Raw genomic sequence first — 55,543 nt, 5'->3', positions numbered from 1 at the left:
GATGAACAACGACGTGATCATGCCGCAATACGCCATCCAGCGGCTCTACGAACTGACCAAGGACAGGGACACCTACATCACCACCGAGGTCGGCCAACACCAGATGTGGGCGGCGCAGCACTATCATTTCGAAAAGCCGAACCGCTGGATGACATCAGGCGGCCTGGGCACGATGGGTTACGGCCTGCCGGCAGCGCTCGGCGTGCAGATCGCGCATCCCGATGCGCTGGTCATCGACATTGCCGGCGACGCCTCGGTGCAAATGACGATGCAGGAGATGAGTGCTGCGGTGCAGCACGATGCGCCGATCAAGATCTTCATCCTCAACAACCAGTATATGGGCATGGTGCGGCAGTGGCAGCAGCTGCTGCACGGCAACCGGCTGTCGCATTCCTACACCGAGGCGATGCCGGACTTCGTCAAGCTGGCCGATGCCTATGGCGGCCACGGCATTCGTTGCGAGAAGCCGGACGAGCTGGATGACGCGATCAAGGAGATGATCGCGGTGAAGAAGCCGGTGCTGTTCGACTGCCGCGTGGCCACGCTCGCCAACTGCTTCCCGATGATCCCGTCGGGCAAGGCGCACAATGAAATGCTCCTGCCCGACGAGGCGACCGACGAGGCGGTGGCCAACGCCATCGACGCCAAGGGCAGGGAACTGGTCTAGGACAAGCCAAGGCAGGGCTTGGAAGCCGTGCGCAAACAGAGAATTAGCTCAAAGTCTGAAATCGAGATTCATGTCATGAACGCACAGCTACAACCGACCGGCTCCGCCTATTTCATCGCCAAGGAAACCGAGAAGCCGGAGAACCATACGCTCTCCGTGCTGGTCGACAACGAGCCGGGCGTGCTTGCCCGCGTCATCGGCCTGTTTTCCGGCCGCGGCTACAACATCGAGAGCCTCACCGTCTCAGAGACCGAGCATGAAAAGCATCTGTCGCGCATCACCATCGTGACGCGCGGCACGCCGCATGTGATGGAGCAGATCAAGCACCAGCTCGAGCGCATCGTGCCGGTGCATCGCGTCGTCGACCTCACCGTACGCTCGCATGAGCTCGGCCAGGAGAGGCCGCTGGAGCGTGAACTGGCGCTGGTCAAGGTGGCCGGCACCGGCGAGACCCGCGTCGAGGCGTTGCGCCTGGCGGATGCTTTTCGTGCTTCGGTCATCGACGCCAACACCGAGCATTTCATTTTCGAGATCACCGGCAAGGGCTCGAAGCTCGACCAGTTCATCGCCATCATGAAGCCGCTTGGCCTGGTCGAAATCTGCCGCACCGGCGTGGCGGCCATGAACCGTGGCCCGCAAGGCATGTAGGCAGTGCGGGCGGCGGGCGCATTGGACCAATCGAATGAATTTGCGTCCGGCGCCCGGTCGATTTAAGTCAGCATTGCTGACCTTTGTGAGCCGTCATGACCCTCGACGCCTTCCTTGCCCTGCTGCTCTACGCCCTGGTGACCTCGATCACGCCGGGCCCGAACAACTTCATGCTGCTGGCATCGGGCGTCAATTTCGGCATCGTGCGGACGATCCCGCATATGCTGGGCATCAGCATTGGCTTTTGCGTGCTGTTGCTGGCCGTCGGCTTCGGCCTCGGCGCGGTGCTGACGGCGTTTCCGGCGCTGCACACCGCACTCAAGATCGCGGGTGCTGCCTATCTGCTCTACCTCGCCTGGAAGATCGCCATGTCGCGTTCGCTCAGCGGCAAGGGCGAGACGGAGGCCAAGCCGATGCGCTTCATCGATGCCGCCGCCTTCCAGTGGGTCAATCCCAAGGCCTGGGTGATGGCGATCACGGCCATGGCTGTCTACACCAATCCCGACCACCCATTCCTGTCGGTGGCGCTGATCTCACTAGCATTCACCATCGTCAATTTGCCGAGCGTTTCGGTGTGGGCGGGATTCGGCACAGCGCTGCGTGGCTTCCTGTCGGATCCGGTGCGGCTCAAATGGTTCAACATCGCCATGGGCGTGCTGCTCGCGGCGACGCTCTGGCCGATGCTCCGCTAGCTCATTGATCGATGGCCGACTTGAATCTGATTGCGGCCCCTTGGAAATCCCCCTGATTCAAGACAAAATCATCTAGCCTTTTGGGGGGACTCGAATGGAAAGCCACGCGCCGTTTCTACGCGAGGCGATTGCGCTCTCGAAATCCGCGATGGAACGCGGCGACGAACCGTTTGGCTCGGTGCTGGTGAAGGACGGCGAAGTAATCTTGCGCGCCGAAAACAGCGTCTTCACCGGCCACGATATGACGAACCACGCCGAGATGAACCTGATTAAGCTGGCGGCACAGCGCTACGAGACTGCTTTTCTCGCTGACTGCACGCTCTACACCAGCACGGAACCGTGCGCGATGTGCTCCGGGGCAATTTACTGGTCGGGCATCGGGCGCATGGTCTTTGCGTGCTCCGAGGCGCGGCTTGGCGAGATCGCTGGGATCGGGTTGAACGTGCCGAGCCGAGCGGTGCTGCAAACCGGCGCGCGCATCGTCACTGTGGTTGGCCCCTACCTCGAAGACGAAGCCGCCGAAGTTCATCAGGAATTCTGGCCGACGCATCTGGGCAAAGCTTAGAGACCAGCTATCGAGGCCCACGACAGGCGCCGGCTCGTGATCATGAACCGGCTGCCCATTCATTGTGCAGTGCACATTAAATCTTCGTAATGCCGCGTTTTGGCCCTTTTCCGACAAAGGGGTGTCCTATCTACTTCGGCAAAATCGCGGCAAGGCGCCGTGATTTGCGTTAGAATGAGACCACCGGGTTCGGCGTGTCGGATCATGGGGCTTGTAGTCGATGCGCGGGAAAGTCGTTCTGGCGGTGGTGGTGGCAGCGGCCTGTGTCGCCGCTGCATGGGTCTATTTTTCGCCGGCGGCGATGAGCAGTTTGCAGCAGATGCTGCCGGGCGCCAGGCAGACAGCGGCGGACAAGCCGGCTGCGACGGACAAGACTTCGGCTGACAAGGCTGCGGGCAAATCCGGTGCCGGCGGCAATGCCGCCCGTTCGGCCTCGATCGTTTCAGCCACCGCGACTACTGCCGATTTCCCGATCCGCCGCTATGCCATCGGCTTCGTCTCGTCGCCGGCCGTGGTCAACATCAATGCGCGCGTGTCTAGCCAGATCGTGTCGATCGACGTCAAGGACGGGCAGATGGTGAAGACCGGCGATCTGCTGTTCTCGCTCGACGACCGGTCGTTGAAGGCGCAACTGGCCAAGGACCAGGCGACGCTGGTCAAGGACCAGGCGATGCTGGTCAGCGCTCAGGCCGATCTGCAGCGCGCCAAGGACCTGGTCGCCAAGCAGGCCGGCACACAGCAGACCTACGATCAGGCGCTGGCCGCGCAGAAGGCGGCGGCCGCAACCATCGACGCCGACAAGGCGACGATCGATGCCGATACCGTCCAGCTGAGCTACGCAACGATCATGGCACCGATCTCGGGCAGGCTGGGCGCCGTCAACGTCTCGGTTGGCGACCTTGTCACCGTCAGCAACGGCAACAGTACCACGGCGACGCCGCTGGTGACTGTCACCCAGATGGATCCGCTGCAGGTCAACTTCAACCTGCCGGAAAGCAATCTGGCGCTGCTGCACAAGGCGCTGGCCAACCCGCAGCAGGGCGCGGTCACGCTGACCAAGGACGGCGACCCGACGCCGATCGGCAAGGGCACGCTCGACTTCGTCGATTCCAGCGTCGACACGGCTTCCGGAACCATTGCGACGCGGGCAAGCATACCCAATGCCGATCTGTCGCTATGGCCCGGACAGTATGTGAACGTCATCCTTGACGCCGGCATCATGCCGCAGATGACCTCGGTTCCGACGGTCGCGGTCCAGCCCAGCCAGAAGGGCCCCTTCGTCTACGTGGTCAAGCCGGACAACACGGTCGAGATGCGGCCGGTGCAAGTGGCGCTGACCGAAGGCGAAAACAGCGCCATCAGCGAGGGCGTCAAGTCGGGCGAGAAGGTGGTCGTCGAGGGCCAGACCAGGCTGAAGGACGGCGCCGCCGTGCATGAGGGCAAGGCGGCTGGCGGGGATCAGGCCGCGCCAAAGGTCGCGCAAGCCGACAAGGCTGGCGCCCAATGATTTCCGAATTCTGCATACGCAGGCCTGTCGCCACACTGCTGATGTCGTTCGCCCTCGTGCTGGGCGGGCTGTTTGCCTATAAATTCCTGCCCGTGGCGGCACTGCCAAGTGCTGAATTTCCGGTCGTCAACGTCTCGGCGTCGCTGCCTGGCGCTTCGCCCGAAACCATGGCGACCTCGGTGGCGACGCCGCTGATCAAGCAGTTCGCGACGATCGCCGGCATCGATTCGATCTCGACCACCAACTCGCTCGGCCAGACCTCGATCGCCATCCAGTTCGTGCTCAACCGCGACATCGACGCGGCCGCCGCCGACGTGCAGGCGGCGATCGCGCGTACGCAGAAATCACTGCCGCCGGAGATGACGTCGCCGCCGAGCTACCGCAAGGTCAATCCGGCCGACGCGCCGATCCTTTTGATGTCACTGGTCAGCGACACGGTTCCGTTGACCGATCTTGATGCCTTTGCCGAAAACGTCATCTCGCCCTCGCTGTCGACCATCGACGGCGTGGCGCAGGTCTCGATCTTCGGCCAGCAGAAATATGCGGTGCGCATCCAGATCGATCCGACCGCGCTTGCCGCTCGCGGCATTTCGATCGACCAGCTGCAGACGGCGATCGCGTCTGCCAACAGCAACACGCCGCTCGGTGTCTTACAGAACGACAAGCAGCAGCTGACCATCACCGCCAACACGCAGCTCACCAACGCCGCAGGGTTCTCCAACCTCATCATCGCCACCAAGGATGGCCACCCGGTGCGGCTGGGCGAGGTGACCCGCGTCGTCGATTCGGTGCAGACCACGACGACGGCGAGTTGGTACGATGGTACGCGCGCGATCATCATGGCCGTGCAGCGCCAGCCCGACGCCAACACGGTCGACGTCGTCGACAAGGTCAAGGCGATGCTGCCGTCCTTCCAGGACCAGATGCCGGCCGCCGCCCAGATCAAGCTGCTAAACGATCGTTCGACCTCGATCCGCCAGGCCGTCGACGATGTGCAGTTCACGCTGCTGTTGACCATCGCTTTGGTGGTGATGGTGATCTTCGTCTTCCTGCGCCGGGTGACGGCAACGATCATCCCGGCCGTGGCGGTCCCGATCTCGCTGATCGCCACGCTGGGCGCGATGTTCCTGTTCGGCTTTTCCATCGACAACATATCGCTGATGGGCCTGACTCTTGCCGTCGGCCTCGTCGTCGACGATGCCATCGTCATGCTGGAGAACATCTTCCGCCACATGGAGCAGGATGGGCTGTCGGCCTTTGACGCATCGCTGAAAGGCGCACGCGAGATCGGCTTCACCATCATCTCGATCTCGATCTCGCTGGTGGCGGTGTTCATCCCGGTGCTTTTGATGGGCGGCGTCATCGGCCGCATCTTCAATGAGTTCGCCGTGGTGGTGACAGTTGCCATCCTGGCGTCGATGTTCGTGTCGCTGACGCTGACGCCGATGCTGTGCTCGCGGCTCCTGTCGGTGACGAGAGCCGATCGAGACAAGCATGGCCATGGCCACAAGCAGGACTTGGTCACACGCGGCTATGACCGGCTTCTCACCTTCTGCCTGCGCCACACTTTCCTGGTATTCCTCGTCTTTCTCGGAACCGCGGCAGGCTCGGTGTGGCTGATCGAGGTGTCGCCGAAGGGCTTCTTCCCGCAGGAGGATATCGGCCAGATCTCGGTGACGACGATCGCGCGCCAGGACATCTCGTTCGACGCCATGTCGAAGCTGCAGGGGCAGGTGGCCAGTGTCTTCTCGCATTCGTCCTATGTCGATCATGTGGCGTGGTCGGCGGGCAGCGGCAGCAATGCGCTCAACCAGGGGCAGCTTTTCGTCCAGCTCAAGGGCAAGGACCAGCGCCCCGATATCCAGAAGGTGCTTGCGGATCTAAGGCGGCAACTGGCCGGCGTGGCGGGTATCGAGACCTACATGCAGCCGGTGCAGAACCTGCGGCTTGGTTCGCGGTCATCGGCCAGCGCCTACCAGCTGGTCGTGCAAGGCCTCGATACCGGCCAGACCGACATCTGGGCGCAGAAGCTGAATGACGCGATGGCGGCCGACCATGCGAATTTCACCGACGTCACCAGCGACCTGCAGAACAATGCCCTGCAGGCATCGTTGGTGGTCGACCGCGACAAGGCCGCTCAGCTGGGCATCGACACCGACACGCTGCGCTCCGCCCTCTATGGCGGATTCGGCACCGACCAGGTTTCGACAATCTTCGGTTCGGCCGACAGCTATGAAGTTATCACCGAGCTCGATCCCAACATCGAATGGTCGCCGGAGCGCATGCTCGCCATCCAGATGAGGACGGCGAGCGGCAGCCTGGTGCCGCTTGGCGCCTTTGCCCGCGTCGACCGCACGGCCGGCGCCCTGACGGTCAACCAGCTCGGCCAGCTTCCGGCGGTGACCATCTCCTACAATCTGCCGCAAGGCGTGGCGCTCGGCGACAGTACGGCCCGCATCGACACGCTGAAGGAGCGGATCGGCATGCCGAAGGCGATCTCGACCAGCTTCGCCGGCACCGCCAAGACCTTCCAGGATTCGCTGGCCAATCAGGGCCTGCTGATCGGCGGCGCCATCCTGACGATCTATATCGTGCTCGGCATCCTCTATGAGAGCTTCATCCATCCGCTGACGATTCTGACCGGCCTGCCTTCGGCGGTGCTCGGCGCAGTGGTGGCCCTGCGCTTTGCCGGCATGGACCTGTCCGTCATCGCGGTGATCGGCATCCTGATGCTGATCGGCATCGTCAAGAAGAACGGTATCATGATGGTCGACGTCGCGCTGGAACTGCGACGAGACGGCGTGTCGGCCAAGGAGTCCATCCACAAGGCCTGCCTGATGCGTTTCCGGCCGATCATGATGACGACGCTGGCGGCACTGATGGGCACGTTCCCGATCGCGCTGGGCACAGGCGCAAGTGCTGAGTTGCGCCAGCCGCTCGGTGTCGCCGTTGTCGGCGGTCTGCTCGCTTCGCAGGCGCTGACGTTGTTCGTCACGCCGGTGATCTACGTCTATTTCGAGAATTTCTCCGGCTGGCTGATGCGCTTCTTCTCCTCGAAAAAGAGCCGGCCGGCGCTGCATGCTGTCGAGGGCGGCGAGCAGGGCTCGCTGTTCGGCCCCGAGGACCGGCTTGTCGAACCGCAAAAGGCCGCCGCCGAGTAGGCAGCGGCCCGTGGCCCAAGCTGTCATGCTTGCAGCCAAGAGCGGGCAATCCTAATCTGCGGTCATGTCCCACGATCATGACCACGACAACAAGCTCGACCCGTTTGCGGCGCGGGTGCGCGCGCTGGAAACCATCCTCACCGAAAAAGGCCTGATCGATCCGGCGGCGATCGACGTCATCGTCGATACCTATGAGACCAAGATCGGGCCGCGCAACGGCGCGCGGGTGGTGGCAAAGGCCTGGAGCGATCCCGCCTATGCAGACTGGCTGAAGCGCGATGCGACGGAAGCGATTGCCTCGCTGAGCTATACCGGCCGCCAGGGCGAGCACATGCAGGCGGTGTTCAACACGGAAGAGACGCACAACCTCGTCGTCTGCACGCTGTGCTCCTGCTATCCGTGGTCGGTGCTCGGCCTGCCGCCGGTCTGGTACAAGGCGCCGCCTTACCGCTCGCGCGCGGTGATCGATCCGCGCGGCGTGCTGGAAGAGTTCGGCCTGACCTTGCCGGCGGAGAAAAAGATCCGCGTCTGGGATTCGACGGCAGAGCTGCGCTATCTCGTGGTGCCGATGCGGCCTGAAAACACCGAGGGCTGGAACGAGGAACGGCTGGCCGAACTGGTCAGCCGCGATGCGATGATCGGCACAGCGCTTGCCAAGGAGCCGGCATGAACGGGCCGCAGGATCTCGGGGGGCAGATGGGGTTCGGGCCGGTCGCGCCGGAGAAGGACGAGCCTTATTTCCATAGCGACTGGGAGAGGCGGGCGCTTGGCGTAACGCTGACGGCCGGCGCCATGGGCGCCTGGAATATCGACGAGAGCAGGCACGCTCGGGAATCGCTGCATCCGGCCGTTTATTATTCGTCGAGCTACTACCAGATCTGGATCAAGGCGCTGGAGGTGCTGTTGAAGCGCCATGGCTTCGTCAGCGAGCGCGATCTTGCGGCCGGCAAGGCCGTCGATCCGGCAGCGACGCCCAAAAGGGTGCTGAAGGCGGAGAACGTGCCGGCAGTCCTGGCCAAAGGCGGTTCATGCGACCGGCCGGTCGCGACGCCTGCCCGGTTCAAGGCAGGGCAGTCCGTGCGGACGAAGAATTTCAATCCCACCGGCCATACAAGGCTGCCGCGCTATGCGCGCGATAAGCAGGGCGTGATCGAGGCGGTGCGCGACGGTTTCGTCTTTCCCGACAGCAACGCGCATGGCAAGGGCGAAAACCCGCAATGGGTCTATACCGTGGTCTTTGCGGGCTCGGAACTCTGGGGCGAGGGCGCCGACCCGACGCTCACCGTCTCGATCGATGCCTGGGAGAGCTATCTTGAGCCGGCATGAAGGCGCATTGCCTAGAGGTTTCGACGAGCCGGTGTTTTCAGAGCCGTGGCAGGCCGAAGCCTTCGCCATGACGGTGGCGCTGCACGACAAAGGCCTGTTTTCGTGGAGCGAATGGGCCGATGCGCTGTCGGCGCAAGTGAAGAAGCCGGACGCGGCCAGCGACGGACATGATTATTACGAGCATTGGCTGGCGGCGCTGGAAAGCCTGCTGGCGGCCAAGGGCGTCGCGGGAAAAAGCGATGTCGACACGCTTGCAGCTGCCTGGGAACGCGCCGCGCATGCAACGCCGCACGGCAAGCCGATTTTGTTGGAGAACGATCCAGCGTTCCGAGAATAGGCTACGGCCTGCGGGACCAAGTCACTCAGTTCAGCCTTCTTTATCTTAGTTTGTATTTCGCTGCGGCGCCCGGTTGCAAATATTGGTGCTTCCGGCGAGCATATTGTCATGATGGAAAAGCCTTCCGCACCATGGCCTTTGCTGCAAATCGCGATCGAGCCGAAGTCAAAGGCCGATGAGGGCAATCTGCGCGTCGCCTTGTCGAGCCTTGCGGATGAGGATCCCGACTTTCGTGTCACCTGGGACGAGGAATCTGGACAGACGATTATCTCCGGCAAAACCGAGCTTCACCTGGATCTCATCGTCTATCGCCTGCGCGACGAGTTTGAGTTGCGTGTGAATGTCGGCGCCCCGCAGGTGGCCTATCGCGAGACAATCGCCCGCACGCACGAGCAGGATTACACGCACAAGAAGCAGTCCGGCGGCATCGGCCAGTTTGCCCGCGTCAAGATCCTGTTTGAGCCAAACAAGGACAACTTGGACTTCGTTTTCGGGTCAAGAGTCGCTAGTGGTGCGGTTCCGAACGAATACGTTGCGGGTGTCGAAAAGGGCGTGCGCAGCGTCCTGTCCTCGGGTCCGTTCGCAGGCTTCCCGATGGTCGGCATCAAGGCGACGGTGATCGACGCCGCGTTTCATGACACCGATTCTTCGACCAAAGCTTTCGAGGTCGCCGGCCGCGCCTGCTTCCGTGAAGCTGCACCCAAGCTCGGCGTTCATCTGCTCGAACCGATCATGAAGGTTGAGGTGGTGACGCCGGAAATCTATGTCATGCGCATAATCGGCGACCTGCACGGTCGTCGCGGTCTGGTCCGGAGTCGGAAAAGCCGCGGCGAGGCCACCGTCATCAACGCGATGGTGCCGCTGGCCAACATGTTCAAGTATGTCGACAACCTGCGCTCGATGAGCCTGGACAGTGCGGCCTACACGATGCAATTCGACCACTACGCGCCTGTTCCGATGCCTGACCGCGACCCGCCGCCGCCGGCAGTGGCTGCCTACGGCTGACTTGTTCTTCGTCGGAGCTAACCAAGGCACTGCATTCTGTTCTCTTTACGTTCCGGTTTGTCGCTGATAACCTGACTTTGTCGGAGGCGCCAGCGATTGCCACCGACAACGGTCGACATGGCGGCCAATCTTGTCTTTCGCTTGCGAATCCGGTCTGTCGCGCTGATGGAATTTTCTCCCCAACAGGACGAGGCTCTGAAAGCGGTTGCGCGCTGGCTCAAGGAGGGCCGGCCGCAGATCTTCCGGCTGTTCGGCTATGCCGGCACCGGCAAGACGACGCTTGCGCGCTATTTCGCCGAACATGTCGACGGGCAGGTGCAGTTCGCCGCCTTCACCGGCAAGGCGGCGCAGGTGCTGCGCTCCAAGGGCGCCGTCAATGCCCGTACAATCCATTCGCTGATCTACCGGCCGAAAGGCGAGGAATCGATTGCCGACGAGGTGACCGGCAAGACCTCGATGTCGCCGACCTTTTCGCTCAACCGGCAAAGCCCGATCTCGCGCGCCAAGCTGGTCGTCATCGACGAATGCTCGATGGTCGACGAGCAGCTCGGCCGCGACCTGCTCAGTTTCGGCACGCCGATCCTGGTGCTTGGCGATCCGGCGCAGCTGCCGCCGATTTCGGGCGGCGGCTTCTTTACCGAGCACGAGCCGGATGTGCTCTTGACCGAAATCCACCGACAGGCGCGCGACAATCCGATCATCCAGCTGGCGCTCGACGTGCGCGAAGGCCGCGAATTCATGCGCGGCGACTACGGCACCGCGCAGGTGATCGGCAAGGAGGACGTCACCCAGGAGCTGGTGCTGAAGGCGGACCAGGTGCTGGTCGGCACCAACCGCACGCGGCGCCGCTACAATCAGCGCCTGCGCGAGCTGAAAGGTTTCAATGCCGATTATCCGCAAGCCGGCGACAAGCTGGTCTGCCTGCGCAACGATCCGGCCAAGGGCCTGCTCAACGGCTCGCTGTGGAAGGTGATGACCTCGTCGCGCGAGACGATAAAACCCGGCATCAATCTGCTGGTCTCGCCCGAAGAGGACGATCCCGACCGTGGCGTCGCCAAGATCAAGCTGCTCAAGGCGGCTTTCGAGGACCCCGACGCCGATATCCCCTGGCAGCAGAAGAAGCGTTTCGACGATTTCGACTATGGTTATGCGCTGACCGTGCACAAGGCGCAGGGTTCGCAATGGAACGACGTCGTGCTGTTCGACGAGAGCTGGGCGTTCAAGGAAACCCGCCAGCGCTGGCTTTACACCGCCATCACCCGCGCCGCCGAGCGGCTGACCATCGTTAGATAGCTGGCGTCAGGTAGCAGCTGGCGTAGCAGGGCTGAGTGGCGTCGCGCCCAGCCAGCGCCATGCGTCCCCTTCGTCCTCGGCCTTGAAATGCCTGAACTCGATGGGTGACGAAGCCGAAAGGAAGCTTTGCGCATCCGCTATCCAGTTCGGCTCGCCGATCGTCGCGCAGCGGGCGACATGCTCCAGGGCGTGCACCGTGCCCTGTTTCAGCGTCTCGTCGGCGACATCCGCCCAGTCGACACCCTCGTGATCGACCAGCCGCATCAATACGTCGATTCGCGGGTGAAGCGCGTAGGCGGCCTCCAGCAATCCAAAAAGATTTTCACCGTCTGCCGCCGAGATATGGCCGACAACGTCGATGGCGAAAAGATCCTCACGGTCGGTTTCGATACGGCGGATCGCCGGTACGGATTGGAGAAAATTCATTGGCTGGGCCTCCCTCTGCGAGCAGATGTCATGACTGGAACACCCGAAACCCCCTGTCTGTTCCCGTCAAAGGCAGTATAGATGCGCTGCACAAACAGCCGGACCTCACGCCATGCCCGCAAAGCTTTCCGTCAATCTCAACGCCATCGCCATGCTGCGCAACCGCCGCGATCTGCCATGGCCGAGCATCACCGGGCTCGGCCGACTGGCCCTCGCCGCCGGCGCGCACGGGCTGACAGTGCATCCGCGGCCGGACGAGCGCCACACCAGGCATTCCGACCTGCCGGAGATCCGGGCGCTGATCGACGACGAGTTCCCTAAGGCGGAATTCAACATCGAAGGCTATCCGACCGAGGATTTCCTGGTGCTGGTGGAAAAGCACCAGCCCGAACAGGTGACGCTGGTTCCCGACGATCCGGCGCAGGCGACCTCCGACCATGGCTGGAACTTTGCCGCCGAGGCCGCGTTCCTCAACCCGATCGTCAAGCGCCTAAAAAAGGGGGGCTTTCGCGTGTCGCTGTTTTCCGATCCCGACCCCGCCGGCGTCAATGCCGCGCGCGACACCGGCGCCGACCGTATCGAACTCTACACCGGGCCGTACGGGGGCTACCATTCCGATTCCGCCAAGGCGCAGAAGGAATTGGAAAGATTGGGAAAAACCGCTGACGCCGCACTCGCCGCCGGGCTTGCAGTCAATGCCGGGCACGATCTGGTTGTGAGCAATTTGCCGGCATTGGCAAAGCGCATCCCGGCATTGGCCGAAGTGTCTATCGGACATGGGTTGACAGCCGATGCGTTGGAGTATGGCATGGCCGGCACGGTGGGCCGGTTCCTGAAGGCCTGTGGGTGGTGATGACGGCAGCCTCGCGCGACTGGCGTCACGCGGCGGTTACTGCATCGCGAGCAGACGCCGCGCGCTTATTGGAGTGTCGTTGATGGCCCTTGCCAATTCTGGCAGCGAGGCAGAAGCCGTCGAACAATCTGGCCATCCCGAGATCGAACAGCACAGCACGAAGGTGCTGATGCTGGGCGCGATCGGCGTGGTCTATGGCGATATCGGCACCAGTCCGATCTACGCTTTCCGCGAGGCGCTCCACGCATCGCCCGGCACCGATACGCGCAGCGACGTGCTTGGCGTGCTTTCGCTGATCGTCTGGGCGCTGACCATCATCGTCACGATCAAATATGTCGCCTTCGTGCTGCGGGCCGACAACAAGGGCGAGGGCGGCACGCTATCGCTGATGGCGTTGGCGCGCAGTGCCTATCCAAAAGGTGCCACGCTCATCCTCGCCATCGGGCTTTGCGGGGCGGCGCTGTTTTTCGGCGACGCGATCATCACGCCGGCCATCTCCGTGCTTTCGGCGGTCGAAGGCCTGGAGGTGGTGACGCCAACGCTCGACGCCTATGTGGTTCCCATCACGCTGATCATCCTGGCAGTGCTGTTTTCGGTGCAACGCTTCGGCACCGGAAAAGTGGCCGCCGTGTTCGGGCCGGTTACGGCACTATGGTTCCTGGCGATCGGCGTCGCCGGGCTCTATCACCTGACGGACGATCCATCCGTGCTCCTGGCGATCAATCCCTATTATGCAATCGCCTATCTCGCCGGCACGCCCACCGCCGCGTTCGTAACCGTCGGCGCCGTCTTCCTGGCGGTGACCGGTGCCGAGGCGCTTTATGTCGATCTCGGCCATTTCGGCCGCAAGCCCATCGTACTGGCCTGGTTTTCCATAGTCTTCCCGTGCCTTCTGCTCAACTATTTCGGTCAGGGCGCCTTTGTGCTGGCCAATGGCGGCAGGCCAACCAATCCGTTCTTCCAGATGCTGCCGGATTGGGCTCTGGTGCCGATGGTCGGCCTGGCGACTGCCGCGACCGTCATTGCCAGCCAGGCGGTCATTTCCGGGGCCTTTTCGCTGACCCGTCAGGCCGTGCAGCTCAATCTTCTGCCGCGCATCGAGGTTCAGCACACATCCGAAATGCAACTCGGCCAGATCTACATGCCGCGCGTCAACCTACTGATCGCCCTCGGAGTGATGCTGCTGGTGGTCGGTTTCGGCAGTTCGAGCTCGCTGGCTTCCGCCTACGGAATTTCGGTGACCGGCGAAATGCTGATGACGACCATCCTGCTCTTCGTGGTAATGCGCAAATTGTGGAAATGGCAGCTTGCGCTGGCGCTGGGGCTGGCGCTGCTGTTCGGCACGATCGACAGCGGGTTCTTCCTCGCAAATGTCGTAAAAATCGTCGAAGGCGGATGGGTATCGATCACGGTCGCCTGTCTGATGGGGCTGATCATGTCGACGTGGATACGTGGCACCCGCTATCTCTTCGACAAGACCCGCCGCAACGAAATCCCGCTCGATTTCCTCGCCGGCAATCTGTTGAAGAAGAAACCGCAGCTGGTGTCCGGCACCGCCGTGTTCCTGACCAGCGATCCGCAAAGCGCGCCGACCGCGCTGATGCACAGCCTGAAGCACTACAAGGTTCTGCACGAGCAGAACGTCATCCTTTCCGTGGTGACGGCGCAGCAGCCGCTGGTGCCTGACAGCGAGCGGGTCAAGATGGAGACGGTCAACGACCTCTTCATGCGGGTGACGCTGACCTTCGGCTATATGGAACAGCCCAACATCCCGCGCGCGCTGGCCATCTGCCGCAAGCAGGGCTGGAAGTTCGACATCATGACGACCTCGTTCTTCCTGTCGCGGCGCTCGCTCAAGGCGTCGCCCAATTCCGGCATGCCGGTGTGGCAGGACAAGCTGTTCATCGGGCTGGCCCGCACGGCGGCCGACGCGACGGAGTATTTCCAGATCCCGACCGGACGCGTGGTTGAAATCGGAACGCAAGTCGCCATCTGACAGATGTTCTTCGCCGGAGTCCGCCGAGGCTGCGAAGCTGCCATAAAGGTGCAGCTCGCGAGAAGCCCCGCGCTGCAAGCATGAGAGCCATAACGTTACGGCACTTGATATTGCATCGCAGCAAGCGTAGAGGACCGCGCGCTTATCGGAGTGTCGTCCATGGCCCTTACCAATACTGGTAGTGAGGCAGAACCCGTCGAACATCAGAGCCATCCCGAAATCGAGCAGCACAGCACCAAGGTGCTGATGCTGGGCGCGCTCGGCGTGGTCTATGGCGATATCGGCACCAGCCCGATCTACGCGTTCCGCGAGGCATTGCATGCCTCGTCCGGCGGCAACATCGCCGAGCGCGGCGACATTCTCGGCGTGCTGTCGCTGATCATCTGGTCGCTGACCATCATCGTAACCATCAAATACATCATGTTCGTCCTGCGTGCCGACAATCGCGGCGAGGGCGGCGTGCTGTCGCTGATGGCGCTGGCGCGCGGCACCTTCCCGACGCGCTCGGCGCTGATCCTTGGCGTCGGTATCGTCGGCGCCTCGCTGTTTTTCGGCGATGCCGTCATCACGCCGGCGATTTCGGTGCTTTCGGCGGTCGAGGGCATGAATGTCGTCACCCCGGCCTTCCAGCCCTATGTCGTGCCGCTGACGCTTGTCATCCTCGCCATGGTGTTTGCGGTGCAGCGCTTCGGCACCGGCGGCGTGGGACTGGTGTTTGGCCCGGTGACTGCGGTGTGGTTCCTGGCCATCGGCCTTTCCGGCCTCAATCACATCGTCGCCGATCCGGAAATTCTGTGGGCGATCAGCCCGCACTACATCGTCGCCTTCCTGATCCATTCGCCGGACGTTGCCTTCGTCACCATCGGTGCCATCTTCCTCGCCGTCACCGGCGCCGAGGCGCTATATGCCGATCTCGGCCATTTCGGCCGCAAGCCGATCGTGCTGGCCTGGCTGGCCATCGTGTTTCCTTGCCTGCTGCTCAATTATGCCGGGCAGGGCGCCTTCGTGCTGGCCAAGAATGGCGTTGTCGGCCATCCCTTCTTCGAGATGAACGAGGGCTGGACGCTGATCCCGATGGTGGTGCTGGCAACCGCCGCGACGGTCATCGCCAGCCAAGCGGTGATTTCGGGCGCTTATTCGCTGACCCGGCAGGCGGTGCAGCTCAACATGCTGCCGCGGCTGGAAATCCTGCACACGTCGGAAAAGCAATCCGGCCAAATTTACATGCCGCGCGTCAACCTCCTGCTGGCGCTGGTGGTGATGATGCTGGTGGTCGGCTTCGGCGAATCCAGCAAGCTGGCGTCGGCCTACGGCATCTCGGTGACCGGCAACATGCTGGTGACGACGGTGCTGCTTTATGTCGTCATGACGCGCATCTGGAAATGGCGGCTGTGGGTGGCGGTGGCGATGACGTCGGTGTTCGCGTTTATCGATGTCGGCTTCTTTGCCTCCAATATCGTGAAAGTGTTCGAAGGCGGCTGGGCGTCGCTGGCGGTGGCCTTTACCATCGTGCTCGGCATGTGGACCTGGGTGCGCGGCAGCCGCTATCTCTTCGACAAGACCCGCCGCAACGAGATCCCGCTCGATTTCCTCGCCGGCAATCTGTTGAAGAAGAAGCCGCAGCTGGTGTCCGGCACCGCCGTGTTCCTGACCAGCGATCCGCAGAGCGCGCCGACCGCGCTGATGCACAGCCTGAAGCACTACAAGGTGCTGCACGAGCAGAACGTCATTCTCTCGGTGGTTACCGCGCCGCAGCCGGTTGTGCCCGACAGCGAACGGGTCAAGATGGAGACGGTCAACGACCTGTTCATGCGGGTGACGCTGACGTTCGGGTATATGGAACAGCCCAACATCCCGCGCGCGCTCGCCATCTGCCGCAAGCAGGGCTGGAAGTTCGACATCATGACGACCTCGTTCTTCCTGTCGCGGCGCTCGCTCAAGGCCTCGCCCAATTCCGGCATGCCAGTGTGGCAGGACAAGCTGTTCATCGGGCTCGCCCGCACTGCGGCCGATGCGACGGAGTATTTCCAGATCCCGACCGGGCGCGTGGTTGAAATCGGCACGCAGGTCGCGATCTGACAGTTGGAAAGAAAGGCCGCGCCAGCGGCATGGCCTTTGCAAGTCGCATTGCAACACTGTCGCGGCTCAGCCTGCCAGCGCGGCCCTGTTCGTCTCCAGAAACTGCTTCAGCGGGACCGATTTGCGGCCTGAAAGCTTTTCGACTGCATCGGTCACCATGCCGAGGTGACCGGCGCGCGCGGCGGCATCGAACGAGACCAGGACCTTGGCGAAGGATTCGGGCAAGCCGGCCGACTTCATGCCCTCGGTCAAGGCTTCGTCGGACAGCTGGATGACTTGGATCGGCTTGCTGGTGACTTCGGTGACGAACGCCGCGACCTCGGCGGCAGTGTACGCCTTGGGGCCTGTCAGCGTGTAGGTCGTGCTCTCGCCTGTTTCCGAGCCAAGCCCGGCAGCGATAGCCGCCGCGAAGTCGTCGCGCGTGCCGTAGGAAATGGCGCCGTCGCCGGCAGATGTGTACCACTGGCCCGACGACAGGACCTGCGGCAGCGCCATGAACAGGTTCTCGTCATACCAGCCGTTGCGGAAGATTGTATAAGGGATGCCGCTCGCCTTGATGGCCTGTTCGGTGTCGTAGTGGTCCGGCGCGAAAACCACGGGCGAGCCCGGCTCCGGATTGGGCATCGAGGTGTAGAGCAAATGGCCGACGCCTGCCTGCCTGGCTGCGGCAACGGCCGCCAGCTGCTGTTCGCGCCGCTTTCCCCGAACCTCGACTACATTAGTCGAGATGATCAGTGCCCGGTCGGCGCCGGCAAAGGCCTTGGCAAGCGAGGCCTGATCGTCGAAGTCGGCCGCCCGGACGGTGACGCCGCGCGCCGCGAGATCGGCAAGGTTGGCAGGCGTGCGGGTGGTGGCGATGATCCGGTTCGCGGGAACCTTCTGCGTGTCCAGCAGGTGGTTGATGACGCTCCGGCCAAGCTGGCCGGAGGCGCCGGTGACGAGAAGGGTTTCGGTCATCGGGAAATCCTGATTTTGCGCCGATGTGGCGGGTGCTTTGTCGGTCTCAAAAAGAGACCAGCACTAAAATAGGAATTGACCCGGTGCCGTAAAGAAGGCAGTTTTTCGGGAGGTAGGTACGCGCAGGGAACCAGCCATGGACGGCAAGGTCATCAATCTGAAATCGAAGATGGAGATCTACAAAGCGATCAGCGACGGCGGCAATATTGCCAATTGTCCGGTTCGTGATGTCATCCAGGGCTTCAGCGGCAAATGGAGATCGCTGCTGATGATGGCGTTGGCTGAACAACCCTATCGCTTCGGCGAGTTGCGGCGCCTTGTGCCCGACATTTCGCAGCGCATGCTGACCCAGACGCTGCATGATTTGCAGCGCGATGGCTACGTGCATCGTGAGGTGTTCCCGACCAAGCCACCGGGCGTCGAATACAGCCTGACCGATCTCGGGCGCTCGATGTTCGGCGCCTTTCATCAATTGATCTTGTGGGCCGAACTCAACCACGATGCGGTGCGTGAGGCACGGGCTGCTTTCGACGCCGCTCAATAAGTTACGGCGAATATAGATCCGGCTTTTGCTGGCGCGCAAACCGGCACGTCTCGTAACGGTGGCTGCCGCCAACCGGACGGCGCGCGTGGCCTGGGCGATCATGACGCGCGGAGGAACCTGCCGGGCGCCGATCAGCGCCGCAGCGTGATCTAGTTCGGAGGCAATCAAACAAGACGCGAAGGAAAAGGAAATTCGCCAGTTGCGAGGGCGATGAGATGTGATTTTAGTCGGGAAGGCCAGCCTTGCGGTAGCCTTCGACGAAGCGCTGGAGCACTTCCTCGTTGTCGAATGGCTGCGATGTTGCCCAGTGCCTGATGCTGAAATGGGGATCGTTCATCATGAAGAATTCCGCCTCCTGACGGGCTTCATCCAGGCGCCCGAGCTGCGCGAGGGCTGCGGCAAGCAAGCGCCGCGACGTGGTGCGGTAGGTTTCCGGTTTGCGCAAAGCCTCAACCGCAGATTGATAGTCGCCGAGCGCATAATAGGCTTGGCCTGCCATCCAATAGTACCATCCCGGTGGGTGCGGATTGAGCCGCAATGCCCGCTTCACGAATTCGACGCCCTTGACCGCGTCGCCCCTCAGGGTGATGAGATCCGAGCGTATCGCCCAGGCATCGGCATGATTAGGATCGAGCTTGAAGGTTGCCTCGAACTCGGCATCCGACTCCGCGTAACGCCGTTCGTGACCAAGTATGATGCCCAGCCCCCAGCGGTTCCCCGCATCGTTAGGGTCGAGCGCCACAGCCCGCTGCGCTTCCGCCAGCGCGCGAGGCTGGTTGGTTTGCTTCGGCTCGTTCCAGAACAGCCAGCCGAGCCAAAGGTTGAGGGCCAGCAAGCTATGTGCCTCGGCATAGTCAGGATCGAGTCCGATCGCCTTTTCCAGGAGCATGCGCGCTTCCCGCGCGCCTAACCCGGTCTGAAAACTGACGCCGCGAGCTCGCACACAAAGGTCATAGGCTTCGAGACTCGTCGGCCGTTTGCGCGCCGGCTGTCCGGCCAATCGGCCGACAAGGGCTTCGACGATCTTGGCCGTGACCTCGTCCTGCACTGCAAAGATGTCCTCGAGGCTGCTGTCGTAGCGCTCAGCCCAGATATGATCGCCGCCGATCGCGTCGATCAGCTGCGCATTGATGCGTACGCGCGCCGCGGCGCGCCGGGCGCTGCCTTCAACCACATAGCGCACCCCAAGATCGCGCGCGGTCAAACGCACATCGACCGACCGCCCCTTGTAAGCAAAGGTTGAGTTGCGCGCGATGACGAAGAGGCCGGCTGAGCGAGACAGGTCGGTGATCAGGTCTTCGGTCAAGCCGTCGACAAAGGTTTCCTGCTCCGGATCGTTGCTCATGTTGGTAAAAGGCAAGACCGCGATCGAGGGCTTGTCGGGCAATTCCAGCGATGCGAGTCGGCCGACCGGAGCGGCTCTCGGAAGCTGTAGGTTCACACGATAGCAGTATATCGGCTCGGCTATATTCTTCACCCGCTGCTCGCCCATGGGCTCGAACGCAAACGCCAACTTCTGCCTTACCTCCTTGGACACCTTCTCCGAAACGCAGATGCCACCGGGCTCGGCGAGTTGTTGGAGACGCGACGCCACGTTCACGCCCTCGCCATAGCGATCGTCCCCTTCGACGATCACTTCTCCAAGGTTGATTCCGATCCGGACTTCGAAGCGCTGGTTTTCGGCGACGCTCGCGTTACGCTCCGCCATGCCGCGCTGAAGCGTGACCGCGCATTCGACCGCATCCACTACGCTGCCGAACTCCGCCAGCAGGCCGTCTCCCATCAGCTTGAAGATTCGCCCGTGTCGAGTCGCGATTTCCGGCTCGAACAGCTCTTGGCGGCCACGTTTCAGCCGGTCGAAGGTGCCCGCTTCATCCGCCTCCATGAGCGCCGAATACCCGACAACATCGATGGCAAGGATTGCAGCGAGCTTCCGCTCCATGTTGAGCCTCAGTAAAGATTCACGACTCGCTAGCCGCAGGTCAGAGGCAGGACCGGCGTCTCCGGCCCTTACCGGCCTATGATACCACAGATCACGCCTCTTGAGACTATGGCTCGCGCGACGCCCCACGATGAAGCTGACGGCGGGACGGCGTCTGGTAGTCATCGGCGACGCCGCGCATTCGACCAGCCGGCAGCTTGGGCAAGGCGCGAACATGGCGCTGCTCGACGCGGCAGCACTCAGCCATGCCTTGGCAAAGACGGGCAGCGTCGAGACGGCGCTGGAGACCTACGCCAAGGCGCGGCGATGGCATGTCCGGATCTTCCAGTTGCTGTCGCTGGCGCTGACGCCCTTCTACCAGTCGGACTCCATGGCGATGCCCTTTTTTCGCGACAGGCTGGTGGCGACCATCGCAAAAATCCCGCCAGTGCCAAGCGTGCTTGCGTCGATGGTGGCGGGAACGCTGATCGATCCGTTCAGGCGGATCGGGCTGACAGAGGCGCGATGGGCAGGGCTGGACAGTCGAAGCCGGGAGATTGCAAACCCCTAGTAGCAGCCGCCGGACTTATCGCTGAGGGACAACCGGCGGAACAGAATTCCAAAATATGGGATGAGCCGGCAGAAGCTCGCCGCCATTTTTGTGCACGAGCGTCAGTATCGAATTCGTAATTTCATATTCGGGTACGCTCAGGAAGGTACACTGAATATGAGCTTCGCCAGCCTTGCGTCTGCGCAACAGTGGATAGCCGAGCCGGAATGATCGGGGCAGGAGCGCAGGATCCCGCATCTGCAAGGACACTCCCCAATAGCCAGACCTACCCATTATTGGTTTTGCACTGAGAACGTCGGTCCACCTGGCCGACAGGCTAGAGCGATTGTCGAGCAAGCCATCTCTTTCGAGAAGCAAGGCTGGTTTGCCGAGATTGGCGTCCACGAAGGCAAATACCGCTGCCGCAGCCAGAAATGGTGCCCAGTAGAGCGCGAACAGCTGGATCGCCGCCATCGCCATCTTCTCAAAGAGAGTGCGATTGCCTTCGGGATCGCTGACGAAGAAGGTCAGGACGGTGGCCAGCATTGCAAGAGCACAGAACGACCAAAAAAGGCCCATCAAGATATACATGCCTCGGCGACGATTAGCCGCGAGGGGGAGCCAAACGGACAATGGCGGCACAATGGATTTTCGAAACGTTGGCATCCCCGGAATGAGGATAACGTCATCCGTGCCGAGAGATGTTCCCATTGGTTAGTTCCGGCTTCATTTCGGGACTTTATGAAGCGAAATTGATGAACGTTTCCGTCTCATGGTTTTTCAAATGCTACGAGTTCTCCAACAATCCGCCGGCGCCGCAGTCTCTCGCCTCGGCCGTGTCCGGCACGCTGATCGATCCGTTCAGGCGGATCGGGCTAAGGGAGGCGCACTGGCGAGATCATCCGGCTGGATCATGGTCGAGAGAAACGAATTTCTCGCCCGCAGGAATTGACGCAGGCGTTGCGGATAGTCCGGCGCCACCGCGCCCTTGACCGAGCCGCGTTCGCTCAATGCCTTGCGCCAGGCCTGGACCAGCGGCTTGCCGTCCAGGAGGCCGAATTTGCCGATCCGGTCGAAGGCGTCGAAATAGCGGAAGACCGGGGCATAGACGGCATCGACGAGGCTAAAGCGTTCGCCATCGAACCACGGTCCGGCCTGGTCGGCCAATTCGTTCTCCAGACGATCGAACATGGCCGACAATGCCGAGGATTCCGTCAGGAAGGCGGCCTCTGCCGACGCGGAGTAGAAACGGCCGATGGCGTTCAGCGTCGCCGAGCCGAACTCGATCCAGGCACGGTGCCGGGCGCGGGCGTGAGCGTCGGCCGGGTGAAGGGGATTGGCTTGCGTCTCCTCGAGGAATTCGAGGATGACGGCGGATTCGAAGATCACCGTCTCCTTGCCATGCGCCCTCACGATGAGCAGCGGCACCTTGCCCAAAGGCGAGATCGCCTTGAACCAGTCCGGCTTGTCGGCGAGGTCGATGGTGACGCGCTCGAACGGCACGCGCTTTTCAGCCAGCGAGATCGCGGCGCGCTGGACATAGGGGCACAGATGATGGCTGACGAGAATGAGCTTGTCGGTCATTTCATTCTTCTCAGGCATGTCACTCTCCCCAGACATAGTTCAATGCACCGTCCTCGACGCGCGTCGACAGGAACATCAGGCGCGACGCTTTTGGCGCCGGGCCTTCGAGCCGGTCGCCTGATGCCATGTCGAAGACGGCGCCGTGCCATTGGCAGACCAGCCTGCCGTCCTTGCAGTCGAGTGGTCCGCCGAAATGCAGACAGACATTGGCGGCGGCGCGGATGCGATCACCGCTGCGCCAGACATGGACCTCGCGGCCGAAGAACGGCGCGATCAGGCTGCCCGTCTGCGGGATGTCGTCGACTTTGCAGATTTCGTGTCTCATGGATTTTTCTCGGATTGATGCGGTTGCATGTATATAGATGCAGATGCATTAATCGTCAAGCTTGATGCAATTGCATCTATAATCTAGGATGAGCCATGACCAAAACAGCCATGCCTTCGCCCGAAGCCATCAAGGTCTGGGCGCGCCTGATGCGGGTTTCGCGCCAGCTCATCGAGCAGGGGGAGGAGGCGTTGAAGGACAGTGGCCTGCCGCCGCTTGCCTGGTATGACGTGCTGCACGAGCTTGCCGAGGCGGGCGAGGGCGGGCTGCGGCCGTTCCAGCTGACCGAGCGAACCCTGTTTGCGCAGTACAACATCTCGCGGCTGCTGGCGCGGCTAGAGGCCGATGGGCTGGTCGAGAAGCTGAAGGTCGCCGATGACGGCCGCGGCCAGACCATCCGTATTTCGGCTAAGGGCCGTGAGACGCGGCGGCGGATGTGGGCGGTCTACGGACGCTCGATCACCGAACTGGTCGGCCACAAGCTCTCGGCGGACGAGCTGAGCACGGTGTCGGCGTTGCTCGGCCGTCTACGCCTGCCGCCTGCAATGGACTGAAAGAGCCGCGCTGCGGGCCTGACGATATCCGGCTATCAGGCCAGATGGCTGCCCCAGAGAAAGGCCAGCGTCGCCAGCACGCCTAGTCCGGCGCGCACCAGGTGCAGGGTGCCCCACTTGACGATCAGGGCCCTGGCTTGCGGGTTGTCGGCGCTCGCGTCCATCGCTTCCAGCAGCTTGTTGGTCGGCAACATCACCATCAGCGTCCACGGCCAGGGCAGGATGATCAGAATTGCGCCGAGCAGAAAGGCGAAGCCACCGGTCTGCCACCATGCGATCAGGCCGAGGACGCAGGCAACAATGGCAATCGAGGCCTGCATGGCGGCGCCGCGCTTGTAGGAGGGCTGCCATTCCTTGAGCAGCGACTTGTCATCGAGGCCAAGCCGCGCCGGCTGCTCGGCGACGCTGACATAGATCGCGGCGCCTGAGAACACAGCGGCGACCGTCAAGGCGAGCAATCCGACCAGCATCTTCTTCCCCCGGCAAACGGTCCAGCGGCGAACCGTTGAGACAGAAATAGGGCTTGCAAGGCTGAGTGCAATACGGCATAGAATGGCGAACCGTAACGTACGGTACGGCTTGCCGCTCTTGCTGGCTCGCCTGCCGCCGAGGAACGACCGTGTTGCAGGCAAGCGCCGACATCGACACCAGCGCGACGCTGACGGAGCGGCAGAAGGCCGTTCTGGACGCGGCCCTGCGGCTGCTGGTTGAGGAAGGCGACAATCTGACCATGACCGCGGTGGCGCGCCGCGCCAGCTGCTCCAAGGAAACGCTCTACAAATGGTTCGGCGACCGCGACGGGCTGCTGACGGCGACTGTGCAATGGCAGGCCTCGAAAGTGCGCGTGGTGCCGGTTGACGGTGAAAAACTCGATCTTGCCTCGCTGACGGCCAGCCTCGAAGGCTTTGCCTCCGACTGGCTCAAGGTAATTTCGAGCGACACGTCGATCGCGCTGAACCGCGTCGCGGTTGGCCATGCCGGCTCCGGCAAGGACGATCTCGGCGCCATCGTGCTTGAGAATGGCCGCTTTGCGCTGGCCAGGCGACTTAAGCCTGTGCTTCTGGCCGGCAAGCAGGCCGGACTGCTCGACTTTGCGGATGCCGAAACGGCATTCCGCAGCTTTTTCGGGCTGGTCGCCCGTGACGTGCAGATCCGCCTGCTGCTCGGCGACCGGCTGGAATTGACTGAAGCGGCGATCGGCGGCGATGCCGTCCGGGCAACGCAACAGTTTCTCGCTCTTTTCGGAGCAAAAACCGGGCCGCAAGGCCTCTGATCGTCAAACGGGAAGGAAATAAAAATGCGTGTCTATTACGATCGCGACGCCGATCTCAACCTGATCAAGGGCAAGAAGGTCGCCATCATCGGCTATGGCAGCCAGGGCCGGGCGCATGCGCTCAACCTCAAGGATTCCGGCGCCAAGGACATCGCCATCGGCCTCAAGGCCGGTTCCGCGACCGCCAAGAAGGTCGAGGCCGACGGGCTCAAGGTGATGAGCGTGGCGGATGCCGCCAAATGGGCCGATCTGATGATGATGGCGACGCCCGACGAATTGCAGGCCGACATCTACAAGAACGAGATCGCGCCGAACATCCGCGATGGTGCGGCGATCGCGTTCGCGCACGGCCTCAACGTGCATTTCGGACTCATCGAGCCCAAGTCGACCGTCGACGTCGTCATGATCGCGCCGAAGGGCCCCGGCCACACGGTGCGCGGCGAGTACCAGAAGGGCGGCGGCGTGCCGTGCCTGGTCGCCGTCAACCAGGACGCGTCGGGCAATGCGCTCGATCTCGCTCTGTCCTACGCCTGTGGCGTCGGCGGCGGCCGTTCGGGCATCATCGAGACCAATTTCCGCGAGGAATGCGAGACCGATCTGTTCGGCGAGCAGGTCGTTCTGTGCGGCGGCCTGGTCGAACTGATCCGCGCCGGTTTCGAAACGCTGGTGGAAGCCGGCTATGCGCCGGAAATGGCCTATTTCGAGTGCCTGCACGAGGTCAAGCTGATCGTCGACCTGATCTATGAAGGCGGCATCGCCAACATGAACTACTCGATCTCGAACACCGCCGAATGGGGCGAATATGTCTCGGGTCCGCGCATCATCACCGCCGAGACCAAGGCCGAGATGAAGCGCGTGCTGAAGGACATCCAGACCGGCAAGTTCACTTCGGAATGGATGCAGGAATACCGCGCCGGCATGTCGCGCTTCAAGGGCATCCGCCGCAACAATGACAGCCATCAGATCGAGGAAGTCGGCGCCAAGCTGCGCGCCATGATGCCGTGGATCTCGAAGAACAAGCTGGTCGACAAGGCCAAGAACTGATCTGCGATTTCATCGTTGAACAGGAAAGGCCGGCGGAGCGATCCGCCGGCTTTTTCACGCCTGTTATCGATCAGCGGTAAAACGCTCAGCCATAGTGCCAGTGCGGTTTTGGTTCGGTGCCGGTGAACTCGACGCCGATGCGGTCTTCTCTGCGCCAGCGCACGATGGACTTGTAGCCGATGCCGTCGACCGGCACGTACAGCAGGAATTCGTCCGGCACGCGCGCGTCGATCGGCACCTTCAGCTCGGCGCCGCCGGGATGCATGTTGCGCACCGTGCACTTGATCTCGGAATTGGTGAGGCCGGTCAGGATCGTCGCGCCTTTCAGCACGCGCTGCCGGTGTTTGTTTCTCAGTTCGTTGTCGGCCATGACGGCACGTCCTTCGCGATCGGATCGACGCGATCGTCAGATGGGAGCACCGTATCATGGATAGTCCGAGCCGATAAACATATGGTTAGCGGCGATCGTATCCAGCCGTCTCTGCCAAATGGAAACGGCGCCGCGATGGGCGGCGCCGTCATGCATTGTCGCTTATAGTTCAGCTATAGGGCGACCAGCATTGCTGGCGCGGGCCATTGTAGGGCTGGAACGTGTTGTCCCAAGCTCGGTAAGACCGGTAGCGGTCGTAGCACCACTGGACATGGGCGCTGGAAAGACGCTGCGTGCGGTAGTAGCGGCGGGGCGCCGGCTGCACGTAGTAGCCGTCATTGTAGTAGCGGTTGTTATAATAGCCGTTGTTGTAGATGCTGCCGAGGCCGAAACCCAGGCCGAGGCCGAGAACTGCGGCGGCGCCGGTATCAAAATCGCGACCGTGACGATGGCGATGATGACGCCAGCGCCAGTTGTCGCCGCCGTTCCAGTTGTCGTTGTTCCAGTTGCCTGACCGGGCAAACCGACGGCCGTCATGGCGACGCCACCGCCAATCGTTAAAGGAGCGCCGGTCATTGCCGCCCGCCCAGTCGTCGCGAACCGGTGTGATCGTCGGGGCTGCGGTGCTTGACGGAATTGACAAGTCCGGCTGCAGGATCGGGCCGGCGGCGGACGGCGCCGTGAGACCCGAGACAATACCGAGCGCTATCAGCCCGGATTTGACCGTGGAAGAAAAGAGCGAGTTCATTGCACTCTCCAAGAGATACAGGCCCCACGCCCAGAATACCCTGGGAAGAAGCCTGATGATGGGACTTTTCATCTGAACGGAGGATGAACGGAAAGGTTCCCTGGCGAGCAAGGGCGAGGCCCTTGTTTTCGACACCGCTTGCGGGCAAAGGTCACGGCCATGTCGTTGCGCCTCGCCACCTTCAATGTCGAAAACCTGATGAACAGGTTCGATTTCTCCGGCTACCGCAATCAGCTCAACGAAGACCGTACGCTGGCGCTTTTCGATATCCAAAGCGAGGCCGAATACAAGATGCTGGAGCAGGCGCGTGCGATTGCGCAGTCCGACGACACGCGCCAGCTGACGGCGCTCGCCATCGCTGCCACGCGTGCGGACATCATCTGCATGCAGGAGGTCGACAATATCGAGGCGCTGAAGGCCTTCGAATATGGCTATCTCTTCAAAATGGTGGGTGAGGGCTACCGGCAGAAATACACCACCGCCGGCAATGATTCGCGCGGCATCGACGTTGCCGTGATGATGCGTAACGAGACCGCGCAGGGACAGCCGATCGAATTCGTGCGCATGACCAGCTATGCCTATGCCACCTTCGAGCAGTTCGGCCTGTTCACGCCGGAACTGGCCGAACTCGGACATCAGGCCAATGAGCGCATCTTCCGGCGTGATTGTCTGGAGGTCGACGTCAAGGTCGGCGGCGTGCCGTTGACGCTCTATCTCGTGCATTTCAAATCGATGGGCTCGCCACGCAACGGGCTCGACGGGCGCGAAGCGACGATGCCGCTGCGCGTCGCCGAGGCGCAGGCCGTGCGCCGCATCATCGAGGACCGCTTCAGCAAGGACCATGCCGCCGACAAGCGCTGGGCGATCTGCGGCGACATGAATGACTACCGGCAGCGGGTGAAGATCGAGGGCGACGCCTTCGACGGCTACCGCTTCCAGGTAATCGACGAGAGCCAGTCCTGCATCAACGTGCTGACCGCTGGCGGCTTTTGCGAGAATGTCGTCGAGCGCCGGCCGGAGATGGACCGCTGGAGTTTCTATCACACGCGCGGGCCGCAGGAGCGGCATCTGTGCCAGCTCGACTACATCCTGTTGTCGAAAGGGCTGGCGGCGAAGAATGCGACCGCCGTTCCCGACATCATCCGCAACGGCCAGCCCTGGCGCACCATCTTTCCGCCCGGACAGGCGGTGGAGCGTTTTCCGCGCGCCGGCTGGGACCGGCCGAAGGCCTCGGACCATTGTCCGGTGGCAATCACTTTGGACATGGCCTGAGTGGGGGACCTGAGCGTGAGCTTCGACCTGCCGCGCAACGTCATCCTGCCGGTCGACGAGATCGACGTGCGGCTCGATCCCGGCCCGCATCCGTTCGAGCGCGACAATGCACGGGCCATCACTGAGAACTGGCGGCTCGAGACCGAAGCCAAACCGGCGCTATTCGATGGCACCGTGGTGCTTTTGTCAGCGCTCGCCTGGCGCGACAACCGTCTCGCCGGGCGCTGCCATGCGGTGAAATACTCGACCTTCATGCTGTGGCGAAAGAACCGGCAGGGAACCGGCGCCGAGCATGCCTACGGCCACGCCATGCTGGTCGCCGGCGACAACGCGCTGGTGGCGATCCGCATGGGCTCGCACACGGTCATGGCCGGGCGCGTCTATTTCGCCGCCGGCTCGTTCGAGCCGATCGATTTTCGCGACGGCCGCGTCGATGTCGATTTCAACATGATCCGCGAAGTGCGCGAGGAGACCGGGCTTGATCTGACAGGTGCTGCGCGCGGCAGGCGCTACCATGCGCTGTCGACTTCGACCGGCACGGTGCTGTTCCGCCGCTATCATGTCGACGAGCCGGCCGATGAGATTGCCCGGCGCATCAATGCCTTCGTTGCGACCGAGACCGAGCCTGAGATCGAGGGACCGGTGATCATCCGCCATGCCACCGATCTGCCGGAGGGGCTGGCGCCGCATATGAAGCCGCTAGTCGAGTGGCATTTTGCCCGCAGCGGCGAGGATCCCTGATCAGGGAAAGAGTGGCGGCAGCGTTTCCCGCGCAGTGCCTTCCCGAGGTGCGGAACTCGCTTCCGGTTGCGGCCGGGTCGGGGCGCCGTCGTCCTTGTAGTAGTAGCTGTAGCCGTTGATCGCCGGCGCGCCGCCGAGATGGGCGTAGAGAATTTTCGACCCCTCGGGAAAGAAGCCTTTGCGGGTAAGATCGATCAGGCCCTGCATCGACTTTCCCTCATAGACCGGATCGGTGATCATCGCCTCGGTGCGGGCTGCTAGCCGGATCGCGTCGTTGGTCTCACCAGAGGGAACGCCATAGGCCGGATAGGCATAGTCGGGGTTGATGACGATTTCGTCGTCGCGCACGGCGCGGCCGAGCCCGACAAGGGTGGCGGTGTCGTCGACGATGCGGCGAACCTGCGCGCGCGTCTGATCGAGCGTTCCGGAGGCGTCGATGCCGATCACGCGGTCGGCGCGACCTTGCGCGGCAAAGCCGACGATCATGCCGGCCTGCGTCGAGCCGGTCACCACGCACACGATGATGTAGTCGAATTTGAATCCGAGCTCGGCTTCCTGGCGCGCCACCTCTTCGGCGAAGCCGACATAGCCGAGCCCGCCGTACTTGTGCACCGAGGCGCCGGCCGGAATCGGATAGGGCTTGCCGCCGGCATCCTTCACCGACTGGATGGCGTCCTCCCAGCTCTTGCGGATGCCGATGTCGAAACCGTCATCGACAAGCCGGCTGTCGGCACCCATCAGCCGCGTCAGCAGGATGTTGCCGACCCGGTCGTAGACGGCGTCGTAGTGCGGCACCCATTTTTCCTGGATCACCACGCACTTCATGCCGATCTTGGCGGCCGTCGCGGCGACCATGCGCGTGTGGTTCGACTGGACGCCGCCGATCGACACCAGCGTGTCGGCGCCCGAGGCTATGGCATCAGGCACGATGTATTCGAGCTTGCGCAATTTGTTGCCGCCCATGGCGAGCCCGGAATTGCAATCGTCGCGCTTGGCGTAGATCTGTACTTTCCCGCCCAGCGCCGCGCTCAGCCGCGGCAGATGCTCGATCGGCGTTGCGCCGAAGGTCAGGGGATAGCGTTCGAATTTTGCCAGAAGTGACACCGATCAGTCTCCGCCAGGGGTCGGTTTCGATAGGCGGAGGATAGGCGATCTCATGCGAAAGGTGCTCTCAAACTTGCGCCGAGGATTTTTACATGCTTCACAGATAGGCGACGTGATTGGCCAGATCGTCCATAAAGTTTATTAAAATGGAAGAATCTTCCGCGCAGGTCCTTGACCGCATCGACGTGAAAATCCTGCGCGCCCTTCAGGCCGAGGGACGGCTGACCAATGCGGAGCTGGCGGCCCGCGTCAATGTCAGCGCCGCGACCTGCCATCGGCGCACGCAACGCCTGTTCGAAGAGGGATACATCACCGGGGTGAGGGCGGAGATCGCGCCGGTTGCGGTCGGTCTCGGCGCGCTGGTCATGGTCGGCGTCGTGCTCGACCGCTCGACACCGGAAAGCTTCGCTGCCTTCGAAGAGGCCGTGCTCGAGCTCAAGGAGGTGCTGGACTGCAATCTCGTCGCCGGCGACTTCGACTATCTCCTGAAGATAAGGGTCCGCGACATGGCGGATTTCAACAAGCTGCACGGACAGAAGCTGATCGCGCTGCCGGGCGTTCGGCAAACCCGAACCTTCTTCGTCATGAAGGAGGTCAAGGAGAATGCAAGGCTGCCGTTTTGACTCAGCGCTTCGCCTTTTCCTGCGCCGCCTTGCGGTCGTTGCGGGCGGCGGCGACAAACAAGACAAGGCCGAGCCCAAGCAACCCACCCATCGCCGTGCCCATCGTCTGGCCGACGACACCCTGGAAATCGGCTGTGACGCGATCAGGATTGGCCGCGCCGTAGCTGGCGAGATACCACCATATGCCGGCAAGGGCGCCTTCGATGATCACCATTGCAAGGATCAATCGCGCTTTCTTGCTCATTGCCCATTCCTCGACCAGAGATGCATTGCCCTAGCATCGCAGATCGGACGATGACAGCGTTGCCAGCGTCGGCAAGCACCCAAGTTGTGGATAGCAATTATTCGTGCCGCAGTGCGTCGATCGGGTCGAGCCTGGCGCCGCGCAGCGCCGGGAAGAAGCCGAACACCATGCCGATCAGGGCGGAAAAGCCTACGGCAAGCAGGATGACGGCCAGGCTCGGCGCGAACGGTATGGTCAGCGTCGCCGAGGCGAGGCCGGCCAATGCGAGACCGATCAGGATGCCGATGATGCCGCCGAGCAGCGACAGCACCGTCGCCTCGACCAGGAACTGGATGAGGATGTGCTTTTCATGCGCGCCGATGGCGAGCCGGATGCCGATCTCGCGCGTGCGTTCGGTGACCGACACCAGCATGATGTTCATGATGCCGATGCCGCCGACCAGAAGGCTGACGCCGGCGACGGCGCCGAGCATGCCGGTCATGGTGGTGGTGGCGCTGGCCATGGCGTCGGCGATCTGGGTCATGTCGCGGATCGAGAAATCGTCTTCGCGGTCGGGCGTGATGCGGCGGGTGTCGCGCAGAATGTCCTCGACGCGCGGCTGCAATTCGGTGGTCGGCGTGCGGTTGTCGGCGGCGACATAAATGTTGTCGATGTCGCGGTTGCCGGCGATACGGCGCTGGTAGGCGGCAAGCGGCATCAAGACGACATTGTCCTGGTCCTGGCCAAAGCCGGTATAGCCTTTGGGTTCGAGCAGGCCGATGATCTCGCACGAGGTGCGGTTGACGCGGATGATCTCGCCTTCAGGCTCGCCGGCGCCGAAGAATTGCTGGCGCACGGTCTCGCCGATCAGGCAGACGCCAGTGCCAGAGCGTGTTTCGGAATCGCTGAACGGCCGGCCTGAAACGAGCTTCCAGTCGCGGGCGTCGAGATAGGCGCTGTCGGTGCCGGTGACGCCCGACGTCAGGCTCTCGGTGCCGAAGATGACGCGCACCTGCTTTTGCGAGGCCGGCGAAATGGCGCGTGCCCCGGTCAGATGCGCGACGAGGGCGGCAACATCCTTGTCGGCCAGCGGCCGCATCGCCTGGTCGAGCCCTCCCGGTCCGCCGGTGCCTGCCGGGCGGCCAGAGCGGACGACGAGCAGGTTGGAGCCGAGCTTGGCAATGTCGGACTTGACCTTGGCCGTGGTGCCCGAGCCGATGGTCAGCATGGCGATGACGGCGGCGACGCCGATGACGATGCCGAGCAGCGTCAGGAACGAGCGCAGCACGTTGCGGCGGATGGAGCGCAGCGACAGGCGGACGGTTTCCCAGATCATGGTCAGGCCACTTCCAGTTTCGAGGAATCGGAAGCGACGTGGCCGTCGAGGAAGCGGATGGTGCGCTCGGCATATTCGGCGACGTCGGCCTCGTGGGTGACCATGGCGATGGTAAGGCCAAGCTCGCGGTTCAGCCGCGTCAACAGCTCCATGATCTCGTGTGTGCGGGCGGTGTCGAGATTGCCGGTCGGCTCGTCGGCGACGAGCAGCGTCGGCCTGGTGACGATGGCGCGCGCGATCGCCACACGCTGCTGCTGGCCGCCGGAGAGCTCGGCTGGCGTATGGTGCTCGCGCCCGACAAGCCCGACCTCGGCCAGCGCCTGCATGGCAAGCTCGCGGCGCTCGCGGGCTGGGGCGCCGCGATAGATCAGCGGCAGCTCGACATTTTCCGCCGCCGTGGTGCGGGGCAACAGATTGTAGCCCTGGAAGACGAAGCCGATATAGAGATTGCGCAGAAGCGCGCGGCGGTTGCGGTCGAGCCGGCCCGCATCGATGCCCATGAAGGAATAGGTGCCGGCGGTCGGCGTGTCGAGGCAGCCGATGATGTTCATCGCCGTCGATTTGCCCGAGCCCGACGGACCCATGATGGCGACGAATTCGCCGCGCTTAATAGTGAGGTCGACGCCGGCCAGCGCATGCACCTTGGCTTCGCCCTGGCCATAGCTTTTCCAGACCGCGTCGAAACCGATGAGGGTCGCGGCCACGGCGTCAGCTCCGCAGGTGCGAGGCGGTGATCACCTGAGCGCCTTCGTCGAGGCCGGAGGTGATCTCGGTCAGCTCGCCGTCGGTGGAGCCGACCTTGACGTTGACGGGATGCGGCCGGCCGTTCTCCAGCACATAGAGCGTGCGTGAGCCATCGGTGGGCGCCGCCACCTGCTGGCGGCGGTTGCCGCCGGGACGGCCCATGCGGCCCGTAAACAGGTCGCTCAGGCTCCAGCCGCGAGCGGCCTGCTGCGCCGGCCGGTAGCGGAAAGCGGTGGACGGCACGGTGAGCACGCTCTTGGCCTGTTTGGTGACGACCGAAACGGTGGCGGTCATGCCGGGCCGCAGCAGCAGCTCGTTGTTGTTGACTTCCAACCGCGCATTGTAGGTGACGACGCCGTCGGTGGTGACCGAGGCGTAGGAGATGTCGCGGATTTCGGCGTCGAACGGCCGCTCGGGAAAGGCGTCGACGGTGAAGCGCGCATGCTGGCCGGGTCTGACCGCGCCGATATCGGCTTCATCGACTGCCGCCACCAGCTCCATGTTCCTCAAATCGGCGGCGATGATGAACAGCACCGGCGCCTGCAGCGAGGAGGCGACCGTCTGGCCGGGATCGACCGAACGCGTCAGCACGATGCCGTCGATCGGGGCGTAGATCGTGCTCTTGGCAAGGTCGGTCTGCTGCGCCTTGAGGTCGGCCTGGGCGATGGCGAGATTTGCCTGAGCACTGTCGAGCGCCGCCTTGGAGCGGTCGCGCGTGGCGGTTGCGGCCTCAAGCGACTGATCGGTCGCCATGCCGCGTTTGGTAAGCTCGGCGGCGCGCACCAGCGCCTTCTCGTTCTCGGCCAGCGTGACCGTGGCGTCCTCGACATTGGCGGCGGCAGCCTTGGCCGAAGCCCCGGCGCGTTCGATCTGGACCTCTAGTTTCACCGTGTCGAGCGTCGCCAGCACGTCGCCCTTCTTGACCTGCTGGTTCTCCTCGGCCGAGACGGAGCGTATGATGCCGGACAGTTCGCTTGAAATGTCGACCTGGGTGAGGGGCTGCAGCGTGCCGGTTGCCGACACTGCGACGGTGAGATCGGCAATCGTGGCCGGCGTGGTGGTGTAGTCGATCTTGGCGGGAGAGCCGGCATACCATTGGTAGCCGACGAGACCACCGGCAAGGGCGATCAGCGCCAGCAGCGCGTAAAGCCAGAAGCGGCGGCGCTTCTTGCGCACGCCGTTGCGGTCAAGTCCGAGCGCCGCTTCGATGGCGGAATCCGATTCCGTCTTTGGCAGATTGACAAGCTGGTCCACGCCGGACCCCTATGAAGCGTAATGTCCCTATACGTGCACAGATCAGGCTTGGTGGTTCGAATATCAAATTAAATTTCGGCCATGTTCGGATTGAGGCGGAAGGTTTTCCAAGATGCAGACGCGCAATTACTTGCTTTATGATGTGTTTACGACCGAACGGCTGGCCGGCAATCCGCTGGCTGTCGTGCTGGACAGCAAGGGGCTGGATACGGCAGCCATGCAGGCGATTGCGCGCGAGTTCAACCTGTCGGAATCGGTCTTCGTGCTGCCGCCGGACAATCCCAAGCACCGCAACCGCATTCGTATTTTCACGCCCGACTATGAAATGCCGTTTGCCGGCCACCCGACCGTCGGCGCGGCGATTGCGCTCGCCGAACTGGCAGGCGAGGGCGACGCCGGCCTCTTTGTGCTGGAGGAGAACATCGGCCCGGTTCGCTGCGCCGTCAGCAAGCACGACGGCGCGACCTTTGCCGAGTTCGATCTGGCGAAGCTGCCGGAACCGTTGAAGCTCGAAGCCGATCCGCAAGCGATTGGTGCGGCCCTTGGCCTCGCGCCGCATGAGATCGGCTTCGAGAATCACCTGGTGTCGTTCTGGTCCGCCGGCGTGCCTTACGTCACCATTCCGGTCGCCAATCTGGAGGCGGCAGCCCGCATCAAGCTCGATAACCAGGCCTGGTCGGAACTGGCGCCGCGCAAGAGCGAATGGGCCTTCGCCAGTCCGTATGTCTATTGCCGCCAGACGGTAAGCCATGACAGCGCCTTCCACGTCCGCATGATCGTGCCGGGCACGCCATCATATGAGGATCCAGCGACCGGTTCGGCCGCGGCGGCCTTTGCCGGCGCAATCATGCATTTCGACGCCCCCACCGACGGCATTTCGCAGCTGTGGATCGAGCAGGGGCTGGAGATGGGCCGACCGTCGCGCATCCGCCTCGAACTCACTGTCGAAGGCGGAAAATTGGCCTCCGCCCGCATCGGCGGCCATGCCGTGAAGGTGGCGGAAGGCAGACTGTTCGTCTGACCGCCTGCGGCAGTTCAGCTATTTGTCGGGAAATGATTCCGGCAGGGCTGGACAGGACCGGTATCGGCGGCTATATGCCCGCCGACGCCGGTTTTACCGGTCGAGTGGGTGCGTAGCTCAGTTGGTAGAGCAGCTGACTCTTAATCAGCGGGTCCACAGTTCAATCCTGTGCGCACCCACCAAATTTTTCGAGAAAATTGGTGGCAGACCTTGGAATCAGAGACGCGTTAACGCGTCTTTGCCATGCGTCGATGGTGGCACGAGCGCGCACTCAAGTTTTGCCCCGGCGCAACCAATTTTTTGGTGGGTCGATGGGGAACAGCGAAACCATGGTGGGTTGGACGGCAGGCGCCGGACTTGACTATGCAGTGACCGACAATTTGATTGCGCGCGTCGAATATCGCTGTTCCGACTATGGCCGCAAATCGCAACCTGCGCCGTTCAACTTCCCGACAGAACAAGTCAGGCTTGGTCTGACCACCAATGACGTTCGCGTTGGATTCAGCTACAATCTGATTTCGAACTGCACCAGACCCTCCAATTAGGCTTTAAAGGCTCGGCGGCCGGTAAGGCCGGTGCGCTATTTGGCCCGGAAGGCAAGCTGACGAAGGAGGGAAGGCCGCGCTGGATAAAGAAAGGCCCGGAAGCCGAAGCCGCCATCAATTAAAGCCAGTTTGAAACCACGGACTGGTCTCATACCCTAAGCGCGGATTATAATGATCCAGGAAGTTTGCGGCCCTATTTGACGGTTGCGCAACAACGGTGCCTGTCGATTTGCAATCCGGTTTCGGGGTCGGCTTGCTGCCAGCCTTCTTATGAGCTGTGGAACACGAGGTTGCCTGAGCGGTGGCCACCTTTTTCTTCTCTTTCGCAACAGCTGCTCCAGTGGCAGCCAATACCATTGCTACGCCAAAGACAACGAGTTTCATTGGAACGCCCTCACCCTGCACAATCCGTAATGATTGCGCCTAGTTAACGTCACGTCAATCCACATTTTGTCGGCAACGACGGCGAATAGTGCCAGTAAAAAAGAGCCCACCGCAGAAGCAGGGGGCCAATGTTCCCCCTAGGTGGTGAATCTTTCAGCGGCCGTGCCGCTCGAGCCACCAGTGCCAGCGACCGGCCCGACGATCATCAGTGAAGGTTCGGGCCGGCGCGCTCCCGTCAAATCGCCCTAGCTACTTCTCCGATACACCGGCCTCAGCAAAACTCGCCATCCTGGCGTGACACTCCAGCGCCGAGCGGACGATGTTGACGGCGAGGCAGGCGCCGGAGCCTTCGCCGAGCCGCATGCCGAGATCGAGCAGGGGCGGCAGGCCGAGCGCTTCGAGCAGGCGGCGGTGGCCGGATTCGGCCGAGACATGGGCGGCGATGGTGTGGGCGAGGCCGCTTGGGTGCAGCCGCGCCAAGGGTGCCGCGGCGGCCGTGCAGACGAAGCCGTCGAGCAGCACCGGGACATTGTTGCGACGCGCAGAAAGCGTGGCGCCGAAGATGGCGGCGAGTTCGCGTCCGCCGAGGGCGGCGGCGATCTTCAGCGGGTCGGACAGCGCATCGGTATGGCGCTTGAGGCCGGCTTCGATGGCCGTGACCTTGCGCTTCAGCCCGGCATCGTCGACGCCGGTGCCGCGCCCGGTCCATTTTTCCGCTCCGCCGCCGAACAGGGCGGTCGAGATGGCGGCCGCCGGCGTGGTGTTGCCGATGCCCATTTCGCCGAAGCAGACGAGGTCGATATCGCCAGTCACAGCATCGTAGCCGGCAGAGACGGCGGCAAGGAATGCCTTTTCGTCCATCGCCGGCGTTTGTGTGAAGTCACCAGTCGGGTGGTCGAGGTCGAGCGGGATGACGTCGAGTTCGGCACCGGCGATGCGAGCCAGCTGGTTGATCGCGGCGCCGCCGCCTGCGAAATTCGCCACCATCTGTACGGTCACTTCCGAGGGGAAGGCCGACACGCCCTGCGCGGTCACACCATGATTGCCCGCAAAGACGAAGACTTTTACGCGGTCGAGCTTCGGCATGTCGCGGCCCTGCCAGCGCGCCAGCCACGCGGCGATGGTCTCCAGCCGGCCAAGGCTGCCTTGCGGCTTGGTCAGCGTGTCCTGACGGAGGGCGACGGCATTGGCGGCCGCATCGCTGCCGGTGGGCAGGTCGAGGCAAGCGGCGCGCAGTTCATCGAATGATTTGAAGGGCATGGGGACAGGATCTCCGGAAGTGATTCAGGTGAGGGAAACGGAAGCGACGAGCAGGACAGTGATCTCGCCGAGTTGCTGCAGGGCGCCGATCGTGTCACCGGTCTGGCCGCCGATCTGGTTGAGGCAGAGCGCGCGAAACGCGCTGAACACAAGCGCCAGCAGGATGAGCGCCGCAAAAGCGCCGCCAAGTCCCAGCGCCAGAAGTGCTGCTGCGCCGAGCACTGCGCCGAGAATGGCGGTTTCAATCGAGACCGTGCCGGCGCCGGCCGCCAGACCATCGCTGCGTGCAGGCGGCGCCAGATGCATGAAGGCGCCGAGCAGGCCGCGAGAGGCGGCATGGGCGGCAATGAGGGCGAAGAGGACGCTTGTCGGATTGGCGAGTTGCGAAAGCGCGCTCCAGCGGATCAGCAGCGACAGGCTAAGGCATGCGGCGCCGTAAGCGCCGATGCGGCTGTCGCGCATGATCTCCAGTTTTCGCTCTCGCGTCTTGCCGCCACCGAAACCGTCGGCGACGTCAGACAGACCATCTTCGTGCAGGCAGCCGGTGACGAGCAGGGTCGCGGCAACGGTAAGGGCTGCCGCCGGGCCGCCGGCAAGCCCGAGCCTTGTGCCCGCGGCGTAGACGACGGTGCCAATCAGCGCGATGGCAAAGCCGGCGACGGGCGCTGCCCAGATCGCATCGGCAAGGCTGCGGCCGCGAAAGTCGAAGACCGGTAGTGGCAGCCGGGTGAAGAAGACGAGGCTAAGCGCGATGTCGTCAAGCGCTTGCCGGGGCGAGGGAACGGCGGTCATGCACCCCTCGCAATGGCATGGAAGAAGGTGCCGCTGACAAGGCCGCGCCGGTAGCCGGAGGCGCCGAGCGGATTGCCCTGGCCGTCGGCAAGATCTGCCAGCGGCTCGTCATTGCCGGTCGCAATCATCTGCGCATAGTGGAATTCGTGGCCGCGGATCACGGCACCTTGCGCGCCCAGCGGACAGGCGGCGCGCAGCCTCGCTTCGCGGTAGCCGAGGTTCATCTTGCGCTTGGCGAAGCTGGTGGAATGGCCGAGCAGGCCGAGCATGGCATGCGTCTCGCCGGCCGCATCCTCCAGTGCTTCGCCCAGCACCATGAAGCCGCCGCACTCGCCATGGATGAGCTTTGTCTCGGCGAAACGGGCCATGCCCGCGCGGAAATTCATTGCCGCCGCAAGACGGCCGGCGTGAAGCTCGGGATAGCCGCCAGGCAGCCAGCAGACATCGCAATCGGCAGGCGGTGCTTCGTCGGCGAGCGGCGAGAACGTCACGATCTCCGCACCGGCCTTGCGCCAATAGGCGGCGACATGCGGATAGAGGAAGGTGAAGGCTGCGTCTTCCGCCAGCGCGATGCGCTGGCCGGGCGGCGGCAAGGCATTTTCGAAACTGCCCGGCGCCGGCGAAAAGGGTGCTGCCAGCGCCATGATGGCGTCGAGGTCGAGGGATTTCTCGACCATATCTGCCAAGCGGTCGAGATGCGCCATCAGGTCGGCATATTCGCCGGCCTGGACGAGGCCGAGATGGCGCTCCGGCAGATTGAGTGATGGATCGCGCAAGATGCTGCCGACGACCGGCAGGCCGAGCGCTTCGATAGCCTCGCTGCACAGCTTGCGGTGGCGTTCGCTGCCGAGACGGTTGAGCACGACGCCGGCCATGCGCACGTCTGGGTCATAGGTGGCAAAGCCCTTGGCGACGGCGGCCGCCGTCGTAGACTGTCCCGAGACATCGAGCACCAAAAGCACCGGCAGGTGGTAGAGCCGGGCCAGATCGGCGGCCGAACCGGTGCGGCCTTGCCCGGCAGGGATGCCGTCGAACAGGCCCATGGCGCTTTCCAGGAAGATGAAGTCGGCATCCTCGGTGGCGTTGCCGGCCAGCTCATTGAGCAGGTCGGGCGACATCGCCCAGCTGTCGAGATTGACGCCGGAGAGGCCGGTCGCTGCTGTGTGAAAGCCGGGATCGATATAGTCGGGACCGGATTTGGCGCCGCGCACTTTCAGACCGCGCCGGGCAAGCGCGCGCAAAATGCCGATGGTGACGCTGGTCTTGCCGGAGCCCGAGCGCGGCGCGCCGATGATGATGGCGCGGGTCATTGCTCACCCGCCAATGCCGCGCGCATGGCGACAATGCCGCCGACGACAATGAGCGCCGGTGAGGCGAGCCCGGCAGCCGCCGCCGCCTCGGCAATGGTGGCGAGCGTGGCGACGACGGTTCGCTCCTGCGGTGTCGTCGCCGAAACGATGACCGCCGCCGGCGTCGAAGGCGGCAGCCCGCCTTCGAGCAGGGAGGCGGCGATGATGGGCAGATTGGCCATGCCCATATAGATGACCACCGGCTGACCGGTGCGGGCGATCGCTGCCCAGTCGAGATCGTCATCGGTGCCGGCGGCGTGGCCGGTGGCCAGGATCACCGCCTTGTTGATGCCGCGCATGGTGGCGGGAATGCTGGTGGCGGCCAGCGCGCTGAGGCCCGATGTCAGGCCGGGCAGGACGCGGAAGGCTATGCCTTCCCGCGCGAGCGCCAACGCTTCTTCGCCGCCGCGGCCGAAAATATAGGGATCGCCGCCTTTCAGCCTGACGACACGGCGGCCGTCGCGCGCCAGCCGCACCAGCAGAGCGGTGATGTCGTCCTGCTTCATGGACGGCTTGCCGCCGCGTTTTCCCGCGAAGAACAGCTCGGCATTTTCCGCAACGGCGACGACGTCGGGGGAAACCAGCGCGTCGTATACCAGCGCATCGGCCTCGGCCAAAGCCGCCAGCACTTCCAGCGTCAGGCAGCCGGGATCGCCGGGGCCGGCGCCGGCCAGCCAGACATGGCCGGGCTCAAGCGCACGCGGCTTGAAGTTCAGCCGCGCAAGCGCCTGTTCGAGCCTGGCGTTTTCGCTTTTGGTCTTGCCGCTCACAATCCGTCCCGTCCGCGAAAACGCCGCTGATAATGGGCGTCGTACAATGAACTCTCGCCAAAGCCTTCCGCCGCGAGCGAAGAGCCGACGAAGATGATCGCCGTGCGCTCCATCGGATCGGCGGCGAGCAGTGCCTCGATCGTCGCCAGCGTGCCGGTCAGCACGCGCTCGTCCGGCCACGAGGCGCGAAAGACGATCGCCACCGGGCAATCGCCGCCATAGTGCGGCGTCAGTTCGGCGACGACGCGGTCGATGGCGTGGATGGCAAGATGAATGGCGAGCGTGGCGCCGGTGCGGCCGAAACCGGCCAGCGTTTCGCCCGGCGGCATTTTCGAGGCGCGGCCGGAGACGCGGGTCAGCACCAGACTTTGCGCCACTTCGGGAATGGTCAGTTCGCGGCGAAGGGCTGCGGCAGCGGCGGCGAAGGAGGGGACACCCGGCGTCAGCGTGTACGGGATGCCGTGCTTTTCCAGCCGGCGGATCTGTTCGGCAACCGCGCTCCACACCGACAGGTCGCCGGAATGCAGGCGGGCGACATCGTGGCCGGCCTGGTGGGCAGCCACATATTCAGCTTCGATCTCGTCGAGCGACATCGGTGCGGTGTCGATCAGTTTTGTCCCCGGCGCGCAGTGCTGCAGCAATTCGGGGGCGACGATCGAGCCGGCATGCAGGCAGACCGGGCAGCTTCCCAGGAGCTTCGCGCCGCGCAGTGTGATGAGGTCGGCGGCTCCCGGGCCGGCGCCGATGAAGTGCACGGTCATGGCGCGTCTCCGCTGATGGCGATGGCGCAGGTGACTGGGCCGAGTAGCGTGCGCGGGCCGAGTAGTTTTGCACCCGCGCCGGCAACGGCAAGGGCTGACGCTTCGGAGACTGATGGCGTGCCGGCGAGGTCTTGCGAAAGGCTGGAGATGCTTAGCGTCCCCGGCGATGTGGCCTGAAGCGCTGAGTCATCGACGATGATGACCGGAAGGTTAAGCGCGCGACCAGCGGCAGCGATCGCCTGTTCATCTTTCTTGAGCGTGGCGGTTGCCAGTGCCGAAATCGCCGTCATCGCCAGCCCGTGCGCTTCGAGCGCGGTTTCGATGGCCGCGAGCACGTCTTCGACGCTTACGCCCTTCCTGCTGCCGATGCCCGCGACCATCATGGCTTCACCCAGCTCCATTGGGTGACCGGCATGGCCGGTCGCCAGGCCTGCATCGAGCCGACCGGGGAAGCCCGGGAGATGGCGATGCGGGTGAGGTCGCCGCCGCGCTTGGTGTGCTCTGCGAGCAGCAACGTTTCCATCTCCAGCGTCACCGCATTGGCCACCAGACGGCCGCCAGATGGCAGTGCCTTGATGGCGGCATTGATCACGCCGGTGTCGCTGCCGCCGCCACCGATGAAGATCGCGTCCGGCGTGGCCAGCCCGGTCAGCGCCTTGGGTGCTTTGCCTTCGACCACGACAAGGCCTGGCACGCCGCAATGCGCGGCGTTGCGGGTGGTGCGGGCCGCGCGCTCGCTGTTGGCCTCGATGGCGATGGCGCGCATCGAAGGGTGGGCGAGCATCCATTCGATGCCGATGGAGCCGGAACCGGCGCCGATGTCCCACAGCAACTCGCCACGTCTTGGCGCCAGCGCCGCAAGCGTGATGGCGCGGATATCGTGCTTGGTGATCTGGCCGTCATGCTCGAACAGATGATCCGCGCGGCCGACGGTCAGCGGCAGGATGCGTGCCTCCGGTGTCGATTCAAGTTCGAGCGCCAGCACGTTGAGCGGATTGATATCTCCAAGATCGAAGGCATCGGCGCGGACTGTGCGCTGCTTCTCGTTTGGGCCGCCCAGCGCTTCCAGGACCGTCAGCCGCGAAGCGCCGAAATCGAGCTCGACGAGCAGGCGCGCGATTGTCGCCGGTGCATCGCCGTCCGATGTCAGCGCCAGGATGCGCGCCTTCGGCTGCAGCAATGGCCGGATCAGGTCGAGCGGCCTTCCATGCAGAGAGACGGTCTCGATGTCCTGCAAGGGCCAGCCAAGCCGCGCCGCCGCTAGCGAAATGGCCGAGGGTGCAGAGATGACATGCATCTGCTCAGGCTTCACCTTGCGGGCCAGGGTGGCGCCGACGCCGTGGAAGAACGGGTCGCCCGAGGCGAGCACGCAGACGCGCCGGCCGGCGAGCGCCAGCACGTCAGTCATGCCGGCATCGAATGGAACCGGCCAGGCGCGGCCTTCGCCTTTTGCCAGGGAGGCGACCAGCGCCAGATGCCGCTTGCCGCCGAAGATGAGTTCGGCCTCTGCGATCAGCCGCTTGGCCTCGTCGCCGAGACCCGCTAAACCGTCCTCGCCGATGCCGACGATGGTGAGCCATTTGGCGTCGCGCGGACCTTTAGCAGGCATGATGACCCACCGCATTCTGATCCTTGGCGGCACCAGCGAAGCCCGGCAACTGGCCGGAAAACTGGCAGCGCGCGCCGATCTGTCGCTCACTTTGTCGCTGGCCGGCCGCACCGAAAGCCCGGTCGCGCAAGGCGTGCCGGTGCGAACCGGCGGCTTTGGCGGCGTCGAGGGGCTGGCGGCCTATCTCAAGGAGACGGGCACTGAGCTGCTGATCGACGCCACACATCCCTATGCAGCGGGAATCTCCGCCAATGCCGCGCAAGCCGCGCAAATGACCGGTGTTCCGATCCTCGCGCTGCGCCGTCCCGGTTGGGCGCCTGTCGAAGGCGACCGCTGGACGTTGGTGGATGCGGTTGGCGATGCCGTGCAAGCGCTTGGACGGGCGCCGCGCCGGGTCTTCCTGGCGCTTGGCCGACAAGAGGTCGCGACTTTCGAGGCTGCGCCCCAGCACCACTATCTCATCCGCAGCGTCGATCCGGTCGAGCCAAAACTGGCGGTGCCGGACGCGACTTACCTGCTGGCGCGCGGGCCATTCCGCGAGGCGGATGAACGCGCGCTGCTCCTGGAGAATCGCATCGATGTCGTCGTGTCCAAAAACAGCGGCGGCGAGGCGACCTATGGCAAGATCGCTGCGGCGCGGGCGCTCGGCATCGAGGTGGTGATGGTGCGCAGGCCCGTCCTGCCGGGCGTGCCGTCGGCTGAAACCGTCGATGAGCTCGCCGCGCTGGTCGATCATGGTCTCGACCCTGTCGCGGAACGCGGCGTGTAGACCAGCGCCGGCTTGTCGCCGCGCTTGATGATCCTTGTTTCCGGCGAGCCGATGATGATGCAAGTCGCCATATCGGCCTTTTCTGCTTCGACATCGGCCAGCAGAAACACCTCGATGCGCTCGTCCGGGCGGCCGGCGGCGCGGCCGAAAATCACCGGCGTGGTGCCGGGCAGGATGGCGGTGAGGCACTCGAAGGCGCGGCCAAGCTGCCAGGGGCGTGCCTTGCTGATCGGATTGTAGAGCGCAATGACGAAGCCGGCGCCGGCCGCCGCCAAAAGGCGCAGCTCGATCAGATCCCACGGTTTAAGATTGTCCGACAGCGAGATGGCGCAGAAATCATGACCGAGCGGCGCGCCGATGCGGGCCGCGACCGCCAGCATGGCGGTGACGCCAGGCACGACGGCGACATCGACCGCGTGCCATTCGGCCGGGCCGGCCTCGATCGCCTCGCAGATGGCGGCCGCCATGGCGAAGACGCCGGGATCGCCGCCGGAGACGACGGCGACATCATGGCCCTCGGCCGCCTTGACCAGCGCGTCCTTGGAGCGGGCGAGTTCCTCGCGATTGTCGGAGGCGACGCGGGTCTGGTCAGGGCGCAAGTCGAGCCGGTCGAGGTAAGGCTTGTAGCCATAGAAGAATTTTGCTTCCGCCACGGCGCGGCTGGCTTGCGGCGTCACCTGATCGGCATTGCCGGGTCCGAGGCCAATAACGGTGAGACGGCCGCTCATGGCTTGGCTCCCATCCCCATAACGCCAGGCCGGCCGGACCAGCCGGCGACCAGTACGATGGCAAAGTAGGGCGCCTTGTCGTCCGGCTTGTCGGCGAGCCTCATCGAGACGCTGCCGGCCATGGTGCCGCGCTCGACATAGACGGCGCGGCCGAGCTTGCCGGTAGCCTCGAGCGCCCGCCTGATCTTGGGCAGATTGCGGCCAACCTTCATGATCACGGCGGCATCGGTGTCGGCCAGCCGGCGGCTCAATTCGAATTCGCTCATCGTGCCGGGCAAAACGGTCAGCACATCGTCGCCCTGGACGATCGGCACGCCGGTCTGCGACCAGCAGCCGGACATGGCCGTGACGCCGGGGATGACCTCGGTCGGGAAGCGATGGGCGAGGCGCACATGCAGATGCATGTAGGAGCCGTAAAACAGCGGGTCGCCTTCGGAGAGCACAGCCACCATCCGGCCGGCTTCGAGGTGTTCGGCGACTTGCTCGGCCGACTGCTCGTAGAAATCGGTGATCTGCGAGCGATAGTCGTCGTGATCCTTGTCGATCTCGGTGGTGACGGGGTAGAGCAGCGGCAGTTCCAGCATGTCCGGCCTAAAGCGCGCCTCCACGATGGCGCGGGCATTGCTGTTGTTGCCGCGCTTGGCGAAGTAGGCGACGACATCAGCTTCCGCCAGGACGCGCGCGGCTTTCAGCGTCAGCAGTTCGGGGTCGCCGGGACCGGTGCCGACGCCGACAAGGCGGCCTTGGGGAAGCGCGTTCACAGGCCGGGCCTCGCCAGCGAATTGAGGGCGGCAGCGGTCATGGCACTGCCGCCGAGACGGCCGCGCACGATGGCGTAGGGCACGCCATAAGAATTCTCGGCCAATGCGTCCTTGGATTCAGCCGCACCGACGAAGCCGACCGGCATGCCGATGATTGCCGCCGGTTTCGGTGCACCATCGCGCAGTTTTTCCAGCAGATAGAACAGCGCCGTCGGCGCGTTGCCGATGGCCACAACCGAACCGGCCATGCGTTCGCCCCACAGGTCGATCGCGGCGGCCGAGCGGGTGTTGCCGATGTCTTTGGCGATGTCGTGTGTGCGTGCGTCGCGCAAGGTGCAGATCACCTCGTTCCCGGCCGGCAGGCGTGCGCGGGTGACGCCATGCGAGACCATTTCGGCATCGCAGAAGATCGGCGCGCCGGCCGCCAAGGCGGTGCGGGCGGCCGCGACGAGGTCGGGCGAGAAAACAAAATGACTTGATGCTTCGACTTGGCCGCAGGCATGGATCATACGGACGGCGACATCGGCCTCGGCTTCGGAAAAGCGCGACAGATCGGCCTCGGCGCGGATGATGGCGAAGGAGCGCTCGTAGATCGCGTTGCCGTCATGGATGTAGTCGTAGGCGGCCATGCTCATTTCCGTTTTTTGGTTTGGGCCTGTCGGTAGGTTTCGGCGATTGCCGCCGGCCCAAGTCTTGTCAGACAAGCGGCGGCGGTTTCGCCCTGAAATCGTGCGCTGCGCATCTCTGCCGCGACGTGACTGATGCCGCGCGCGGCGTCATAGCCCGGCCTGTAGCCCGCAGGAAGGGCCTTTGCCGTCGCGTTCACGACAAGTCCGGCTCCGTTTTCGCCGCCGACGATTGTTAGCGCAGCCGGACCGGGGTGTGCGCAGCCCTTGGCGCAGCCGGAAATGTGCAAGGTGAAGTCGAGGATATCGGCGTTTTCGGCGGCGATGGTTTCGGCGATGTCGCGGGTGGCGATGCGGCCGGAGGTGCAGGCAGGGGTGCCGGGACACGCGGCAATGCGGGTGCGCGGGTCGGTAGCGGAGGTGACGAAGCCGAGGGCGGCGGCGGTGGCCTGGAGGGGGTCGTTGGCGGTCGAGGGTTGGCCGAGGAAGAGGAGCGCGCGGCCGGGGGCGAGGCGGATTTCGGTTGCGCCGAGGGTGATGGCGCTTTGGGCGAGGGCGATGAGCTTGTCGGCCGGCATGCTGCCATAGGGGAGGGCGATGCCGAGGGCGGTGGCGTCGTCGGTTATGAGGAAAAGACCGATGGGCCGGCGATCCTGCACACCCCCCTCTGTCCTGCCGGACATCTCCCCCGCAAGGGGGGAGATTGAGCTGTCATCGGTGTTTTCGCTAATCGCCGACGTCACAGCTACCGCCGACATTTCAGAACGAGAGGCAGCGCTGGAACTGCTGATCTCCCCCCTTGCGGGGGAGATGTCCGGCAGGACAGAGGGGGGTGTGACGGAGTGCCAACCTGCGAGAGAGGCCAATTGCCTCTCCGACAAATCCCTCGCATGCGCCTCGCGACCCTTTTCGGCAACCATCCTGAGCGCAGCCACCGCGATATCCCTCGCGGCATCCGCGTCGACCGTCGCGAGCGGCTTCGTGCTTCGACCGTCGCCGCCAACCGACACAGCCCACACGACGCCATCGCCGATCGACACCGCCCTCAACCGCACATCCGCCGTCACCGCATCCATCGACAACTGCCCGCCGCCATTGACAACCACCGAAACCTTCGGTCCCAGCCTCGCCGTCAGCCCGGCCTCCTCAACCTCCGCCCTGATCCGATCAGCCAGAGCTCGCGGATCGGCAATCTCCTGCGGATCCAAACCCGCCAGCGGTCCGGTCTCGACCGGGACCCCAGTACGCACCGCAATGCCCAGCGCATTCACCTCCCCAGCCAGTTGGGCAGCGCTCTCCGCCGTCAGGCCGCGGATCTGCAAACTGCCACGCGCGGTCACTTCCATGATGCCGTTGCCGTGGCGCAAGGCGGTTTCGCAGAGTCCGATCAACAGTTTGGGCGCTAATCCTCCAGCAACCGGATTGAGCCGCACCAGCAGGCCGTCGCCGGTCTGCATCGGCGCCGACAGGGCCGGGCAGGCGCCGCGCCTTGAGAAGGCGTTCATGCCGCGACCCCGAGCGCCTCGGCTTCGGCGATCAGCGCGGCAAGATCGTCGTCAATCGAATTGCGCAAGGGGTGCCACAGCCCGCGCTGGCGCGCCGACAGGAAGCGCTCGGCGATGACTTTTGCGGCGGCCGGGTTTTCGCGCAGGATGAAGGCGCGCACGTCGGGGTCGCCGACATAGGCGTCATGCACGGCCTCGATCAGCGCGCCGGAAATGGCGTGCGTGGTTTCGGCAAAACCGATGAGGCGGTCGACCGTCTCGGCGAATTCGGACGCGCCGCGCGGGCCGTGGCGCATCTGGCCCGATATAAACCGCGCGTTGACCGCTCGTGCTCGCACCACCCGCGATACGGCTTCGCTCACCGAACGCGGTTTAGGTTTCTGCGGATCCGTCGTGTCGAGCACGATCACGTCGGCATTCCTGCCCAGCGCTGCCAGTGCGGCCGAAAAGCCGCCGATGAAGGCGACATCGGCGGAGCCTTCGAGAATGTCGCGGCCGGGGTCGTCGCCGGTGTGGACGAGAAGATCGGCCTCGGCGATGCGGGTTTCGAAAGCGCCGGGCGAGGCGATGCCTTCGCCCTCGGCGCCGCCATAGGCATGCGATGTGGCATCGAGATAGGCGCGGCCGATCTCTTGGCGCACGCCCCAGTCGCCGCTCGACAACAGGTCCTCGACGCCGGCGCCATAGGTGCCGGGCGAGGTGCCGAATATGCGCGGGCTGATCTTGCCATCGGCGCGGGTTTTGGCGGCGAGCGGATTTTCCGAATCGTCCTCGTCGCGCGCGGCAACGGCGTTGGCGGCGGCGTCGATCAGCGCGATCTGGGTCGGGAACATGTCGCGGAACAGGCCTGATATGCGCCAGGTGACATCGACGCGCGGGCGGCCGAGGGTGGCCGGCGGCAGCACCTCGATGCCGGTGATGCGGCCGGTGGCAGAATCCCATTGCGGCCGGCAGCCCATCAGTGCCAGGCCTTGCGCGATTTCTTCGCCGCCGGTGCGCAGCGAGGCCGAGCCCCAGAGATCGATGACCAGCGAACGCGGCCAGTCGCCATGCGACTGCATATAGCCGCGCACCACTTCTTCCGCCGCTGCTTTGCCCAGATCGTAGGCGGTCGGCGTCGGCATGGTGCGCGGGTCGGAGGTGAAGAGGTTGCGGCCTGTGGGTAAGACATCAGAGCGGCCGCGCGCCGGCGCACCGGCCGGACCGGCCTTGACGTGACGGCCGTCGAGCGCGGCCAGCAGCGATGCCTTTTCGGCCTCGGCGCTTTGGCTGCGCATGGCGTCAGTTTCGCCCTCCGGTGCGCGGCCATAGATGTGCAGCCCGTCCTTGATGGCGAAATCCTTGAGGTCGCAGAGCCAGGCGTCGATGCGACGCAGCGCCTCGTCGGGCGCATCGGTCTTGGCGACACCGGCTTCGGAGGCAAGGCCGGTCTTTTGCGCGGTGTCGACGATCAGTTTTGCGAGGCGGTCGCGGCGGCGGCGGTCGAGGCCGTCGGCCTGGGCGTATTCGTCGACCAGCCGTTCGAGTCTGTTCTGTTCTTCGTCCAGTCCTGCGCCGACCAGCGGCGGCGGCAGGTGGCCGAGCGTGACGGCAGCAATGCGCCGCTTGGCCTGCGCCGCTTCGCCGGGGTTGGAGACGATGAACGGATAGATGACGGGCAATCCACCGGTGACGATCTCGGGAAAGCAGGCTTGCGACAGAGCGACGGTCTTGCCGGGCAGCCATTCGAGCGTGCCATGGGCGCCAACATGGATCAGCGCATGGATGCCGAGCGATTTGCGCAGCCACAGGCCGAAGGCGAGCAGGGCGTGGCGCGGGGGGAGCGTCGGGTCGTGGTAGTCGGCGCGGCGGTCGGCCGAGCGGCCGCGATCGGGGGCCAGCGCCACGGTGATGTTGCCGAAAGTGGCGGCGCGGAAGGGGAAGTGGTTTTCGCCAGCGTGCGGCAAAGGCCGGCGTTCTGTCGCGATCGCCTCGCGCAAACCTGTCACTTCTGCCTGACCCCATGCGGCTTCTACTTTGGCAATTGCCTCAGCCGGCAGGTCCTTCGAGAATTCTTGATAGTCTGCTAGCCCCAAGCCATCACCGCTCCGCTCCAATGCATCCAGCAACCCGCGCGGCGTTTGCGGAATCCCTTCAACCGCATAGCCCTGTGCCTTAAGGTCATGCAGCATCGCCAGCACGCTGGACGGGACGTCGAGGCCAACCGCATAGCCGGTGCGGCCGGGCGCGCTTGGGTAGTCCGGGATCAAGATGGCCAGTTTTCGTTCGCCTCGAGCCGTCTCCTGCAGGCGAATAAACGCCGCTACCCTATCCGCCACCTGCGCCACGCGGTCCGGTTCCGGCCGGTTGGCGAAGGCGCGGTGGCCGAGGGCGGGATCGGTCTCGCTTTCGCCCTTGAAGGAAATCGCGCCGGCCAGAATGCGGCCGTCGAGTTCGGGCAGCACGACATGCATGGCGAGGTCGGCCGGCGCCAGGCCGCGCTGGTTCTTGTCCCAGACGTCGCGGCGGGTGGTGGCGACGATGACCTGGAAGACGGGCACGCCGGCGCGGTCGAACAGGGTTTCGACGCCGGGCTCGGCGCCCGAGGCGAAGGCCGTCGCGGTGATGATGGCGGCGGGCCTGAACGTCGCGAGCGCGGTCTCGACGAAGGCGAGGGAGGTGGTGTCTTTCAGGCTGGAGACGAAGATCGGGACCGGCGCGATGCAGCGCTGGCGAAGCGCTTCGACGAGTGCGTCGATAGGCGCCACGTCTGCGGCGAGCAGCATCGAACGGTAGAAGAGGATGGGCACGACCTTTCCCTCCCCCTCAAGGGGAGGGTGGCCCGAAGGGCCGGGTGGGGTCGGTACGACTGGGTTCGACGCTTTATCTTGCGGCGCCTCATAGCGTCGGCGCACTTCACCGGCGACCCCACCCCCGGCCTGCGGCCGGACCCTCCCCTCGAGGGGGAGGGGGACGACGCCGCGGCCTGGCTCGTAGTAGCCGGCTTTCGGCACCGCGACCGGCTCAGCTGCCGCCACATCGGCCCCAGCCAACCCCGCCAGCTTCTGCATCAACGCGCTCATATTGGCCGGGCCGCCCTCGCGGAAATAGCCGAGCAAGGCGTCCAGTTCCGCACGCGGCAGCGTCGAGGCTTCGATCAGGCGCAGATCCTCGTCGTGGCTCTCACCCGGCAACAGCGCCAGCTTTATGCCCCGCGCGCGGGCGGTCGCGGCCAGCTGGTCGCAGCCATAGCGCCACCAGTCGTAGCCGCCGAGGATGCGCACCAGGATGATCTTGGCGTGGCGGGCGACGCTATCGACCCAGAGGTCGACGGACATGGGGTGGCGCAGGTCGCGCAGTGCTGCCAGCCGCATCGACGGCAGGCGTGCCGCGTCGGCCTTCCACGCTGCCGCCAGTCCGGCCAGATCGCTGTCGGTGAAGGACAGCGCCACGACATCCGCCGGCGTCTGCCGGAGATCGACCGGCTCGGCGAGATCGTCGAGCGAGGCGGATGTGGTGGTGAGGATGTGCATCGCGGCTCGTGCCTGAGATCAGCCGGCGAGTATACGCTCGATCGCCGGGCGGTTCAGCCCCTTGAGGCCAATGACGACGAGGCGCGAGCGGCGGTCGTCCTCGGCCGTCCAGGCGCGGTCGTAGTAGTGATTGACGCGCGGGCCGACGGCTTGCAGCAAAAGCCGCATTGGCTTGCCGCCGACATCGACGAAGCCCTTCACGCGCAACACATTCTCTTCCTCGGCGATGGTGGCGACGCGCTTTGCCAGCTCGTCCGGATTGGCGATCGAGGCAATGTCGACAATGAACGTGTCGAAGTCGTCATGCTCGTGGTCGAAGGCGCCGTCATGATGCGACTTGCGGTTTTCGATGTCGTCCTCGACGGCGAGACCGAGGCCGAGCAGCACGGAAGGATCGACCTTGCCCTGCGACGTCGGCACGATTTTCACGGCGCGGGCGGAGTGTTCGCTGATGATGGCGTTGGCGCGGGCCGAACCGGCTGAATCCATCAGGTCGCTCTTCGACAGGATGATCAGGTCGGCGCAGGCGATCTGGTCCTCGAACACTTCCTCGACCGGGTCGTCATGGTCGAGCGTCTCGTCCTGGACACGCTGCGCCTGCAGGGCGTCCATGTCGTTGGCGACGCGGCCCTCGGCCAGCGCCGGGCCGTCGACCACGGCAATGACGCCATCGACGGTCACACGGCTCTTCACGCTCGGCCACTGGAAAGCCTGGACCAGCGGCTTGGGCAGGGCCAGGCCCGAAGTCTCGATCAGGATATGGTCGACCTTCGGTGTCAACGCCAGGATCTGGTCGAGCGCCGGCACGAAATCGTCGGCGACTGTGCAGCAGATGCAGCCATTGGCCAGTTCGACGATGTTTTCCTCCGGGCAGGTGTCGATGCCGCAGCCTTTCAGGATTTCACCATCGATGCCGATATCGCCGAACTCGTTGACGATGATGGCGATGCGCTTGCCGCCGGCGTTTTCCAGGAGATGGCGGACCAGCGTCGTCTTGCCGGCGCCGAGAAAGCCGGTGACGACGGTGCAGGGAACTCGGGAAACGGAAGCGGTCATGTCAAGTCCTTCAGCATGTCGAGGGGCGGGATGCGGGCAACGAGGCCGCGCTTGAGGCTATCGGGGCGGCCTCGCCAGGGGATGAGGCCATCGGTCGAGGTGGCGAAGAGTTTGGCGCCGGTGACGAGATCGGCGCCGCTTGTCGCGGTCAGGTCGCCGAAGACATAGCTCCAGCAGCCGTCGCGCAGGATGGCGGCGCTGAGCCGACGCTTGCAATTGCCGAGGCATTCGACGGTGCCGACGCGAATGTTGTCATCGGCTGCAGCGCGGCGCGTGTCATCGGCCAGCAGTTCGCCGGCGCGGGGATGGGCGTCCGAGCCGGTCTCGTCGCGGCAGGAGGCGCAGACGATGACGGTCACGCCGGTCAAGGCGTCGCTATCGGCGGGCGAAACGTCCGCTGTGCCAGCCGAAAAACTGCTGTTCTGGTCCAAAAACCGGGCTCCTTGCCCGGAAACCCGCCAGGCGATCGGATTCTAATGTCGCAGACGGCAGGTCTCCTGGCTCGCGAGTCATCGCCTTGGGTAGCCGCCTTCCCGGTGTTACCCAGTGGCTTTCGGCCTTGGCTCGTCGCTTACAGTTGCGGGGACAGCCGCGGATTTGGGATTTTGCCCCGCACCGCATTCCCTCTTGGCCCCAGCCTTTGCGGGCAGGGGACCGTCTGGAGCGGATTTAGGCTTTTGCGGGCAGCGGTGTCAACGCACGGCTACGACATGACAATGTCGGCCAAAGGCTGTCCAAGATCGCCGGCCGGCGTCACCTCGATCCGCTCAAGCCCAAGCCAGCCCTGCATCTGCTTCAATTCCTCGAACAGCTGAGCGGCGGTTTCAGGTGGCGCTTTGGGTTCGGCATAGGCCGCGTGGACGCGCAGCACGCTGGCGGGACGGTCGGCTTTGAGGTCGACGCGCCCCACGATCCGGTCGTCGAGCAGGAACGGCAGGACGTAATAGCCGTATTGCCGCTTGTCGGCAGGCGTGTAGATCTCGATGCGGTAGTGGAAATCGAACAGACGCTCGCTGCGCGAACGCTCGAAGACGACGGGATCGAACGGCGCCAGCAAAGCGCGGGCCTCGATTCTTCGCGGTAACCGGGCGTCCTTGTGGAGGTAAGCCGGCTTGTCCCAGCCTTCGACGCGCACCGGCAGCAGTTCGCCCGACTCGACCAGTTCCTCCAGCCGGCCCTTCATGTCGGCCGGCGACAGGCGGAAATAGTCGCGCAGGTCACTTGCTGTCGCGACGCCATGGGCGCGGGCGGAAATGCGCAGCAATTCGCGATGCGCGTCCTCGGCCGCCGGCACCGGCAGATCGAGAATCGCCTGCGGCAGCACGCGCTCGGGCAGGTCGTAGAAGCGCTCGAAGCCGCGGCGGTGCGCCGTGGTGATGCGGCCGGCCCAGAACAGCCATTCGAAGGCATGCTTGGCATGGCTCCAGCCCCACCAGCCGCCCGAGCCCTTCTGGCCTTCGAGCGCCGAAGCGGCAATCGGGCCGCGATCCGCGACCGCGCGGTAGATCTCTTCGATATAGGCGGCGTGCTCGCGGCCCCATTTGGCCAGTCCCAGATACATTTCATCGCCGCTCTCGGCGCGCTGCATGCGCCAGCGCATCAGCGGCCAGGTCTCGACCGGCAGGAACGAGGCCTCATGCGCCCAGTATTCGAACACCGTGCGTTTGCGGGTGACCGCGGCATTGTCGAGCAGGGCCAGCGGGTAGGGGCCAAGGCGCGAATAGAGCGGCATATAATGAGCGCGCACCACGGCGCTGACAGAATCGATCTGCAGCAGGCCGGTGCGCGAGAGTACCCGGGCGAGGTGGCGGCGGTCGGGTGTGCCGCCCGGCCGCGGGTCGGTAAAACCCTGCGCAGCCAGTGCGATCCGCCTGGCCATGGCGAGCGATATTTTGTCCTTCATCAGATGACTTTGCCCTGGTCCTGTTCGCGTATTTTTAGCCGGTGATTCCGACCATGCTAGCAGGCAAAAGGCGGGAGACATGTCAGGAGACAAAAGTGGAGTAAAAAGTGAAGGAAATCAAACAGGAGGAGATCGGACCAGTTTTTCCCGACCTGCCGTCCAGCACTGCGTTTTGAACAAGGTTTGACTTGCTTCGCCGAAAGCCCTGCGCTAACCCTCGCCGCGTTGCAGCAAAGGCACCTAAAACGGTTCAGCGGTTAAACTGTCACGCTTCCGCATTAGGGTTGGTTGCTGTAATCAACGTGGATTGGCCGCCAACGGAAAGCCGCAGAATGAACGCACTGCTCAGTTCGTACCTGCCCATCGTCCTCTTCATCGCCGTGGCGGCGGTCGTCGGCCTGGCGCTTATAATAGCGCCGTTTCTGGTGGCCTACCGCAGTCCCGACCCGGAAAAGCTTTCCGCCTATGAGTGCGGCTTCAACTCTTTCGACGATGCCCGCATGAAATTCGACATCCGCTTCTACCTGGTGTCGATCCTGTTCATCATCTTCGATCTGGAGGTGGCCTTCCTGTTCCCGTGGGCGGTGTCGTTCTCGAAGATCGGCATGCTCGGTTTCTGGTCGATGATGGTGTTTTTGGCGGTGCTGACCATCGGCTTTGCCTATGAATGGAAAAAAGGAGCGCTGGAATGGGATTGAACGACAGTTCCGGAACGCTCGTCGCGCCGAAGCCCAAGGGCCTGATCGATCCCAATACCGGTCGTCCGGTCGGTTCTGACGATCCGTTCTTCCTCGAGATCAACAATGAACTCGCCGACAAGGGTTTTCTCGTCACCTCGACCGAGGCGCTGATCACCTGGGCGCGCAGCGGCTCGCTGATGTTCATGACCTTCGGTCTGGCGTGCTGCGCCGTCGAGATGATCCACACCTCGATGCCGCGCTATGATTCGGAGCGGTTTGGTGTTGCGCCGCGCGCCTCGCCACGCCAGTCCGACATCATGATCGTCGCCGGCACGCTGACCAACAAGATGGCGCCGGCGCTGCGCAAGGTCTACGACCAGATGCCGGAGCCGCGCTACGTCATCTCGATGGGCTCCTGCGCCAATGGCGGCGGCTACTACCACTATTCCTATTCGGTGGTTCGCGGCTGCGACCGCGTCGTGCCGGTCGACATCTATGTGCCCGGCTGCCCGCCGAGCGCCGAAGCGCTGCTCTACGGCATTCTTCTGCTGCAGAAGAAAATCCGCCGCACCGGCACGATCGAACGGTAAATCCATGGCCGCATCCCTTAGCGAACTGTCGACCTATCTCGGCGAAAAGCTGCCGGGCCGCGTCAAAGACGCGGTGCTGGCCTATGGCGAGCTCGGCATATCCGTCGAGCCCGGCGACCTGATCGACGTAGCGACCTTCCTGCGCGACGATCAGGGCTGCCAGTTCATCTCGATCATCGATGTCTGCGGCGCCGACTATCCGTCGCGGGCCAAACGCTTCGACGTCGTCTATCACCTCTTGTCGCCGAAGCAGAATTTGCGCATCCGCATCAAGGTCCAGGCCGACGAAGAGACGCTGGTGCCCTCGCTGACATCAGTCTATCCCGGCGCCGACTGGTTCGAGCGCGAAACCTACGATCTCTACGGCGTTTTGTTTTCAGGTCATCCGGACCTGCGGCGCATCCTCACCGACTATGGTTTCGAGGGTCATCCGCTACGCAAGGATTTCCCGCTGACCGGTTTCGTCGAAGTGCGCTACGACGACGAAGCCAAGCGTGTCATCTACGAGCCGGTCGAGCTCAAGCAGGAGTTTAGAAACTTTGATTTTCTGAGCCCGTGGGAAGGAACGGATTACGTTCTCCCCGGGGATGAAAAAGCGAAGCAGTAGAGGCAGTAGAGAGTGGCATGGCGATGATCCGCATAGCGCTCCTGGGTTTGTTTTGCTGCGGCGTTGCGCCGAATGCATTTGCGAACGACTGTAAAGTAGCTGGAGTGGATTGCTATTCGGCGTCGCGAGCTGTCGTGGCGAATTACACAGTGAAGAATTGCCCGACGATATTTCGTATCAAGCCGGCGATGCAGATTGAATTGGACCAGATTTTGAACGCCTTACGCGATGCCGGAGAGCTGGCCGATCTCCAGCCTTCCAATGAGACCGCTGAGCAATGCGAGCAGAGAGCAAAAGAATATCTGGCCGGGCCGCAGACGATCCGCTTTATGGAAGTGACGCCGTCAGCCAAGGAAAGGCTTGGAATCTAGCATGACCGAGCACTCCGTCCGCAACTTCAACATCAACTTCGGCCCGCAACACCCGGCCGCGCATGGCGTTTTGCGCCTAGTGCTGGAGTTGGACGGCGAAGTGGTCGACCGCGTCGATCCGCATATCGGCTTGCTGCATCGCGGCACCGAAAAGCTGATCGAGCACAAGACCTATCTGCAGGCGGTGCCTTATCTCGACCGGCTCGACTATTGCGCGCCGAT

Annotated in this window: 57 protein-coding genes, 1 tRNA gene, 4 pseudogenes and 1 riboswitch (2 of these 63 cut by a window edge); of the genes and pseudogenes, 32 read left to right on the top strand and 30 right to left on the bottom strand. The window is 63.7% G+C overall.

Translation table 11 applies throughout. The features are described from left to right. The 11 genes and pseudogenes from FJV77_RS02845 to FJV77_RS02795 form a co-directional block, all read left to right on the top strand. On the top strand, nt 1-667 hold the end of the coding sequence (locus tag FJV77_RS02845) for an acetolactate synthase 3 large subunit (protein ID WP_142865322.1). Its footprint begins 1,115 nt before the window's first position; only the last 667 of its 1,782 coding nucleotides appear in the window; the start codon falls outside the window, past its left edge; the stop codon is at nt 665-667. A 75-nt stretch (nt 668-742) separates the two neighbouring features. Beyond that, a complete protein-coding gene (ilvN, locus tag FJV77_RS02840) occupies nt 743-1,315 on the top strand; it encodes an acetolactate synthase small subunit (protein ID WP_142865321.1) in 573 nt (190 codons plus the stop codon). A gap of 95 nt (nt 1,316-1,410) precedes the next feature. Next, entirely contained in the window at nt 1,411-2,007 is a 597-nt protein-coding gene (locus tag FJV77_RS02835) for a LysE family translocator (RefSeq protein WP_142865320.1), read from the top strand. A 94-nt stretch (nt 2,008-2,101) separates the two neighbouring features. Next, on the top strand, nt 2,102-2,572 hold the full coding sequence (locus FJV77_RS02830; protein WP_142865319.1) for a nucleoside deaminase: 471 nt from the start codon (nt 2,102-2,104) through the stop codon (nt 2,570-2,572). Nucleotides 2,573-2,792: 220 nt separating this feature from the next. Continuing rightward, nucleotides 2,793-4,079: an efflux RND transporter periplasmic adaptor subunit gene (locus tag FJV77_RS02825; protein WP_142865318.1), complete on the top strand. Its 1,287-nt coding sequence runs from the start codon at nt 2,793-2,795 to the stop codon at nt 4,077-4,079. Continuing rightward, nucleotides 4,076-7,240, top strand: coding sequence for an efflux RND transporter permease subunit (locus FJV77_RS02820; RefSeq protein WP_142865317.1), 3,165 nt, complete (start codon nt 4,076-4,078; stop codon nt 7,238-7,240). Before FJV77_RS02825 ends, FJV77_RS02820 begins: the two co-directional genes overlap by 4 nt. Nucleotides 7,241-7,304: 64 nt before the next feature. Beyond that, nucleotides 7,305-7,910, top strand: coding sequence for a nitrile hydratase subunit alpha (nthA, locus tag FJV77_RS02815; protein ID WP_142865316.1), 606 nt, complete (start codon nt 7,305-7,307; stop codon nt 7,908-7,910). Then, on the top strand, nt 7,907-8,566 hold the full coding sequence (gene nthB / locus FJV77_RS02810; protein ID WP_142865315.1) for a nitrile hydratase subunit beta: 660 nt from the start codon (nt 7,907-7,909) through the stop codon (nt 8,564-8,566). Before nthA ends, nthB begins: the two co-directional genes overlap by 4 nt. Further along, complete coding sequence (locus FJV77_RS02805; protein ID WP_142865314.1) at nt 8,553-8,903, top strand: nitrile hydratase accessory protein; 351 nt, start codon at nt 8,553-8,555, stop codon at nt 8,901-8,903. Before nthB ends, FJV77_RS02805 begins: the two co-directional genes overlap by 14 nt. A 105-nt stretch (nt 8,904-9,008) precedes the next feature. Further along, nucleotides 9,009-9,908, top strand: a pseudogene (fusA, locus tag FJV77_RS02800) (elongation factor G); the annotation flags it as partial. 165 nt (nt 9,909-10,073) lie between these two features. Beyond that, nucleotides 10,074-11,201: an ATP-dependent RecD-like DNA helicase gene (locus FJV77_RS02795; RefSeq protein WP_142865519.1), complete on the top strand. Its 1,128-nt coding sequence runs from the start codon at nt 10,074-10,076 to the stop codon at nt 11,199-11,201. Nucleotides 11,202-11,207: 6 nt separating this feature from the next. On the opposite strand, the gene FJV77_RS02790 is transcribed toward FJV77_RS02795, so the two are convergent. Further along, entirely contained in the window at nt 11,208-11,627 is a 420-nt protein-coding gene (locus FJV77_RS02790) for an STAS/SEC14 domain-containing protein (RefSeq protein ID WP_142865312.1), read from the bottom strand. Between the two features lie 112 nt (nt 11,628-11,739). Between FJV77_RS02790 and FJV77_RS02785 the strand changes: the two genes are divergently transcribed. From FJV77_RS02785 to FJV77_RS02775, 3 genes are all read left to right on the top strand, one after another. Beyond that, a complete protein-coding gene (locus tag FJV77_RS02785; RefSeq protein WP_142865311.1) occupies nt 11,740-12,480 on the top strand; it encodes a pyridoxine 5'-phosphate synthase in 741 nt (246 codons plus the stop codon). An 82-nt stretch (nt 12,481-12,562) separates the two neighbouring features. Next, nucleotides 12,563-14,476: a potassium transporter Kup gene (locus tag FJV77_RS02780; protein ID WP_142865310.1), complete on the top strand. Its 1,914-nt coding sequence runs from the start codon at nt 12,563-12,565 to the stop codon at nt 14,474-14,476. Between the two features lie 159 nt (nt 14,477-14,635). Next, the gene (locus tag FJV77_RS02775; RefSeq protein ID WP_142865309.1) at nt 14,636-16,555 is read left to right on the top strand and encodes a potassium transporter Kup; all 1,920 of its coding nucleotides are present in this window, start codon (nt 14,636-14,638) and stop codon (nt 16,553-16,555) included. A gap of 66 nt (nt 16,556-16,621) precedes the next feature. On the opposite strand, the gene FJV77_RS02770 is transcribed toward FJV77_RS02775, so the two are convergent. After that, entirely contained in the window at nt 16,622-17,512 is an 891-nt protein-coding gene (locus FJV77_RS02770; protein ID WP_142865308.1) for an SDR family oxidoreductase, read from the bottom strand. A gap of 136 nt (nt 17,513-17,648) precedes the next feature. Here FJV77_RS02770 and FJV77_RS02765 point away from each other — a divergent pair, with 136 nt between their 5' ends. Beyond that, the gene (locus tag FJV77_RS02765) at nt 17,649-18,056 is read left to right on the top strand and encodes a helix-turn-helix domain-containing protein (RefSeq protein ID WP_142865307.1); all 408 of its coding nucleotides are present in this window, start codon (nt 17,649-17,651) and stop codon (nt 18,054-18,056) included. Nucleotides 18,057-18,081: 25 nt separating this feature from the next. Further along, nucleotides 18,082-18,204: pseudogene (locus FJV77_RS02760) on the top strand (IS110 family transposase); the annotation flags it as partial. Nucleotides 18,205-18,279: 75 nt separating this feature from the next. Here FJV77_RS02760 and FJV77_RS02755 read toward each other — a convergent pair. Beyond that, nucleotides 18,280-19,998, bottom strand: a complete 1,719-nt coding sequence (locus tag FJV77_RS02755; protein ID WP_142865306.1) for an adenylate/guanylate cyclase domain-containing protein — start codon at nt 19,996-19,998, stop codon at nt 18,280-18,282. 127 nt (nt 19,999-20,125) lie between these two features. On the opposite strand from FJV77_RS02755, the pseudogene FJV77_RS02750 reads away from it, so the two are divergent. Beyond that, nucleotides 20,126-20,548: pseudogene (locus FJV77_RS02750) on the top strand (FAD-dependent monooxygenase); the annotation flags it as partial. Between the two features lie 15 nt (nt 20,549-20,563). Here the strand turns inward: FJV77_RS02750 and FJV77_RS02745 are convergent. From FJV77_RS02745 to FJV77_RS02735, 3 genes are all read right to left on the bottom strand, one after another. Next, a complete protein-coding gene (locus FJV77_RS02745) occupies nt 20,564-21,238 on the bottom strand; it encodes a hypothetical protein (protein WP_142865305.1) in 675 nt (224 codons plus the stop codon). A gap of 150 nt (nt 21,239-21,388) precedes the next feature. Then, complete coding sequence (locus FJV77_RS02740; RefSeq protein ID WP_246691117.1) at nt 21,389-22,129, bottom strand: glutathione S-transferase family protein; 741 nt, start codon at nt 22,127-22,129, stop codon at nt 21,389-21,391. Nucleotide 22,130: 1 nt separating this feature from the next. Further along, nucleotides 22,131-22,436, bottom strand: coding sequence for a Rieske (2Fe-2S) protein (locus FJV77_RS02735; protein ID WP_142865303.1), 306 nt, complete (start codon nt 22,434-22,436; stop codon nt 22,131-22,133). Nucleotides 22,437-22,531: 95 nt separating this feature from the next. On the opposite strand from FJV77_RS02735, the gene FJV77_RS02730 reads away from it, so the two are divergent. Then, complete coding sequence (locus FJV77_RS02730) at nt 22,532-22,990, top strand: MarR family transcriptional regulator (RefSeq protein WP_142865302.1); 459 nt, start codon at nt 22,532-22,534, stop codon at nt 22,988-22,990. Between the two features lie 35 nt (nt 22,991-23,025). Here FJV77_RS02730 and FJV77_RS02725 read toward each other — a convergent pair whose 3' ends face one another. Next, nucleotides 23,026-23,457 (bottom strand): DUF1772 domain-containing protein, encoded by a 432-nt coding sequence (locus tag FJV77_RS02725; protein WP_185970178.1) that lies wholly within the window; start codon nt 23,455-23,457, stop codon nt 23,026-23,028. A 155-nt stretch (nt 23,458-23,612) separates the two neighbouring features. Here FJV77_RS02725 and FJV77_RS02720 point away from each other — a divergent pair, with 155 nt between their 5' ends. Together FJV77_RS02720 and ilvC are read left to right on the top strand one after the other, a co-directional pair. Next, nucleotides 23,613-24,263, top strand: coding sequence for a TetR/AcrR family transcriptional regulator (locus FJV77_RS02720; protein ID WP_142865518.1), 651 nt, complete (start codon nt 23,613-23,615; stop codon nt 24,261-24,263). Nucleotides 24,264-24,287: 24 nt separating this feature from the next. After that, on the top strand, nt 24,288-25,307 hold the full coding sequence (gene ilvC / locus FJV77_RS02715; protein WP_142865300.1) for a ketol-acid reductoisomerase: 1,020 nt from the start codon (nt 24,288-24,290) through the stop codon (nt 25,305-25,307). Nucleotides 25,308-25,392: 85 nt separating this feature from the next. Here the strand turns inward: ilvC and FJV77_RS02710 are convergent, their stop codons facing one another. Next, entirely contained in the window at nt 25,393-25,677 is a 285-nt protein-coding gene (locus FJV77_RS02710) for a PilZ domain-containing protein (protein ID WP_142865299.1), read from the bottom strand. A 169-nt stretch (nt 25,678-25,846) separates the two neighbouring features. After that, the gene (locus tag FJV77_RS02705) at nt 25,847-26,425 is read right to left on the bottom strand and encodes a BA14K family protein (protein ID WP_142865298.1); all 579 of its coding nucleotides are present in this window, start codon (nt 26,423-26,425) and stop codon (nt 25,847-25,849) included. Between the two features lie 159 nt (nt 26,426-26,584). On the opposite strand from FJV77_RS02705, the gene FJV77_RS02700 reads away from it, so the two are divergent. Further along, nucleotides 26,585-27,697 carry an endonuclease/exonuclease/phosphatase family protein gene (locus tag FJV77_RS02700; RefSeq protein WP_142865297.1) on the top strand — a complete coding sequence of 371 codons (1,113 nt, stop codon included), beginning with the start codon at nt 26,585-26,587 and terminating at the stop codon, nt 27,695-27,697. Nucleotides 27,698-27,712: 15 nt separating this feature from the next. Then, nucleotides 27,713-28,438 (top strand): hypothetical protein, encoded by a 726-nt coding sequence (locus FJV77_RS02695; protein WP_142865296.1) that lies wholly within the window; start codon nt 27,713-27,715, stop codon nt 28,436-28,438. Here FJV77_RS02695 and FJV77_RS02690 read toward each other — a convergent pair whose 3' ends face one another. Beyond that, nucleotides 28,439-29,542 carry a 1-aminocyclopropane-1-carboxylate deaminase gene (locus FJV77_RS02690; RefSeq protein WP_246691116.1) on the bottom strand — a complete coding sequence of 368 codons (1,104 nt, stop codon included), beginning with the start codon at nt 29,540-29,542 and terminating at the stop codon, nt 28,439-28,441. 146 nt (nt 29,543-29,688) lie between these two features. Here FJV77_RS02690 and FJV77_RS02685 point away from each other — a divergent pair, with 146 nt between their 5' ends. After that, nucleotides 29,689-30,165 (top strand): Lrp/AsnC ligand binding domain-containing protein, encoded by a 477-nt coding sequence (locus FJV77_RS02685; protein ID WP_142865295.1) that lies wholly within the window; start codon nt 29,689-29,691, stop codon nt 30,163-30,165. Between the two features lies 1 nt (nt 30,166). On the opposite strand, the gene FJV77_RS02680 is transcribed toward FJV77_RS02685, so the two are convergent. The 4 genes from FJV77_RS02680 to FJV77_RS02665 form a co-directional block, all read right to left on the bottom strand. After that, nucleotides 30,167-30,409 (bottom strand): hypothetical protein, encoded by a 243-nt coding sequence (locus FJV77_RS02680; RefSeq protein ID WP_142865294.1) that lies wholly within the window; start codon nt 30,407-30,409, stop codon nt 30,167-30,169. 97 nt (nt 30,410-30,506) lie between these two features. Continuing rightward, entirely contained in the window at nt 30,507-31,724 is a 1,218-nt protein-coding gene (locus FJV77_RS02675) for an ABC transporter permease (protein ID WP_142865293.1), read from the bottom strand. A 2-nt stretch (nt 31,725-31,726) separates the two neighbouring features. Continuing rightward, entirely contained in the window at nt 31,727-32,428 is a 702-nt protein-coding gene (locus FJV77_RS02670; protein WP_142865292.1) for an ABC transporter ATP-binding protein, read from the bottom strand. A gap of 4 nt (nt 32,429-32,432) precedes the next feature. Further along, nucleotides 32,433-33,722: an efflux RND transporter periplasmic adaptor subunit gene (locus tag FJV77_RS02665; protein ID WP_142865291.1), complete on the bottom strand. Its 1,290-nt coding sequence runs from the start codon at nt 33,720-33,722 to the stop codon at nt 32,433-32,435. A 112-nt stretch (nt 33,723-33,834) separates the two neighbouring features. Between FJV77_RS02665 and FJV77_RS02660 the strand changes: the two genes are divergently transcribed. The 3 genes and pseudogenes from FJV77_RS02660 to FJV77_RS02650 all read left to right on the top strand — a co-directional run. Next, nucleotides 33,835-34,743, top strand: a complete 909-nt coding sequence (locus tag FJV77_RS02660) for a PhzF family phenazine biosynthesis protein (RefSeq protein WP_142865290.1) — start codon at nt 33,835-33,837, stop codon at nt 34,741-34,743. 106 nt (nt 34,744-34,849) lie between these two features. After that, nucleotides 34,850-34,925: transfer RNA gene (locus FJV77_RS02655), tRNA-Lys, on the top strand. Nucleotides 34,926-35,051: 126 nt separating this feature from the next. Beyond that, a pseudogene (locus FJV77_RS02650) lies at nt 35,052-35,288 on the top strand (porin); the annotation flags it as partial. A 114-nt stretch (nt 35,289-35,402) separates the two neighbouring features. Here the strand turns inward: FJV77_RS02650 and FJV77_RS02645 are convergent. From FJV77_RS02645 to cbiE, 8 genes are all read right to left on the bottom strand, one after another. Further along, on the bottom strand, nt 35,403-35,672 hold the full coding sequence (locus FJV77_RS02645; RefSeq protein WP_142865289.1) for a hypothetical protein: 270 nt from the start codon (nt 35,670-35,672) through the stop codon (nt 35,403-35,405). A 249-nt stretch (nt 35,673-35,921) separates the two neighbouring features. Next, the gene (cobT, locus tag FJV77_RS02640) at nt 35,922-36,932 is read right to left on the bottom strand and encodes a nicotinate-nucleotide--dimethylbenzimidazole phosphoribosyltransferase (RefSeq protein ID WP_142865288.1); all 1,011 of its coding nucleotides are present in this window, start codon (nt 36,930-36,932) and stop codon (nt 35,922-35,924) included. Nucleotides 36,933-36,956: 24 nt separating this feature from the next. Next, the gene (gene cobS / locus FJV77_RS02635) at nt 36,957-37,724 is read right to left on the bottom strand and encodes an adenosylcobinamide-GDP ribazoletransferase (protein ID WP_142865287.1); all 768 of its coding nucleotides are present in this window, start codon (nt 37,722-37,724) and stop codon (nt 36,957-36,959) included. Further along, entirely contained in the window at nt 37,721-39,034 is a 1,314-nt protein-coding gene (locus tag FJV77_RS02630) for a cobyrinate a,c-diamide synthase (protein WP_142865286.1), read from the bottom strand. The genes cobS and FJV77_RS02630 overlap by 4 nt, the downstream gene beginning before the upstream one ends. Further along, nucleotides 39,031-39,843 carry a uroporphyrinogen-III C-methyltransferase gene (cobA, locus tag FJV77_RS02625; protein ID WP_142865285.1) on the bottom strand — a complete coding sequence of 271 codons (813 nt, stop codon included), beginning with the start codon at nt 39,841-39,843 and terminating at the stop codon, nt 39,031-39,033. Before cobA ends, FJV77_RS02630 begins: the two co-directional genes overlap by 4 nt. Beyond that, a complete protein-coding gene (gene cobM / locus FJV77_RS02620; protein WP_142865284.1) occupies nt 39,840-40,604 on the bottom strand; it encodes a precorrin-4 C(11)-methyltransferase in 765 nt (254 codons plus the stop codon). Before cobM ends, cobA begins: the two co-directional genes overlap by 4 nt. Then, complete coding sequence (locus tag FJV77_RS02615) at nt 40,601-40,987, bottom strand: cobalamin biosynthesis protein (RefSeq protein WP_142865283.1); 387 nt, start codon at nt 40,985-40,987, stop codon at nt 40,601-40,603. The genes cobM and FJV77_RS02615 overlap by 4 nt, the downstream gene beginning before the upstream one ends. Next, nucleotides 40,984-42,213, bottom strand: coding sequence for a precorrin-6y C5,15-methyltransferase (decarboxylating) subunit CbiE (gene cbiE, locus FJV77_RS02610; RefSeq protein WP_142865282.1), 1,230 nt, complete (start codon nt 42,211-42,213; stop codon nt 40,984-40,986). The genes FJV77_RS02615 and cbiE overlap by 4 nt, the downstream gene beginning before the upstream one ends. Before the next feature lies 1 nt (nt 42,214). On the opposite strand from cbiE, the gene FJV77_RS02605 reads away from it, so the two are divergent. After that, on the top strand, nt 42,215-42,982 hold the full coding sequence (locus tag FJV77_RS02605; protein ID WP_142865281.1) for a cobalt-precorrin-6A reductase: 768 nt from the start codon (nt 42,215-42,217) through the stop codon (nt 42,980-42,982). Here FJV77_RS02605 and FJV77_RS02600 read toward each other — a convergent pair. From FJV77_RS02600 to FJV77_RS02565, 8 genes are all read right to left on the bottom strand, one after another. Continuing rightward, nucleotides 42,946-43,710 carry a precorrin-3B C(17)-methyltransferase gene (locus FJV77_RS02600; protein WP_142865280.1) on the bottom strand — a complete coding sequence of 255 codons (765 nt, stop codon included), beginning with the start codon at nt 43,708-43,710 and terminating at the stop codon, nt 42,946-42,948. The two genes, FJV77_RS02605 and FJV77_RS02600, sit on opposite strands and share 37 nt — an antisense overlap. Continuing rightward, on the bottom strand, nt 43,707-44,471 hold the full coding sequence (locus tag FJV77_RS02595; RefSeq protein ID WP_142865279.1) for a precorrin-2 C(20)-methyltransferase: 765 nt from the start codon (nt 44,469-44,471) through the stop codon (nt 43,707-43,709). Before FJV77_RS02595 ends, FJV77_RS02600 begins: the two co-directional genes overlap by 4 nt. Beyond that, entirely contained in the window at nt 44,468-45,100 is a 633-nt protein-coding gene (locus FJV77_RS02590; RefSeq protein WP_142865278.1) for a precorrin-8X methylmutase, read from the bottom strand. Before FJV77_RS02590 ends, FJV77_RS02595 begins: the two co-directional genes overlap by 4 nt. 2 nt (nt 45,101-45,102) lie before the next feature. Next, nucleotides 45,103-46,602, bottom strand: a complete 1,500-nt coding sequence (gene cobG / locus FJV77_RS02585; protein ID WP_142865277.1) for a precorrin-3B synthase — start codon at nt 46,600-46,602, stop codon at nt 45,103-45,105. Beyond that, on the bottom strand, nt 46,599-50,114 hold the full coding sequence (gene cobN / locus FJV77_RS02580; RefSeq protein ID WP_142865276.1) for a cobaltochelatase subunit CobN: 3,516 nt from the start codon (nt 50,112-50,114) through the stop codon (nt 46,599-46,601). The genes cobG and cobN overlap by 4 nt, the downstream gene beginning before the upstream one ends. An 18-nt stretch (nt 50,115-50,132) precedes the next feature. Then, on the bottom strand, nt 50,133-51,170 hold the full coding sequence (gene cobW, locus FJV77_RS02575) for a cobalamin biosynthesis protein CobW (RefSeq protein ID WP_142865275.1): 1,038 nt from the start codon (nt 51,168-51,170) through the stop codon (nt 50,133-50,135). Next, nucleotides 51,167-51,601 carry a DUF1636 family protein gene (locus tag FJV77_RS02570; protein ID WP_142865274.1) on the bottom strand — a complete coding sequence of 145 codons (435 nt, stop codon included), beginning with the start codon at nt 51,599-51,601 and terminating at the stop codon, nt 51,167-51,169. The genes cobW and FJV77_RS02570 overlap by 4 nt, the downstream gene beginning before the upstream one ends. Before the next feature lie 38 nt (nt 51,602-51,639). Then, nucleotides 51,640-51,844, bottom strand: a riboswitch (cobalamin riboswitch). Between the two features lie 29 nt (nt 51,845-51,873). Further along, a complete protein-coding gene (locus FJV77_RS02565) occupies nt 51,874-53,073 on the bottom strand; it encodes a winged helix-turn-helix domain-containing protein (RefSeq protein ID WP_142865273.1) in 1,200 nt (399 codons plus the stop codon). A gap of 332 nt (nt 53,074-53,405) precedes the next feature. Between FJV77_RS02565 and FJV77_RS02560 the strand changes: the two genes are divergently transcribed. The 5 genes in view from FJV77_RS02560 to FJV77_RS02540 are tightly spaced (at most 17 nt apart) and all read left to right on the top strand, a layout consistent with a single transcriptional unit that may run on beyond the window. Next, entirely contained in the window at nt 53,406-53,771 is a 366-nt protein-coding gene (locus FJV77_RS02560; protein WP_112565102.1) for an NADH-quinone oxidoreductase subunit A, read from the top strand. Further along, nucleotides 53,762-54,343, top strand: coding sequence for an NADH-quinone oxidoreductase subunit B (locus tag FJV77_RS02555; protein WP_095087216.1), 582 nt, complete (start codon nt 53,762-53,764; stop codon nt 54,341-54,343). The genes FJV77_RS02560 and FJV77_RS02555 overlap by 10 nt, the downstream gene beginning before the upstream one ends. 4 nt (nt 54,344-54,347) lie before the next feature. Next, nucleotides 54,348-54,950, top strand: coding sequence for an NADH-quinone oxidoreductase subunit C (locus FJV77_RS02550; protein WP_142865272.1), 603 nt, complete (start codon nt 54,348-54,350; stop codon nt 54,948-54,950). A 17-nt stretch (nt 54,951-54,967) separates the two neighbouring features. Beyond that, the gene (locus tag FJV77_RS02545) at nt 54,968-55,321 is read left to right on the top strand and encodes a hypothetical protein (RefSeq protein ID WP_142865271.1); all 354 of its coding nucleotides are present in this window, start codon (nt 54,968-54,970) and stop codon (nt 55,319-55,321) included. 1 nt (nt 55,322) lies between these two features. Beyond that, nucleotides 55,323-55,543, top strand: partial view of an NADH-quinone oxidoreductase subunit D gene (locus FJV77_RS02540; RefSeq protein ID WP_142865270.1) — the 5' end (the start) only. 970 nt of this gene lie beyond the right edge of the window; only the first 221 of its 1,191 coding nucleotides appear in the window; its start codon is at nt 55,323-55,325; its stop codon lies off the right edge, out of view.

The organism is Mesorhizobium sp. WSM4306, from assembly GCF_007003975.1.
GTDB lineage: Bacteria > Pseudomonadota > Alphaproteobacteria > Rhizobiales > Rhizobiaceae > Mesorhizobium.
Note: the sequence above shows the minus strand (reverse complement) of the source record. Positions and strands in the feature narration are given on the sequence as shown.

Coding starts and splice junctions, on each gene's coding strand:
- ilvN (WP_142865321.1), top strand. CDS start 743: ATGAACGCACAGCTACAACCGACCGGCTCCGCCTATTTCATCGCCAAG.
- FJV77_RS02835 (WP_142865320.1), top strand. CDS start 1,411: ATGACCCTCGACGCCTTCCTTGCCCTGCTGCTCTACGCCCTGGTGACC.
- FJV77_RS02830 (WP_142865319.1), top strand. CDS start 2,102: ATGGAAAGCCACGCGCCGTTTCTACGCGAGGCGATTGCGCTCTCGAAA.
- FJV77_RS02825 (WP_142865318.1), top strand. CDS start 2,793: ATGCGCGGGAAAGTCGTTCTGGCGGTGGTGGTGGCAGCGGCCTGTGTC.
- FJV77_RS02820 (WP_142865317.1), top strand. CDS start 4,076: ATGATTTCCGAATTCTGCATACGCAGGCCTGTCGCCACACTGCTGATG.
- nthA (WP_142865316.1), top strand. CDS start 7,305: ATGTCCCACGATCATGACCACGACAACAAGCTCGACCCGTTTGCGGCG.
- nthB (WP_142865315.1), top strand. CDS start 7,907: ATGAACGGGCCGCAGGATCTCGGGGGGCAGATGGGGTTCGGGCCGGTC.
- FJV77_RS02795 (WP_142865519.1), top strand. CDS start 10,074: ATGGAATTTTCTCCCCAACAGGACGAGGCTCTGAAAGCGGTTGCGCGC.
- FJV77_RS02790 (WP_142865312.1), bottom strand. CDS start 11,627: ATGAATTTTCTCCAATCCGTACCGGCGATCCGCCGTATCGAAACCGAC.
- FJV77_RS02785 (WP_142865311.1), top strand. CDS start 11,740: ATGCCCGCAAAGCTTTCCGTCAATCTCAACGCCATCGCCATGCTGCGC.
- FJV77_RS02780 (WP_142865310.1), top strand. CDS start 12,563: ATGGCCCTTGCCAATTCTGGCAGCGAGGCAGAAGCCGTCGAACAATCT.
- FJV77_RS02775 (WP_142865309.1), top strand. CDS start 14,636: ATGGCCCTTACCAATACTGGTAGTGAGGCAGAACCCGTCGAACATCAG.
- FJV77_RS02770 (WP_142865308.1), bottom strand. CDS start 17,512: ATGACCGAAACCCTTCTCGTCACCGGCGCCTCCGGCCAGCTTGGCCGG.
- FJV77_RS02765 (WP_142865307.1), top strand. CDS start 17,649: ATGGACGGCAAGGTCATCAATCTGAAATCGAAGATGGAGATCTACAAA.
- FJV77_RS02755 (WP_142865306.1), bottom strand. CDS start 19,998: ATGGAGCGGAAGCTCGCTGCAATCCTTGCCATCGATGTTGTCGGGTAT.
- FJV77_RS02745 (WP_142865305.1), bottom strand. CDS start 21,238: ATGGGAACATCTCTCGGCACGGATGACGTTATCCTCATTCCGGGGATG.
- FJV77_RS02740 (WP_246691117.1), bottom strand. CDS start 22,129: ATGCCTGAGAAGAATGAAATGACCGACAAGCTCATTCTCGTCAGCCAT.
- FJV77_RS02735 (WP_142865303.1), bottom strand. CDS start 22,436: ATGAGACACGAAATCTGCAAAGTCGACGACATCCCGCAGACGGGCAGC.
- FJV77_RS02730 (WP_142865302.1), top strand. CDS start 22,532: ATGACCAAAACAGCCATGCCTTCGCCCGAAGCCATCAAGGTCTGGGCG.
- ilvC (WP_142865300.1), top strand. CDS start 24,288: ATGCGTGTCTATTACGATCGCGACGCCGATCTCAACCTGATCAAGGGC.
- FJV77_RS02710 (WP_142865299.1), bottom strand. CDS start 25,677: ATGGCCGACAACGAACTGAGAAACAAACACCGGCAGCGCGTGCTGAAA.
- FJV77_RS02705 (WP_142865298.1), bottom strand. CDS start 26,425: ATGAACTCGCTCTTTTCTTCCACGGTCAAATCCGGGCTGATAGCGCTC.
- FJV77_RS02700 (WP_142865297.1), top strand. CDS start 26,585: ATGTCGTTGCGCCTCGCCACCTTCAATGTCGAAAACCTGATGAACAGG.
- FJV77_RS02685 (WP_142865295.1), top strand. CDS start 29,689: ATGGAAGAATCTTCCGCGCAGGTCCTTGACCGCATCGACGTGAAAATC.
- FJV77_RS02680 (WP_142865294.1), bottom strand. CDS start 30,409: ATGAGCAAGAAAGCGCGATTGATCCTTGCAATGGTGATCATCGAAGGC.
- FJV77_RS02675 (WP_142865293.1), bottom strand. CDS start 31,724: ATGATCTGGGAAACCGTCCGCCTGTCGCTGCGCTCCATCCGCCGCAAC.
- FJV77_RS02660 (WP_142865290.1), top strand. CDS start 33,835: ATGCAGACGCGCAATTACTTGCTTTATGATGTGTTTACGACCGAACGG.
- FJV77_RS02645 (WP_142865289.1), bottom strand. CDS start 35,672: ATGAAACTCGTTGTCTTTGGCGTAGCAATGGTATTGGCTGCCACTGGA.
- cobT (WP_142865288.1), bottom strand. CDS start 36,932: ATGCCCTTCAAATCATTCGATGAACTGCGCGCCGCTTGCCTCGACCTG.
- cobS (WP_142865287.1), bottom strand. CDS start 37,724: ATGACCGCCGTTCCCTCGCCCCGGCAAGCGCTTGACGACATCGCGCTT.
- FJV77_RS02630 (WP_142865286.1), bottom strand. CDS start 39,034: ATGACCCGCGCCATCATCATCGGCGCGCCGCGCTCGGGCTCCGGCAAG.
- cobM (WP_142865284.1), bottom strand. CDS start 40,604: ATGACCGTGCACTTCATCGGCGCCGGCCCGGGAGCCGCCGACCTCATC.
- FJV77_RS02615 (WP_142865283.1), bottom strand. CDS start 40,987: ATGATGGTCGCGGGCATCGGCAGCAGGAAGGGCGTAAGCGTCGAAGAC.
- cbiE (WP_142865282.1), bottom strand. CDS start 42,213: ATGCCTGCTAAAGGTCCGCGCGACGCCAAATGGCTCACCATCGTCGGC.
- FJV77_RS02605 (WP_142865281.1), top strand. CDS start 42,215: ATGACCCACCGCATTCTGATCCTTGGCGGCACCAGCGAAGCCCGGCAA.
- FJV77_RS02600 (WP_142865280.1), bottom strand. CDS start 43,710: ATGAGCGGCCGTCTCACCGTTATTGGCCTCGGACCCGGCAATGCCGAT.
- FJV77_RS02590 (WP_142865278.1), bottom strand. CDS start 45,100: ATGGCCGCCTACGACTACATCCATGACGGCAACGCGATCTACGAGCGC.
- cobG (WP_142865277.1), bottom strand. CDS start 46,602: ATGAACGCCTTCTCAAGGCGCGGCGCCTGCCCGGCCCTGTCGGCGCCG.
- cobN (WP_142865276.1), bottom strand. CDS start 50,114: ATGCACATCCTCACCACCACATCCGCCTCGCTCGACGATCTCGCCGAG.
- cobW (WP_142865275.1), bottom strand. CDS start 51,170: ATGACCGCTTCCGTTTCCCGAGTTCCCTGCACCGTCGTCACCGGCTTT.
- FJV77_RS02565 (WP_142865273.1), bottom strand. CDS start 53,073: ATGAAGGACAAAATATCGCTCGCCATGGCCAGGCGGATCGCACTGGCT.
- FJV77_RS02560 (WP_112565102.1), top strand. CDS start 53,406: ATGAACGCACTGCTCAGTTCGTACCTGCCCATCGTCCTCTTCATCGCC.
- FJV77_RS02555 (WP_095087216.1), top strand. CDS start 53,762: ATGGGATTGAACGACAGTTCCGGAACGCTCGTCGCGCCGAAGCCCAAG.
- FJV77_RS02550 (WP_142865272.1), top strand. CDS start 54,348: ATGGCCGCATCCCTTAGCGAACTGTCGACCTATCTCGGCGAAAAGCTG.
- FJV77_RS02545 (WP_142865271.1), top strand. CDS start 54,968: ATGGCGATGATCCGCATAGCGCTCCTGGGTTTGTTTTGCTGCGGCGTT.